At 52.4% G+C, this 56,112-nt stretch carries 57 protein-coding genes and 1 tRNA gene (2 of these 58 only partly in view); 28 read left to right on the top strand and 30 right to left on the bottom strand.

Translation table 11 applies throughout. The annotated features are described in order from the left end of the window. A protein-coding gene (gene crtB, locus DOP62_RS05165) for a 15-cis-phytoene synthase CrtB (protein WP_208672664.1) crosses the window boundary here: on the top strand, positions 1 to 358 show its 3' end. The gene continues 569 nt to the left of window position 1, outside the view; the window shows 358 of its 927 coding nt (coding positions 570-927); the start codon falls outside the window, past its left edge; it ends in the stop codon at positions 356 to 358. A 31-nt stretch (positions 359 to 389) separates the two neighbouring features. Here crtB and DOP62_RS05160 read toward each other — a convergent pair whose 3' ends face one another. Together DOP62_RS05160 and DOP62_RS05155 are read right to left on the bottom strand one after the other, a co-directional pair. Beyond that, on the bottom strand, positions 390 to 1,280 hold the full coding sequence (locus DOP62_RS05160; RefSeq protein WP_208672662.1) for a fructosamine kinase family protein: 891 nt from the start codon (positions 1,278 to 1,280) through the stop codon (positions 390 to 392). Continuing rightward, positions 1,273 to 2,547: a M16 family metallopeptidase gene (locus tag DOP62_RS05155; RefSeq protein ID WP_208672660.1), complete on the bottom strand. Its 1,275-nt coding sequence runs from the start codon at positions 2,545 to 2,547 to the stop codon at positions 1,273 to 1,275. The genes DOP62_RS05160 and DOP62_RS05155 overlap by 8 nt, the downstream gene beginning before the upstream one ends. Before the next feature lie 212 nt (positions 2,548 to 2,759). Here DOP62_RS05155 and DOP62_RS05150 point away from each other — a divergent pair, with 212 nt between their 5' ends. Further along, positions 2,760 to 3,074: a hypothetical protein gene (locus DOP62_RS05150; protein WP_208672659.1), complete on the top strand. Its 315-nt coding sequence runs from the start codon at positions 2,760 to 2,762 to the stop codon at positions 3,072 to 3,074. Positions 3,075 to 3,200: 126 nt separating this feature from the next. On the opposite strand, the gene DOP62_RS05145 is transcribed toward DOP62_RS05150, so the two are convergent. The 5 genes from DOP62_RS05145 to mtnA form a co-directional block, all read right to left on the bottom strand. Then, positions 3,201 to 4,340 (bottom strand): hypothetical protein, encoded by a 1,140-nt coding sequence (locus DOP62_RS05145; RefSeq protein WP_208672657.1) that lies wholly within the window; start codon positions 4,338 to 4,340, stop codon positions 3,201 to 3,203. Between the two features lie 49 nt (positions 4,341 to 4,389). Then, entirely contained in the window at positions 4,390 to 5,301 is a 912-nt protein-coding gene (locus tag DOP62_RS05140; RefSeq protein WP_208672655.1) for a cation diffusion facilitator family transporter, read from the bottom strand. Positions 5,302 to 5,346: 45 nt separating this feature from the next. Continuing rightward, positions 5,347 to 6,003 carry a TMEM165/GDT1 family protein gene (locus DOP62_RS05135; protein ID WP_208672653.1) on the bottom strand — a complete coding sequence of 219 codons (657 nt, stop codon included), beginning with the start codon at positions 6,001 to 6,003 and terminating at the stop codon, positions 5,347 to 5,349. Positions 6,004 to 6,251: 248 nt separating this feature from the next. Beyond that, positions 6,252 to 6,659, bottom strand: coding sequence for a large conductance mechanosensitive channel protein MscL (gene mscL, locus DOP62_RS05130; RefSeq protein ID WP_208672651.1), 408 nt, complete (start codon positions 6,657 to 6,659; stop codon positions 6,252 to 6,254). A gap of 36 nt (positions 6,660 to 6,695) precedes the next feature. Then, complete coding sequence (gene mtnA, locus DOP62_RS05125; RefSeq protein WP_208676953.1) at positions 6,696 to 7,769, bottom strand: S-methyl-5-thioribose-1-phosphate isomerase; 1,074 nt, start codon at positions 7,767 to 7,769, stop codon at positions 6,696 to 6,698. Between the two features lie 120 nt (positions 7,770 to 7,889). Between mtnA and mtnB the strand changes: the two genes are divergently transcribed. Next, the gene (gene mtnB, locus DOP62_RS05120; RefSeq protein ID WP_208672649.1) at positions 7,890 to 8,510 is read left to right on the top strand and encodes a methylthioribulose 1-phosphate dehydratase; all 621 of its coding nucleotides are present in this window, start codon (positions 7,890 to 7,892) and stop codon (positions 8,508 to 8,510) included. An 8-nt stretch (positions 8,511 to 8,518) separates the two neighbouring features. Further along, on the top strand, positions 8,519 to 9,235 hold the full coding sequence (mtnC, locus tag DOP62_RS05115; protein ID WP_208672647.1) for an acireductone synthase: 717 nt from the start codon (positions 8,519 to 8,521) through the stop codon (positions 9,233 to 9,235). A gap of 10 nt (positions 9,236 to 9,245) precedes the next feature. Here mtnC and hisIE read toward each other — a convergent pair whose 3' ends face one another. The 3 genes from hisIE to DOP62_RS05100 all read right to left on the bottom strand — a co-directional run bounded on the left by hisIE (position 9,246) and on the right by DOP62_RS05100 (position 10,684). Continuing rightward, a complete protein-coding gene (gene hisIE / locus DOP62_RS05110) occupies positions 9,246 to 9,881 on the bottom strand; it encodes a bifunctional phosphoribosyl-AMP cyclohydrolase/phosphoribosyl-ATP diphosphatase HisIE (protein ID WP_208672645.1) in 636 nt (211 codons plus the stop codon). Positions 9,882 to 9,936: 55 nt separating this feature from the next. Next, a complete protein-coding gene (locus tag DOP62_RS05105; RefSeq protein ID WP_208672643.1) occupies positions 9,937 to 10,281 on the bottom strand; it encodes a hypothetical protein in 345 nt (114 codons plus the stop codon). Between the two features lie 184 nt (positions 10,282 to 10,465). Then, on the bottom strand, positions 10,466 to 10,684 hold the full coding sequence (locus tag DOP62_RS05100) for a chlorophyll a/b-binding protein (RefSeq protein WP_208672641.1): 219 nt from the start codon (positions 10,682 to 10,684) through the stop codon (positions 10,466 to 10,468). Between the two features lie 216 nt (positions 10,685 to 10,900). Between DOP62_RS05100 and DOP62_RS05095 the strand changes: the two genes are divergently transcribed. Then, positions 10,901 to 11,479, top strand: a complete 579-nt coding sequence (locus tag DOP62_RS05095; protein WP_208672639.1) for a GAF domain-containing protein — start codon at positions 10,901 to 10,903, stop codon at positions 11,477 to 11,479. Positions 11,480 to 11,552: 73 nt separating this feature from the next. Here the strand turns inward: DOP62_RS05095 and DOP62_RS05090 are convergent, their stop codons facing one another. After that, complete coding sequence (locus tag DOP62_RS05090) at positions 11,553 to 11,714, bottom strand: hypothetical protein (protein ID WP_208672638.1); 162 nt, start codon at positions 11,712 to 11,714, stop codon at positions 11,553 to 11,555. A 126-nt stretch (positions 11,715 to 11,840) separates the two neighbouring features. Here DOP62_RS05090 and uvrA point away from each other — a divergent pair, with 126 nt between their 5' ends. The 6 genes from uvrA (at position 11,841) to gor (ending at position 20,416) form a co-directional block, all read left to right on the top strand. After that, a complete protein-coding gene (uvrA, locus tag DOP62_RS05085) occupies positions 11,841 to 14,852 on the top strand; it encodes an excinuclease ABC subunit UvrA (RefSeq protein ID WP_370538888.1) in 3,012 nt (1,003 codons plus the stop codon). Between the two features lie 165 nt (positions 14,853 to 15,017). Continuing rightward, entirely contained in the window at positions 15,018 to 16,133 is a 1,116-nt protein-coding gene (locus DOP62_RS05080) for a type IV pilus twitching motility protein PilT (protein ID WP_208672636.1), read from the top strand. Between the two features lie 40 nt (positions 16,134 to 16,173). After that, positions 16,174 to 16,992 carry a D-hexose-6-phosphate mutarotase gene (locus DOP62_RS05075; protein ID WP_208672634.1) on the top strand — a complete coding sequence of 273 codons (819 nt, stop codon included), beginning with the start codon at positions 16,174 to 16,176 and terminating at the stop codon, positions 16,990 to 16,992. A 678-nt stretch (positions 16,993 to 17,670) separates the two neighbouring features. After that, positions 17,671 to 18,381 (top strand): PHP domain-containing protein, encoded by a 711-nt coding sequence (locus DOP62_RS05070; RefSeq protein WP_208672632.1) that lies wholly within the window; start codon positions 17,671 to 17,673, stop codon positions 18,379 to 18,381. A 164-nt stretch (positions 18,382 to 18,545) separates the two neighbouring features. Beyond that, positions 18,546 to 18,977, top strand: a complete 432-nt coding sequence (locus DOP62_RS05065) for a hypothetical protein (protein ID WP_208672630.1) — start codon at positions 18,546 to 18,548, stop codon at positions 18,975 to 18,977. 98 nt (positions 18,978 to 19,075) lie between these two features. Beyond that, positions 19,076 to 20,416 carry a glutathione-disulfide reductase gene (gene gor / locus DOP62_RS05060; RefSeq protein ID WP_208672628.1) on the top strand — a complete coding sequence of 447 codons (1,341 nt, stop codon included), beginning with the start codon at positions 19,076 to 19,078 and terminating at the stop codon, positions 20,414 to 20,416. Positions 20,417 to 20,632: 216 nt separating this feature from the next. On the opposite strand, the gene ruvB is transcribed toward gor, so the two are convergent. The 3 genes from ruvB to DOP62_RS05045 form a co-directional block, all read right to left on the bottom strand. Continuing rightward, positions 20,633 to 21,766, bottom strand: coding sequence for a Holliday junction branch migration DNA helicase RuvB (gene ruvB / locus DOP62_RS05055; RefSeq protein WP_208672626.1), 1,134 nt, complete (start codon positions 21,764 to 21,766; stop codon positions 20,633 to 20,635). Positions 21,767 to 21,815: 49 nt separating this feature from the next. Beyond that, positions 21,816 to 22,379 (bottom strand): shikimate kinase, encoded by a 564-nt coding sequence (locus tag DOP62_RS05050; protein WP_208672625.1) that lies wholly within the window; start codon positions 22,377 to 22,379, stop codon positions 21,816 to 21,818. A 67-nt stretch (positions 22,380 to 22,446) separates the two neighbouring features. Further along, positions 22,447 to 23,619, bottom strand: a complete 1,173-nt coding sequence (locus tag DOP62_RS05045; RefSeq protein ID WP_208672623.1) for a hypothetical protein — start codon at positions 23,617 to 23,619, stop codon at positions 22,447 to 22,449. Positions 23,620 to 23,792: 173 nt separating this feature from the next. On the opposite strand from DOP62_RS05045, the gene minD reads away from it, so the two are divergent. The 4 genes from minD (at position 23,793) to DOP62_RS05025 (ending at position 25,363) form a co-directional block, all read left to right on the top strand. After that, positions 23,793 to 24,599: a septum site-determining protein MinD gene (gene minD / locus DOP62_RS05040; protein WP_208672621.1), complete on the top strand. Its 807-nt coding sequence runs from the start codon at positions 23,793 to 23,795 to the stop codon at positions 24,597 to 24,599. A gap of 14 nt (positions 24,600 to 24,613) precedes the next feature. Next, positions 24,614 to 24,889, top strand: a complete 276-nt coding sequence (gene minE, locus DOP62_RS05035) for a cell division topological specificity factor MinE (RefSeq protein WP_208672620.1) — start codon at positions 24,614 to 24,616, stop codon at positions 24,887 to 24,889. After that, on the top strand, positions 24,886 to 25,278 hold the full coding sequence (locus DOP62_RS05030) for a (2Fe-2S) ferredoxin domain-containing protein (protein WP_208672618.1): 393 nt from the start codon (positions 24,886 to 24,888) through the stop codon (positions 25,276 to 25,278). Before minE ends, DOP62_RS05030 begins: the two co-directional genes overlap by 4 nt. 13 nt (positions 25,279 to 25,291) lie before the next feature. Further along, a tRNA-Thr gene (locus tag DOP62_RS05025) sits at positions 25,292 to 25,363 on the top strand. A 76-nt stretch (positions 25,364 to 25,439) separates the two neighbouring features. Here DOP62_RS05025 and DOP62_RS05020 read toward each other — a convergent pair. Both DOP62_RS05020 and DOP62_RS05015 read right to left on the bottom strand, forming a co-directional pair. Then, entirely contained in the window at positions 25,440 to 26,252 is an 813-nt protein-coding gene (locus DOP62_RS05020) for a DUF6816 family protein (protein WP_208672616.1), read from the bottom strand. A gap of 189 nt (positions 26,253 to 26,441) precedes the next feature. Next, positions 26,442 to 26,645 carry a hypothetical protein gene (locus tag DOP62_RS05015; RefSeq protein WP_208672614.1) on the bottom strand — a complete coding sequence of 68 codons (204 nt, stop codon included), beginning with the start codon at positions 26,643 to 26,645 and terminating at the stop codon, positions 26,442 to 26,444. 178 nt (positions 26,646 to 26,823) lie between these two features. On the opposite strand from DOP62_RS05015, the gene DOP62_RS05010 reads away from it, so the two are divergent. Further along, the gene (locus DOP62_RS05010; RefSeq protein WP_261789755.1) at positions 26,824 to 27,678 is read left to right on the top strand and encodes an alpha/beta fold hydrolase; all 855 of its coding nucleotides are present in this window, start codon (positions 26,824 to 26,826) and stop codon (positions 27,676 to 27,678) included. 30 nt (positions 27,679 to 27,708) lie between these two features. On the opposite strand, the gene DOP62_RS05005 is transcribed toward DOP62_RS05010, so the two are convergent. The 4 genes from DOP62_RS05005 to corA all read right to left on the bottom strand — a co-directional run bounded on the left by DOP62_RS05005 (position 27,709) and on the right by corA (position 31,657). Next, positions 27,709 to 28,836: a hypothetical protein gene (locus DOP62_RS05005; protein WP_370538887.1), complete on the bottom strand. Its 1,128-nt coding sequence runs from the start codon at positions 28,834 to 28,836 to the stop codon at positions 27,709 to 27,711. A gap of 200 nt (positions 28,837 to 29,036) precedes the next feature. Then, entirely contained in the window at positions 29,037 to 29,450 is a 414-nt protein-coding gene (locus DOP62_RS05000) for an HHL1-like protein (protein WP_208672607.1), read from the bottom strand. A gap of 497 nt (positions 29,451 to 29,947) precedes the next feature. Beyond that, entirely contained in the window at positions 29,948 to 30,439 is a 492-nt protein-coding gene (locus tag DOP62_RS04995; protein WP_222610231.1) for a nucleoside deaminase, read from the bottom strand. A gap of 51 nt (positions 30,440 to 30,490) precedes the next feature. Beyond that, the gene (corA, locus tag DOP62_RS04990) at positions 30,491 to 31,657 is read right to left on the bottom strand and encodes a magnesium/cobalt transporter CorA (protein WP_208672605.1); all 1,167 of its coding nucleotides are present in this window, start codon (positions 31,655 to 31,657) and stop codon (positions 30,491 to 30,493) included. 589 nt (positions 31,658 to 32,246) lie between these two features. Here corA and DOP62_RS04985 point away from each other — a divergent pair. From DOP62_RS04985 to DOP62_RS04965, 5 genes are all read left to right on the top strand, one after another. After that, on the top strand, positions 32,247 to 32,525 hold the full coding sequence (locus tag DOP62_RS04985; RefSeq protein WP_208672604.1) for a hypothetical protein: 279 nt from the start codon (positions 32,247 to 32,249) through the stop codon (positions 32,523 to 32,525). An 85-nt stretch (positions 32,526 to 32,610) separates the two neighbouring features. After that, complete coding sequence (locus DOP62_RS04980) at positions 32,611 to 32,877, top strand: hypothetical protein (RefSeq protein ID WP_208672602.1); 267 nt, start codon at positions 32,611 to 32,613, stop codon at positions 32,875 to 32,877. Positions 32,878 to 32,949: 72 nt separating this feature from the next. Further along, complete coding sequence (locus tag DOP62_RS04975) at positions 32,950 to 33,225, top strand: hypothetical protein (protein WP_208672600.1); 276 nt, start codon at positions 32,950 to 32,952, stop codon at positions 33,223 to 33,225. Positions 33,226 to 33,703: 478 nt separating this feature from the next. Further along, complete coding sequence (locus DOP62_RS04970) at positions 33,704 to 35,848, top strand: peptidase domain-containing ABC transporter (protein ID WP_208672597.1); 2,145 nt, start codon at positions 33,704 to 33,706, stop codon at positions 35,846 to 35,848. Between the two features lie 44 nt (positions 35,849 to 35,892). Continuing rightward, positions 35,893 to 37,611, top strand: coding sequence for an HlyD family secretion protein (locus DOP62_RS04965; RefSeq protein WP_208672596.1), 1,719 nt, complete (start codon positions 35,893 to 35,895; stop codon positions 37,609 to 37,611). Positions 37,612 to 37,657: 46 nt separating this feature from the next. Here the strand turns inward: DOP62_RS04965 and DOP62_RS04960 are convergent, their stop codons facing one another. From DOP62_RS04960 to DOP62_RS04945, 4 genes are all read right to left on the bottom strand, one after another. Continuing rightward, complete coding sequence (locus DOP62_RS04960; RefSeq protein WP_208676949.1) at positions 37,658 to 37,882, bottom strand: ferredoxin-thioredoxin reductase variable chain; 225 nt, start codon at positions 37,880 to 37,882, stop codon at positions 37,658 to 37,660. Positions 37,883 to 38,031: 149 nt separating this feature from the next. Beyond that, positions 38,032 to 39,858 (bottom strand): PP2C family protein-serine/threonine phosphatase, encoded by a 1,827-nt coding sequence (locus tag DOP62_RS04955; RefSeq protein ID WP_370538886.1) that lies wholly within the window; start codon positions 39,856 to 39,858, stop codon positions 38,032 to 38,034. Between the two features lie 66 nt (positions 39,859 to 39,924). Then, positions 39,925 to 40,773 carry a hypothetical protein gene (locus DOP62_RS04950; RefSeq protein ID WP_370538885.1) on the bottom strand — a complete coding sequence of 283 codons (849 nt, stop codon included), beginning with the start codon at positions 40,771 to 40,773 and terminating at the stop codon, positions 39,925 to 39,927. Between the two features lie 98 nt (positions 40,774 to 40,871). After that, positions 40,872 to 41,966 (bottom strand): bluetail domain-containing putative surface protein, encoded by a 1,095-nt coding sequence (locus DOP62_RS04945; RefSeq protein WP_208672594.1) that lies wholly within the window; start codon positions 41,964 to 41,966, stop codon positions 40,872 to 40,874. A gap of 470 nt (positions 41,967 to 42,436) precedes the next feature. On the opposite strand from DOP62_RS04945, the gene DOP62_RS04940 reads away from it, so the two are divergent. Further along, positions 42,437 to 42,964, top strand: coding sequence for a tetratricopeptide repeat protein (locus DOP62_RS04940; protein ID WP_208672593.1), 528 nt, complete (start codon positions 42,437 to 42,439; stop codon positions 42,962 to 42,964). Positions 42,965 to 43,031: 67 nt separating this feature from the next. On the opposite strand, the gene DOP62_RS04935 is transcribed toward DOP62_RS04940, so the two are convergent. Beyond that, positions 43,032 to 43,520, bottom strand: coding sequence for a nitrate reductase associated protein (locus DOP62_RS04935; RefSeq protein ID WP_208672592.1), 489 nt, complete (start codon positions 43,518 to 43,520; stop codon positions 43,032 to 43,034). A 99-nt stretch (positions 43,521 to 43,619) separates the two neighbouring features. On the opposite strand from DOP62_RS04935, the gene DOP62_RS04930 reads away from it, so the two are divergent. Further along, complete coding sequence (locus DOP62_RS04930; RefSeq protein WP_208672591.1) at positions 43,620 to 44,681, top strand: anthranilate phosphoribosyltransferase family protein; 1,062 nt, start codon at positions 43,620 to 43,622, stop codon at positions 44,679 to 44,681. 11 nt (positions 44,682 to 44,692) lie between these two features. On the opposite strand, the gene DOP62_RS04925 is transcribed toward DOP62_RS04930, so the two are convergent. Genes DOP62_RS04925 through DOP62_RS04915 form a run of 3 tightly spaced genes read right to left on the bottom strand, consistent with a single transcriptional unit; the run spans position 44,693 to position 46,753 of the window. Beyond that, positions 44,693 to 45,466, bottom strand: coding sequence for a sulfite exporter TauE/SafE family protein (locus DOP62_RS04925; protein ID WP_370538884.1), 774 nt, complete (start codon positions 45,464 to 45,466; stop codon positions 44,693 to 44,695). Position 45,467: 1 nt separating this feature from the next. After that, the gene (locus DOP62_RS04920) at positions 45,468 to 46,013 is read right to left on the bottom strand and encodes a rhodanese-like domain-containing protein (protein WP_208672590.1); all 546 of its coding nucleotides are present in this window, start codon (positions 46,011 to 46,013) and stop codon (positions 45,468 to 45,470) included. A gap of 47 nt (positions 46,014 to 46,060) precedes the next feature. Then, complete coding sequence (locus DOP62_RS04915) at positions 46,061 to 46,753, bottom strand: MBL fold metallo-hydrolase (protein WP_208672589.1); 693 nt, start codon at positions 46,751 to 46,753, stop codon at positions 46,061 to 46,063. A gap of 93 nt (positions 46,754 to 46,846) precedes the next feature. Here DOP62_RS04915 and DOP62_RS04910 point away from each other — a divergent pair, with 93 nt between their 5' ends. Then, on the top strand, positions 46,847 to 47,167 hold the full coding sequence (locus DOP62_RS04910; protein WP_208672588.1) for an ArsR/SmtB family transcription factor: 321 nt from the start codon (positions 46,847 to 46,849) through the stop codon (positions 47,165 to 47,167). A 145-nt stretch (positions 47,168 to 47,312) separates the two neighbouring features. Further along, the gene (gene cysC / locus DOP62_RS04905) at positions 47,313 to 47,939 is read left to right on the top strand and encodes an adenylyl-sulfate kinase (RefSeq protein WP_338431399.1); all 627 of its coding nucleotides are present in this window, start codon (positions 47,313 to 47,315) and stop codon (positions 47,937 to 47,939) included. A gap of 22 nt (positions 47,940 to 47,961) precedes the next feature. On the opposite strand, the gene DOP62_RS04900 is transcribed toward cysC, so the two are convergent. Both DOP62_RS04900 and DOP62_RS04895 read right to left on the bottom strand, forming a co-directional pair. After that, the gene (locus DOP62_RS04900; protein ID WP_208672587.1) at positions 47,962 to 48,330 is read right to left on the bottom strand and encodes a helix-turn-helix domain-containing protein; all 369 of its coding nucleotides are present in this window, start codon (positions 48,328 to 48,330) and stop codon (positions 47,962 to 47,964) included. 303 nt (positions 48,331 to 48,633) lie between these two features. Further along, a complete protein-coding gene (locus DOP62_RS04895) occupies positions 48,634 to 52,701 on the bottom strand; it encodes a choice-of-anchor I family protein (RefSeq protein WP_370538883.1) in 4,068 nt (1,355 codons plus the stop codon). A gap of 514 nt (positions 52,702 to 53,215) precedes the next feature. Here DOP62_RS04895 and DOP62_RS04890 point away from each other — a divergent pair. From DOP62_RS04890 to DOP62_RS04880, 3 genes are all read left to right on the top strand, one after another. Further along, positions 53,216 to 54,130 (top strand): histone deacetylase family protein, encoded by a 915-nt coding sequence (locus DOP62_RS04890; RefSeq protein WP_208672586.1) that lies wholly within the window; start codon positions 53,216 to 53,218, stop codon positions 54,128 to 54,130. Positions 54,131 to 54,217: 87 nt separating this feature from the next. Further along, positions 54,218 to 55,981, top strand: coding sequence for a M61 family metallopeptidase (locus DOP62_RS04885; protein ID WP_208672585.1), 1,764 nt, complete (start codon positions 54,218 to 54,220; stop codon positions 55,979 to 55,981). After that, a protein-coding gene (locus tag DOP62_RS04880; protein WP_208672584.1) for a hypothetical protein crosses the window boundary here: on the top strand, positions 55,978 to 56,112 show its 5' end (the start). 285 nt of this gene lie beyond the right edge of the window; only the first 135 of its 420 coding nucleotides appear in the window; the start codon lies at positions 55,978 to 55,980; its stop codon lies beyond the right edge, outside the window. Before DOP62_RS04885 ends, DOP62_RS04880 begins: the two co-directional genes overlap by 4 nt.

Here is a 56,112-nt window from a genome sequence, read left to right as displayed (position 1 = left end):
GCGCGATGTCGGTGAAGATGCCCGTCGCGGCCGTATCTATCTGCCGCAGGAGGAGCTAGCTAGCTTCAATTACACGGAGCAAGATCTGTTCAATGGCGTGATTGACGATCGCTGGCGAGCCTTTATGCAGTTCCAACTCGATCGCGCTCGTGATTACTTTGAGCAAGCCGAACGGGGTATTCGTCAGCTCAGCCACGATGCTCGCTGGCCGGTGTGGGCGTCGCTGATGCTCTATCGCGAAATTCTCGATGTGATCGAGCAAAACAACTACGACGTTTTCCGGCAGCGAGCTTACGTGCCAACTTGGCGGAAACTTTGTAGCCTGCCAGTAGCAATGCTGCGCGCGACAGTGCTCTAGTAGCGATCGCAGACCCCTGTCAGAAAGTTGATCAGCGGATCAATAACAAGCGATCGATCAATCGTTGGGCTTGTTGGGCGTACCCCCCGCCAAACAGATTGACGTGGTTGAGCACGTGATAGAGGTTGTAGAGATCACGGCGACGGCGATAGCCTGCGTCGATCGGCCAGGCTTGGCGGTAGCCGTCATAGAAAGCAGAAGGAAAGCCACCGAATAGTTCCGTCATCGCGAGGTCAACTTCGCGATCGCCATAGTAGGTCGCTGGGTCAAAAATGACCGGTGTGCCATCTGCCAAGAAGCCAGCGTTGCCCGACCAGAGATCGCCATGCACCAGCACAGGTTGAGGCTGATGATCGGCCAGAATTTCAGGAATGCGATCGCAGAGCACCTTCGTGTTCGGCCAGCGATATCCCTTTTGAGCCGCTAGGTCCAGTTGAAATTGAATGCGCTGCGTTTGCCAGAACTCTCCCCAATTTCGCTGCCACTGATTAATCTGTGGGGTTTGGCCAATCACATTGTCGCGGTGCCAGCCAAAACCCTGAGCGGAGTACGTCTGATGATGGAGCCGAGCAAGGTCAGCCCCTAATTGCTGCCAGTCACTCAGCCCACGATCGAGATCTAACCATTCCAGAACGAGGTACGCCGTGCGATCGGCTTCTCCCCAAGCGATCGGGGTAGGCACTCGGATCGTTTGACGGGCTGCGATCGCCGTTAACGCTTCTGCTTCCGCCTCAAAAGCAGTCAGACAATCAAGCTGATTGAGTTTGACAAACCAAGCACTGCCATCTTCCAGCAACAGTCGATAGCTGCGGTTGATGCAGCCTCCCCCCACCGGTTGCACTTGCTGAATTGGGCTGGGGCGATCGCTCTGAGCTTCAATTGCTGCTGCGATCGCGATCCAAAGAGACTGAGCTTCAGCCATGCTCGCCCGGCAAAATCTCGATTGTGGCGCAGGCTTGAGGATCGAGATAGGTCTGCACGGCTAGCTGAAGATCTTCAGTACTGAGAGCATGGATTTCATCCACATAATCAAAGGCTGGCTCTAGACTGCCTAAAAGCGTGCCGTAATAGCCATACAAACTGGCGCGATCGCTGGGGCGCTCATTGCCAAAGATGAAACGATTGACGACCTGACGTCGAATTTTTTCTAACTCTGCCGTCGTGACTCCTTCGTTTTGGAGCTCTTGCAGTTCAGCGAAGATCTGGGTTCTGACGGTTTCTAAATGGGCCACTGGCAGGCGAGCGGAGATAGCGAATAAGCCTTGATCGCGGTAAGTCGAGTTACTGGCAACGATATTACTGACTAAGCCCTGCTGTTCACGTAGTTGAGCAACGAGACGCGACGTGCGACCACTCGCCAGAATGGAGGCGATCGCATCCAGCGCATAGGTCCGCGACAATTGGTTCAGTCCTGGTACGCGCCAAGTTAAATACAGTCTTGCTTGGTGCAGATCAGCATCGTGATAAGTGATCTGTTGCGGTTGGCTGAAAGCAGGTTCCGGCAACAGCGGCGATCGCTGGCTGATCACGGGTGCATGATCGGCCATGGCAGCCCGTACTGCATCGATCATCTCGGATTCTGGGAGGTCACCGACCACCACAGCAACTAGCTGATTGGCGCCATACCACTGACGATGAAACGCCTGTAAATCCGTGAGTTCTAGTTGGGCGATCGTCTCGTAGGGCCCTAGTACGGGGCGGCGGTAGGGCAGCCGTTCAAAGCTGGCCTCCATCATCCGGTAATAAGCGCGGCGGCGAGGATTATCCTCAGCGCGACGAATTTCTTCTAGAACAACCCGGCGCTCACGCTCAAATTCGGCCTCTGCTAGCAGCGGATGGAGAACCACATCCGTTTGTAGGGAGACAAGATCCGCAAAATCGTGGGGCGCACAAGTGAAGTAAAAGTGCGTATAGTCCTGACTCGTGGCGGCATTGGCGATCGCACCGCGCGCTTCAACTTGTTGTTCAAACTCACCAGCCTTGAGTCGCTGACTTCCTTTGAACACCATATGTTCCAGAAAGTGAGCAACCCCATTGATGGCATTCGGTTCAACCACAGAACCGATTTTGACCCAGAGATCAAAGGTGACGGCAGGAACAGGCAAGCGCTCTGCAATGATTGTTAATCCATTTTCAAGTTGCTGCCAGTGGGGAGCATTCAAGCGGGGAGCAGCGAGTGCAGCAACCATGAAGCGCACAACCTCGGAACAGTCAACTCTATTGCCCTATGGTGACATCCCATCCCGAGACTTTGGTCAGGAGTGTGCTGATCCTTGATAGTGAGCGAATTCGGCTCACAACATGACATCTTTCTTCATTTCACCTTGAATAATCATTGCGTTTTCTTATTCTCCAGCACGCCGAATCTAGGCTGAGAGCATCCTGCCTAAACTCCGCTGCTATGGATCGACTGAAACGCTATCGTGTCGCCTGCACGCTTACTTTTGGCGATATTTACGGTCAGATTATTATTTGGATTATTGTCATTTTGCTGAGCTTAGCCGCTGCCTTGGCACTGATGGGAGCGCAGCAACCTATCTATGCACTAACGACTGTTGGCTTAATTCTCGTTGTTTCACTACCTTTCCTGCTCTTTGCTTTTGTGACAACACTCCTCAACCACATTGAGCTTCGTCCTCTCGAAACGAGTGCAGAGTCCACAACGACAGCTGCTGCCGAGATGCCATTTGGCAACCCAGCGATCAACCCTAGCTAGAAACTAGCGTAGACACGTCTCTCGCGATCGCTCCTGGTCTTTTACCGTTATCCAGTCAATGAATCATCGTTGGCTGGATTTTTTCTGTCTCTACTTGCCTAAGATATTGTCGAGTGTTCCTATCTGTTATTGGAGACTACTGCCACCTGTCCAAGCCCAGAAGCGATCGAGAGCAGGTTGCAGCTGATATCTCACTGCTTGGTCAACTGCGATGATGGTGCGATCGCGGAGGCGATCGCGGATACGGCTGAACATGGCACTCAGGTCACAGCCTTGAAGATCTTGGCAAAATTCATTGCGACGAACACGAGCTTGAATACTTAACCGTTGATTGCGGACGAAGCCGACCGGAGCTCGTCGCGGTGTCATTCGGACAAGAAAGGGAACATGGGCATAGTTCAAAACACCATTGCTCATCCAGTCTGCATCTGCCGGTGTAAATGGCTTCTCACCCGGAATAATTAAGCGAGACTTCGAGGCATGATCAGGCATATAGGCTGCCAAATAACCGAGACGGCGGGATAGGGTGATTGCCTCATTCATCGTCATGCCATCCTTGCTCATAAAGAAGGAGAACTGACCATCGGGTCGAAGACCATAGACGACACGAATACGCGGTAAAAAATACCGAAATTCTTGCTGAATTCCACTGTTATAGCCACCACGATATTCAGGTGGCACTTGTTGAGTATCGTTGTAAATGGCATGCAGACCACCAATAAAGGTCTCATAACGCGCTTTTCGCTCAGGCGTTAGAGCACCATAGCCAAACTCCACACGACCATTCTGGGTCACGCCAACGAAGGCACGTTCTCGAGCAGCTGCACGATTCCGAGCCCAAGTAATCGATCGCCCAAACTTCATATCCCCGAGCGCAACGCCGATTTCTTGGTTGGTTTGCTCATCAACGACCCGCTCATACATGGGTCCAGAGACAAAGGCTAAAGCTCCGCGATCCTTAAAGGCCGCGTCTTCCTGATCCCATCCCTTGAGGAGATCAATTCGGACCCAGCGTGGATCAAAACTCAGAACGGTTGCCTCTGGCAAATCAGCGATCGTGGCACCTGATTGATAAGCCGAGAGGCGTGGCTTGGCACTTGCCGATCGCGATAAAGGCTGCAAGATATTCGCGGGTAAAATGGCTGTCGCAGCCGGATTGGTAGTTGTCGTCTCTGTCTCTGTGTTGGCGATCGCCCGAGGTAGAGGATTGTTTAGACAGCACAAAGCAACTGTCAGCGGGACAACCCAACGTTTGGCAAGTGACATAGCCTGCGGATGACTAAAGCAGAGGGACAAAAATTATACGGTAGGAGTCTCAGAGATTTTGGGTATCGGAGCCATAGGTGATCTGCGGAGATTGATAATTCGGCGGCTCAACGTGAATGGTAACGCGGATTGGCGCGTAGCGTTCTGCAAGGCGATTTTCTACGGCTTCAGTAATTTGATGAGCTGTTGCTACATCTGTCGCATCCACAACTAAATGCATATCAACAAAAATTTGGCGACCAAGGAGGCCACGTGAAGCAATGTCATGGCAATTGATCACGCCCGGCACACTAGTTACAACTTGGTGAATTGCTTCTGGCGCGATCGCAATTTCATCAACCAGCCATGGAAGATTACTCTTGAGGACAATCCAGCTACTCCGTAGCACCAAGACAGCGACTGGTAGCGCTAGCACTACGTCCAGCCACTGCAAATTGAAAAAACGGACCCCAATCAAGCCTGCCAAAACCACCAGCGTGATCCAGATATCACTCATGGTGTGATAGGCATCAGCAATGAGAATTTGGCTGCCAAGTCGCTTACCAACCGATCGTTCGTAAAAGGCAACATAGATATTGATGCCGAGAACAATCAGCAATAGCCATAAATCAATCGAGTTGATTTTGAGTGGATCGCCGGGCGTGATTAGCCGACTGATTGCCCCACGCATGATTTCAAAACAAGTAATCCCGAGAAAAGCTGCAATTCCTAGCGCTCCGATCGCCTCATATTTATGATGACCGTAGGGATGATCGCGATCGGGTCCTGGTGCTGCTAAACGATTGGTAAATAATCCCAGAATATTGTTGACACTATCGGTAACGCTGTGCAGGGCATCCGCTAAAAGGCTTAGAGAGCCTGTCATGAAGCCAACGCCAGCCTTAATGACAACGACCAACAGATTGAGCCCAAGAGTCAGCAGAAGAACAAACTGAACTTGGCGGTGATGTTCTGAAGCCATAGCTGGCAACCAGCGGATCAGTCTCTAGTGTAGATCCGAGAGTTGTTATCTCAATAACAGGCCACCTAAAACAACACCCGCAAAGATTAGAAATAAAACAGCGCTAATTTGGGTCAGCAAGCGCTCTGAGATATGGCGACTGACCCAGCGTCCAACGCTGACAGCAATGACTGCCACGATCGCGTGACCCAAAATGGCACCAAGTGCAACCCCCCAAGCACTGCCGGCTGCTGCCAACGCCATCGTTGTGAACTGGGTGCGATCGCCCCATTCCGCCACAAACACCAAGCTAAATGCTTCTAAAACGACCGCCAAAATGGTGATCCGCTTTCCGAGCTTGGCCTCAGCTCCTTCTACGATCGCTTCTGCTTCCGCCTCTTCTTCGCTGTCTCCCGCGACCGGCATCCGTGAAGCATCCAGCCAAAGTTTGATCCCGAAACCTGCAAAGAAGGCAATCTCTGCCCAGCGCACCCAAATTTCCGGCAGCAATCGATTGGCAACTTGACCGATCGCGACTGAAATCAACGTCATCAAAGCCAGTGCTAACACCGTCCCCAGAAAGATCCAACGAGGCCGATGGCGCATGGCTAACAAAGCCGCAATCAAGAAGGTCTTGTCGCCAAGTTCAGCAATGCTGATAAAGATCAGACCGCTGGTAAAGCCTTTGAGGAAAACAGGATCGATCGCAAGCAAGGAAGACACGTTTGAAGCGCCAGAGTGGGCATGACTCTAGTCACCCTATCACTGAAAGCCATGCACAAACTTTCATGATTGGTTCATATTTGATCGACGCAAAACGATCGCCTAAGCTGTCTATTAACAATCGACAGATAATTAATTTGCTGATAAATTTAAGATTTTTTATTCACGATATTTTAAGTTTTTCTGGAGATTTTTTAACAAAATAAAAGGCTCAAGTTATTGAGCCTTTCTTGAAATTAAGTTGAGATTTAGCGCCGCTCTAATCCATCGGCAATTCGTTCTAATGTCGCTAGCATTTGCTGCTGAACATCTGGCTCATGGGGTTCCGCTGCAGCGATCGCCTCTTCCTTACGTTTGAAACGCTCAATCGCACGAATTACCAGATAAAGCACGAAGGCAATAATCAGAAAATCAATGACAGAGCTGGCAAAGCTACCAATCTTGATACCGGGCCCAATGACCGCAGCTCGCCAGTCTCCTCCTGGAATCAGGGGATTGACGAGTGGCATCACCAAATCGCCCACAAAAGAGCTCACGATCTTATTGAAAGCACCGCCAATAATCACGGCAACTGCTAGTTCAACAACATTGCCTTTGAGAATAAAAGCCTGAAAGTCACGGATAAATCCTGTGACACGCGCTCGTCGGGAAGCCATATCAATTTCCTCAACTACTCAATTTCGCCTACTGTATCAAGCGCGATCGACTGTCTCTGCGCCGATGCTAGGACTTGTTAACACTTGCTCAAGTGCTGAGCCGTAGGGCGGATACAGAATCCCCCGCTCGGTGATGATCGCTGTCACCAGTTCAGCAGGCGTGATGTCAAAGGCTGGATTCCAAGTTTTGGTGCCCGCTGGAGCGATCGCCTGCCCGCGAATTTCGGTAATTTCGCGCCCGTCTCGCTCCTCGATCTCAATCTCAGCACCTGTTGCCAAACTGCGATCGATCGTGCTAACTGGGCAGGCCACATAGAACGGCACCCCATGAGCCTTGGCAGCAAGCGCTAAGTTGTAGGTGCCGATTTTATTGGCGACGTCACCGTTAGCCGTAACGCGATCGCAACCGACTAAACAGCAGTCGATCTGCCGCTGCCGCATTAAAAAGCCCGAGGCTCCATCCACGATCACCGTGTGGGGCACCCCGTAGGCTTGCAGTTCGTAGGCCGACAGGTTGGCTCCTTGCAGACGCGGCCGTGTTTCATCGAGATAGGCGTGGATCTGCTTGCCCTGCTCGTGGGCGATGCGGATGATGCCGAGCGCAGTGCCGTAATCTACTGTTGCCAGAGCACCCGTGTTGCAGTGGTGAATGACGTTGGCTTGCTGCGGAATCAACGCTTGCGCATTCAGGCCAATCTGGCGATTGACCGCCACATCTTCGTTGTAGAGTTGCTGCGCTGCTGACAGCAACGTTGCTTGAATCGCCGCCGCATCCAAACTGGGATCCGCGATCGCAGCCAACATCCGGTCAACGGCCCAAGCCAAATTGACAGCAGTGGGTCGTGCTGCTTTGAGTGTCTCCGCCGCGATCGCAATCTGGTGTCTCAGCGCGTCTGCATCCGCAGTCGATGACTGCTGGCTCGCCAAAACTAAACCAAAAGCGGCAGCCACCCCAATCGCTGGTGCACCACGCACCACCATGTCGCGAATGGCGATCGCTACGCCTTCCGCATCGTCATAGAAGCGGTAGATCGTTTCTTGGGGCAGCGATCGCTGATCGAGCAGACGGAGTTGCTGACCCGTCCACTGGATGCTCTGAAAAGGGCTCATGGCAGCTTGCAAGACATTGATCCATCCTCGCTGCCGAGGTTGACCCTTGCCAAGCACCGGCAATACCAGCAGCGATCGCCGTTCTTCGCTATGCTGATGCCCGGCTTTATTGCGATTGGAATGCTCCACAGTTCTGACCCACGCCAAGCCCTGAGTTGGGTGATTCAAGACCTGCACCAACGGGGCTGGGCAGCAGGCACCGGCGGCAACTTTAGTTTGGTCACGAACCGCGATCCGCTACGACTGCTGATGGCCCCCAGTGGGGTCGATAAAGGACTGGTGCAGCCGGATGACCTGATTGAAGTGAACGCCCAAGGTCAGGTTTTAGCGGGTCATGGCAAGGCTTCCGCTGAAACGCTGCTGCATTTAGCAATCATTCAGCAGACCGGTGCAGCTTCTGTACTGCACACCCATTCGCCGATCGCGACCTTACTGTCCCGCCGTGCTGAAGCCGCTACGGCGATCGCTTTTTCTGGTTACGAAATGCTGAAAGGGCTGGAAGGAATCACCACCCACGCCACGGAAGTCCGCCTGCCCGTTTTCCCCAACGATCAAGATATGGTTGCTCTCAGCCAAGCCGTTTTGCCGAACCTACAAGCGGCACCTCCTTGGGGCGTTTTGATTGCAGGACATGGTCTCTATGCTTGGGGCAACAGTCTCTTTGCTGCGCGCCGCCACGTCGAGATCCTAGAATTCCTGCTGGAACTGCACTATCGCGAGCTGGCGATCGCTAGCCACTAACTTCTTCCATGCCACTTCCTGCTGACGTCACCACGCTACTGCTCGACATTGAAGGCACGACGACGCCCGTCGATTTTGTCTTCAAGATGCTGTTCCCCTACGCCCGCGATCGCGTCGCTGACTTCTTAGCCACTCACGGCACAAATCCCGAGGTGCAAGCTGACCTTGAGTTGCTGCGGCAGGAATACGCGCAGGAGACGGCAGCTGGGGTTCCGGCTTGGACAGGCGAAGATGCGATCGCTGCGGTGCCCTACATCCACTGGCTGATCGACAGCGATCGCAAATCAACAGGACTGAAATCCCTGCAAGGCAAGATTTGGCAGCAGGGCTATGCCAGTGGCGAAATCAAAGGTCAATTATTTGCCGATGTAGTGCCAGCTTTTCAGCGCTGGCAAGCTGCAGGACTGGCGATCGCGATCTTTTCCTCGGGAAGCGTCCAAGCCCAGAAATTGCTCTTTGGCTACAGCGAAGCGGGCGACCTCAGAACTTACCTGAGCGGCTACTTCGATACGCGGACAGGTCCGAAGCGAGAAGCCACAAGTTACACCGCGATCGCGGCACAACTCGGACAAGCGCCCCAGCAGATTCTGTTTGTCTCCGATCTTCCGGCGGAACTCGAGGCAGCGGCAGCGGCTGGATTCCAGACCCGCCTTTCGGTGCGACCAGGAAATGCCAGTGTCGAAATCGGTGACTGGTTACCGATTCACAACTTCGACGCGCTCTAGCCCCACGCAATCAGCGGCGGCGTTCCTGCAACTTGCGGTAGACCGATCGCAAGTCAACGTTGTGCTGAGCGAGTGCCACTAGCGTGTGGAAGAACAAATCAGCCGCTTCGCCGGCTAGGCCATCAGCGTCATCGTCCTTGCAAGCCATCACCACTTCGGCGGTTTCCTCACCAATTTTCTTGAGGATTTTATTGTCACCGCCGGCAAACAGCTTGCTGGTGTAGGAGGTCTCGCTGGGGCGATCGCGGCGATCGCAGACGACCCGATAGACCTCCGTGAGGATATCTGCAGGCGGCGGCGTCACCACTTCTGCATCGCGATGGAAGCAACTGCGCTCCCCGGTATGGCAAGCGATGTCACCGATTTGTTCAATGGTCAGCAGCAGGGCATCGCTGTCGCAGTCATAGCGAATCGCCTGCAATTTCTGAAAGTGGCCGGACGTTGCACCCTTGTGCCACAGTTCTTGGCGCGATCGGCTCCAATACCAAACCTCGCCAGTTTCCAGCGTTTTCTCCAACGCCTCACGGTTCATCCAGGCCAGCATCAATACGGTGCCGTCCAGATAATCTTGGGCGATCGCAGGCAGCAGACCCCGCTCATCAAAGCGGAGTTGATCAAGCGGCAGCGACAGAGACAGAGGAGCCATGAGCCTCAGGCTGGGTGACTGTTCTACGCTATCACTGCCGCGATCGCGTCTGAACTCAGCGAACCTCTACCGCCTGTAGGCGATCGCGAAAACTCGTCTGAGGGGCTGGTGTAGGTGCTGTGTAGCGGGGTTCGACAGCAGCACTGGCCTTGGGGGCTGGGGTATTAGCGCTGTTCGCTGACCGTGAGTCTGTCTGACCTAGCGGCACATAGCGAAACCGGCGATGACTTCCGCCTTTGGCCGGTGGACGGAGCGAGGGTTCAACCGTATTTTGAGTACTGGCTTCCGTAGGATTCCGACGGGGTAATGGGTTTTCACGCAATTCGCGCTTGAGCTGGTTGAGCAATCGTGAATGTGATGTCGAGCTGTAGTGCTTGATGATGTGGATATCCCAATCCATGGTGCCTCGGGCAGCAGTGAATGATGAGCCGCCATTTCAGTCAATGAATCGTCTGGAGTTATCGCCACAGTTGCTTAAACTCCAAGCCCCTAATGGCAAAGGGCTGCTGAGCCGAAATCATAGAGGCCTGCTGAATGTTCAGCAAGCCCCTACGCATCATCTTAAGTTTTTAACGGTTGCTGAACTAGCTCAAACCACTAACGAGGAAGGGCAGTAGGCCTTGGCCCAAGACCACTTCCGTCAAGATGAGAGCCACAAAACCGAGCATTGCTAGCCGGCCATTCAATTTTTCGGCGCGATCGTGAAAGCCCCAGGAAGCATCAGCTTCAGCAACAACCACTTGGGGTTCGATGGCGAAATTGTTTTGACGACCGAATTCGTCAACAGTTCGTCCGCTACGCATAATGAATTCCTCTTGATTGGCTGTCCTGTTTGAAGTGTAACACAACGTAAAGTTCTGTGACGTTTTTCTTAATCTTTGGCAGTCAACCCTGTTCCCACCGGGGCAGCATGACTGTTGCTGCCCTTTGTAGATGGAGGCAATAGCGAGGACTAAACCATCGTCAAAGGCCAACGACCGGTAAACTCAGCGCAGCGATCGCCCTCTCATGTCTTTGTGATGACGGTTCCTCTCAACCCTGCTGATAATCCACTAGTCCAGTTTCGACAGGCTTTGGCAGCTCTCCACAGTACTGAGGCAGCTCTAGCACTCTTCTTAGAGACTGCGATTGACTTGACTCAGTCGGATGCTGGCAGCATCTTTCAACTGCGCTGGAGTCTCCGTGGACCGGAACTGATCTGCACCTTGTCCTGCAACTTCTCGCAACCCGAGATTCAGCTGCAAGGTAGCCCTCTCCCGATCCTGCGCAATAGCTTGGCAGGGTACGTAGCCACCACCGGTGAGGTGTTGAATATTCCCGATGTCTATCAGCTACCGTTGGGGTTGCCTTATCACTTTCAACCCCGCATCGACAGCGCGACCGGCTATCGCACCCAATCGATTTTGGTCTTACCGCTCAAGACACCGCGCCAAGATGTGATCGGAATTGTGGAGCTGATCAACCGCAAGTGCGATCGCAAAGCCAAACTGACGACAGGCGACTACGGTGCTGCAGTGATTCCCTTTTCTCCAGCCGATCAGCAAGTGGTCGTGCAGCTACTCAAGACGCTAGAGAGTGAGTTTCTCGGCAAGGTATGAGTCAGCCGTCGGCCACGATCGCACAGAACTTTACACCGATCTCAATCGCGGCGAACGGCTAGAAGGTGGCGAACTAGGCACTGGCCGGTGCTTGGGGGCGAGTACGAACACGGAGTCTACGAATGCCATGTGGCTCGGGGCGGCGTTCTTGCAGCTCTTGCTTCAGCTGCTTCAGCAGGGCGCGGTGGCGTTGCGAAGGGAAAAACGTGAACTTGAGGTCTGGCTTCCAATCCATGCAAAAAGTTGAGAAACAAAGCGCCTGATCTCAGGCTCCCCAACTCTAGCGCAGGGGCGATGACCCCAACCGAGCCGCTCAAAAGGTAAGCGATAGAATCATCTAGATTTTTGCTGCTGCTTTCCCATGCCCAAGCGCGCTTCTGTTGAGCCTTCATCTGATCTGGCTCATCGCAATGGCAGTCAACCAGCAGCCGAGACAGACCAAATTCGAGTTCGGGGCGCGCGGCAACATAATCTGCAGAACCTTGACCTCGATCTACCGCGCAACCAGCTAATTGTGTTTACGGGTGTGAGCGGTTCGGGCAAGTCATCCTTGGCCTTTGACACGATTTTTGCCGAGGGGCAACGTCGCTACGTCGAGTCACTGTCTGCTTATGCTCGGCAGTTCCTTGGCCAAGTCGATAAGCCTGATGTCGATGCGATTGAGGGCTTGAGTCCAGCCATTTCCATTGACCAAAAATCCACTTCGCACAACCCACGATCGACGGTCGGTACGGTCACGGAAATCTACGATTACCTGCGGTTGTTGTTTGGGCGAGCCGGCTCACCCCACTGCCCCCATTGCGATCGCTCGATCGCGCCTCAAACGATTGATCAAATGGTCGATCGCCTTGCAGAACTACCCGATCGCAGCCGCTTTCAAATCTTGGCGCCGGTGGTTCGCGGTAAAAAAGGAACCCATAAAAAACTGCTTTCTAGCCTTGCGGCAGAAGGCTTTGTGCGGGTGCGGATCAACGGTGAAGTGCGGGAACTCAGTGACAGTATTGAGCTGGATAAAAACCACGCCCACACCATCGAAATTGTGGTCGATCGCCTTGTTCAAAAAGAGGGAATTCAAGAGCGACTCGTTGATTCACTCACCACCTGTCTCCGTCGTGCCGAAGGCATTGCTGTGATCGATGTCTTGCCGAGCGATCGCGGCTCTGTCGTAACCTTGCCGACGGAGTTAGCAGCTAGCCACGCAGCCGAAACAAAAGCTGCCTATGGCAGCCCTGCTAGTGGCTATGAACTTGTCTTTTCCGAAAATTTTGCTTGCCCCGAGCATGGCGCTGTGATGGAAGAACTGTCGCCGCGCCTCTTTTCCTTTAACTCACCCTACGGTGCCTGCTCCCATTGCCACGGGCTGGGGAGCCTACGGACGTTTTCGCCCGATCTGGTCGTTCCCGATCCCAGCCTGCCAGTCTATGCCGCGATCGCGCCTTGGTCGGAAAAAGATCACAGCTACTACTTCAACCTGCTCTGCGGCGTGGCCGAGGCCAGTGGCTTCGAAATCAGCGATCGCTGGCAGGATTTGACCCCTGATCAACAGCAGGCGATTCTCTACGGCAGCCGTGAAGCGATCGCGGTTGAAACTGAATCCCGCTTCCGCGATCGTCAGGTTTACCATCGCCCCTTTGAGGGGGTGATTCCGATCCTGGAGCGTCAGTATCGAGAAACCAGTTCCGAAGTCTATAAACAGAAGCTCGAAAAATATCTCGTCGATCAAACTTGCGAGGTCTGCCACGGTTTACGGCTCAAACCGGAATCCTTGGCAGTGCGGATTGGCCCCTATCGGATCACTGATCTCACCAGTGTTTCAGTGCGGGACTGCCTGAGCAAAATTGAAGCTTTAATCGGTGCTAACGGGCGATCGCCCCTCTTGACAGCTCGCCAAATGCAGATCGGGGATTTGGTGCTGCGCGAAATTCAGGCTCGCCTGCGCTTCTTGCTCGACGTGGGACTCGACTACCTGACCCTCGATCGCCCAGCCATGACTCTCTCGGGTGGTGAGGCCCAGCGTATTCGCCTGGCTACACAAATTGGGGCGGGTCTGACCGGAGTGCTCTACGTCTTGGATGAGCCCAGTATTGGGCTGCATCAACGTGATAACGATCGCCTACTCAATACCCTGATTCGCCTGCGGGATCTCGGCAATACCCTGATTGTGGTTGAGCATGACGAAGATACGATTCGTGCAGCCGACCACCTGGTTGATATTGGGCCTGGAGCAGGGGTGCATGGGGGGCGTATCGTTGCCCAAGGTCATCTAAAGCAACTGCTGACGGCTGAAGACTCTTTGACGGGTGCTTATCTCTCAGGCCGTCGCCGTATTGCTACTCCAGCAAGCCGTCGTGAGGGCAATGGTCGCCGTCTGCAGCTCCAAGGTGCCAATCGTAACAATCTCCAAAACCTTGATGTTGAGATTCCCCTCGGCAAACTGGTCTGTGTCACGGGCGTGAGTGGCTCCGGCAAATCCACGCTTGTCAATGAACTCCTACATCCAGCCCTCGAGCACAGTCTGGGGCTGAAGGTTCCTTTTCCCAAAGGCCTGGCCGCGCTGAAAGGCACAAAAGCGATCGACAAGGTGATCGTGATTGATCAATCGCCGATTGGTCGTACCCCGCGATCGAATCCGGCGACCTATACTGGTGCCTTTGATCCGATCCGGCAGGTGTTTGCTGCAACGACGGAAGCGAAAGCACGAGGCTATCAGCCGGGGCAGTTTTCCTTCAATGTCAAAGGCGGTCGCTGTGAAGCCTGTGGTGGGCAAGGCGTCAATGTCATCGAGATGAATTTTCTGCCCGATGTCTATGTCCAGTGCGATGTCTGCAAAGGTGCTCGCTATAACCGTGAAACGCTGCAGGTGAAGTACAAAGGCAAGACGATCGCTGACGTGCTCAACATGACCGTCGAAGAGGCGGCGCAGTTTTTCGAAAACATTCCTCAAGCCAGTAGCCGCCTGCAGACCTTGGTGGATGTGGGTCTGGGTTATGTTCGTCTCGGTCAGCCTGCGCCAACGCTCTCAGGTGGTGAAGCCCAACGGGTCAAACTGGCGACGGAACTGGCGCGTCGGGCAACCGGCAAAACGCTCTATCTGATTGATGAACCGACCACGGGTCTCTCTTTCTACGATGTCCACAAGTTGCTGGATGTGATGCAGCGCCTCGTGGATAAGGGCAATTCGATCGTGGTGATTGAGCACAACTTGGATGTGATTCGCTGTGCAGACTGGATCATTGATCTGGGACCCGAAGGAGGCGATCGCGGCGGCGAGATTGTTGTTTGCGGGGAGCCAGAGACTGTAGCAATGCATGCTCACTCCCACACAGGGCGCTATCTTGCTCAAGTCTTAGCCCAGCATCCTCCGGGGCAGTAATGCTCAGTGAGTCTCACCAGCAGTGTCGCCAGAGCCAAGTATCAGATTCTGATACAGTGATCAACACTGCAGTAATCTTTTGTTTTTTTCTTAGATTTGTAGAGTCTTAAAGCGACATTCTAGAAGTAGCCATCGAGTCATCTTGTGACAGGAAGTAGCACGGTTATGACAGCGCCCACCATTGAGCAACTTGTGCGCAAGGCTTGCCAAGTACAAGCCTCGGATATTCATCTGCGGGTTGGGCATCCTCCCTACTTTCGGTTGCGCGAGCAAATGTATCCGCTCCCAAAAGCACCGGCTGTCACAGAGAGTGATATGGATAGCTGGCTCAATGAAATCTTGACGCCAGCCCAGCGTACTCGTCTTCAAGAAACGCAGGAAATTGATGAAGCGCTTTTTTATCCAAATCTGATTCGTTGTCGCGTCGTTTGCTTTCAAACACTGGATGGTACAGCGATTACGCTACGGTTAATCCCTCTACAGATTCCGAGTCTCTTTGAGCTGCAACTTCCATCTGTGCTTTCGGGGTTAGTTCAACGGAAACAAGGACTGATTTTAGTCACGGGACCAACAGGATCAGGTAAGTCAACTACCCTAGCAGCCATGGTTAATGAAATGAACCAAACCATGGCTCGCCATATTATTACTATCGAAGACCCTATTGAGTATGTTTTTGAACCTGTTCGCTGTTTGATTACCCAACGTGAAATTGGTCGTCATGCCCATGATTTTGCCTCGGCACTGCGGGCTGCGTTACGGGCTGATCCAGATGTCATTCTTGTGGGTGAGATTCGAGATCAAAAAACGCTCAAGACAGCTATCTATGCTGCCCAAACGGGTCACCTTGTTTTGGGGACACTCCATGCTCGCAATACAGTCAGCACGATCGATCGCTTGATTGGTCTTGATGGCATGGTGCAGAGCTCAGACACGCGCAAGCAGTTCCTAGAGCTGTTAGTCGCAGTGATTTCCCAACAACTGATCACTCCCCAAACTGGTAGCCGTAGGGCAATCTTAGAGGTTTTGATCAATACGCCGGCGATTCAGGACTATCTCAACCGTGGCGAATTAGAGGAAGCCTATCGCTTGATGGAACTCGACACGATTGAGGGCATGCAAACTCTCAATGAGGCACTCCTGATCGAGATTGAGCAAGGTCGACTCAGTGTTGAAGAGGCTCTGAAAGTCTCGATTGATCCTGGAGATCTCGATCGCCGTCTGCGGATTACTGGGATTGCTCAAGCCCAAGGATTTTCCAGTCATTTTCAATCTGATTTCTAAGCAGGGGTTTGGTTACTCCACTGATAGGGTGGGAGTCGGAATGATGGACGATGCCTTCGAACCGCTACAGCTTAAAGCCGAGGGAGCCAGCCTTCGCTTCTGCCGTTATGGCGGGCAAGTGTTGTCGTGGCAACCCGCAGGAGGTCAAGAACGTTTTTTTCTTAGCGATCGCAGTCTTTATCGTCTGGGCAAGGCTATTCGTGGTGGCATCCCGGTCATCTTTCCTCAGTTCTCGGATCGTGGCTCTTTACCTAAGCATGGTTTTGCCCGCGATCGTGCTTGGACCTTGCTTCAACTTGATGCAGCAGCGGGGTATGCAGAGCTAGAACTTCGAGACTCTGCCGAAACCTTACAGATTTGGCCTGTAGCCTTCCGGCTGCGCCTGAAGCTGCAATTGCGATCGCAACAGTTGCAGGTACAGCTCAGTGTTGAAAATTGCGATCGCCAACCATGGCAGTTTACGGCGGCGCTGCATGGCTATTTGGCAGTCCCTGACTTATCCACCGTGCGATTACAAGGGCTACAAGGGCGTTGGGGTACCGAGCAAACCACAGGCGATCGCTTTCAAGAATTAGATCGCGATCGTGGCTTTCTGACAGCGATCGATGCTTTGTATGACGCGCCAGCGCAGCTCCTGACTCTCGTGGCTCCGCCATGGCCAGACCTCCAAATCAGCCAAGAGGGCTTTTCAGAAACAGTGGTTTGGAACCCTGGCGTCGCGGGTGCTGCTCAGATTTCTGATCTCGCACCCGGTATGGAACGGCAGTTTCTTTGTGTGGAGGCTGCAACAGTTCAGCAACCGCCTCACCTAGAACCCGGTGAAATCTGGCAGGGGCAGCAATCCTTTCAGATCCACTGAAGCCGTAGATGACGGTAGTGCTTACTGTTAACCCTGCGAAGTATTCCTGCAATTCCTTGGCAGCAGCTCGATCGCACTCCTACGGTGAGGATAGTTCGGATGACGACCTCCAGGACGGCGTAAAGCTTGAGGACTGGACGGGTGAACATAGCTGGCGATGGCTTCTTCTGGGGTCGTCGCCTTTATTCGTGGGGGTACTGCTGAGGAAACGTGTGCGAGACGCACTCATCATGCTTCGACTTACTGGAAGCCGACTCCTGGCAAAGCTGGTCTCAGGAAGCTCCCAACCTTCTCGCAGAACCTCTCAGTGCGACAGAAAGAGTATTGCTGTGGATATGGTGAAGGGCGAATAAGTTAGGACGTTATGACAAGAGAAAGATAGATCTACCGTTCTTTAGCTTGTGGGTTTAATCGAGATTTATCGAGAATGACGGCCTGTCAAAGACGATGTCAGTTGTCCTTGCTCGGGTGATGATTGTTCTACCCTACCCATACGGTCTTCCGGTCTTCTCTCGGCTTGGGAAAGACTGAATAGCCTCTGAATAGTTGAAGTCTCACTTTATGTTTGAGATTGAGCAAGAACAATACATCCCACACTCAGCGGCTCGATTCCCAAATCCCTCATTCGTTAAACTAGGATGAAGGTCTATTCGTTAACCGATTTCCCTTGCTGCGTCCATGGGTCGAGCCCTGACTAATCGAACGGCTGACCGCATCAATCTGACGGCGGCCGCCGCTCAGGTTCAGTCTGTCTTGCAAGGAATCGAAGCCGAAAGCTGCCCCCGGACTTACAATTTTCATCTCCACACCACTTGTTCCGACGGGAAATTGCAGCCTCGAGAGGTGATGGAGCAAGCGATCGCGATTGGATTGCGCGGCCTAGCGATCACCGACCACCACGGGATCCGAGGCTATGAAGCCGCTTGCGCTTGGCTAGAAGACTATCAGTGGCGCAGTGGCGGGCGATCGCCCCTTCCCAAACTCTGGGTGGGCACTGAAATTAACGCCGACCTCCAAGGGACCGAGGTTCACATCCTCGCCTATGGATTTCAGGCTGACCACGTGGCGATGCGCCCCTACTTGATCGGGCGGCCCCCCCAAGGTGATGCCCATTTAGCACCAGCGGTCATTACGGCAATTCAGCGAGCGGGCGGTCTGGCAGTTTTGGCGCACCCGGCGCGCTATCGGCGATCGCCCCAAGAGTTGATTCTGGCCGCTCATCGCTACGGCATTGATGGCGTGGAAACCTACTATGCCTACGGCAACCCCACGCCTTGGCAAGCCACTCCGGAGCCAACTCAAGCGGTCGCGGCTTTGGCTGCCGAGTTGAATCTCCTCAGTAGCTGTGGCACCGATACCCACGGTCGTAGCCTGCTCAGTCGCCTTTAGCTCGGTTCTCATCTCAGCGACACTGCTGCTCAGCCAGGGGCGATCGTGGCTGTGAGCGATCGTTCCAGATATTGATTGTGAGTGCGGGTCTAACGCTCTAGCAGCTTCCCCGTAGAATGGGGTGACGGCATCTTCATATTTAGTAACTGTTGGGGTGTTCATCCATGACCGGATTTATTCGGGGTCTTTTTCAAGGCAAGCCCAAAGCGGAACAGGCACAGCAGCCAAAGCAGAAAGCGGAGAGCTTTTACCTTGATGCTGATGAAGCGAAGAGCTTAGGCAACTTGGATTACATCCGTTCGGCCTCCACGATTGAGCACACCTTCCCCAAAACAGCGAGCAATCCTGAAGAGCGGGTTCTCATTCAAAAAGTCTCGTCGCTGTCGGTTGAAGTGGTCGAAGCGTCAGAAGGCCTCCCCCAAGCTGAGCAACGCCAACAGGAAGCTCTGAACAAAGCTGCGGCGGAAGCAGAAGCCAATAAAGCGCCGACTAAAACATTTGCTGGTCAAACCGAGACTAGCGAAACTAGCAGCCGTCGTCGTTCGACTGGTGATTTGGATATGTTCCGTCAGATGGCGCGGGACTTGAAGAAGTAAACCGCGAATCGCGTAGCGGATTAGCAAAGGGTAGCTGCTCTTGAACCTCCAGCGCGGCTGCCCTCATTTTTTGTTCGGGCCAAACAGGGCTTTGCAGCATGAGTTTTGACTACGACCTCTTGGTTATTGGTGCCGGTTCTGGTGGGTTGGCGGCCTCAAAACGAGCTGCCAGCTATGGTGCCAAAGTTGCGATCGCAGAGACCGACCTCGTCGGTGGCACCTGCGTGATTCGCGGCTGCGTGCCTAAGAAGTTGATGGTCTATGCCTCGAGCTTTGCCAGCCAGTATCACTACGCCGAAGCCTACGGTTGGTCAGCCGTCCAGCCTCAGTTCTCCTGGCCCAAATTGATTGCAGCAGTCGATGCGGAAGTGAACCGCCTCAGTCGGCTACACATCAGCTTGCTGGAAAAAGCAGGTGTGGAGCTGTTGCTCGGTCATGCCCAGTTCTTGGATGAGCACCGCGTGCAAGTGGGCGATCACCAAGTGACGGCGGCAAAAATTCTGATTGCAGTCGGGGGACGCCCCATCAAACTGGCGATTCCGGGCGGTGAGCTGGCGATTACCTCACGAGAGATGTTCCATCTGCCCGAGCAGCCGCAACGCTTTGCGGTGATTGGTGGCGGCTACATTGGCTGTGAGTTTGCCGGGATTCTGCGCGGTCTTGGCTCAGAAGTCACCCAAATTATTCGCCGCGATCGCATTTTGCATGGCTTTGATCAGGAACTGCAGGAAGCTGTGCAAACCGGCATGAGTCAGCACGGTATTCAGTTCCGTACAGGCGTCACGGTTGAGCGGATCGACAAGACTGAAACTGGCTTGCAACTGAGCTACAGCGATGGCAGCCAGCAAACAGTGGATCAAGTGCTGATGGCTACTGGCCGTGAACCGTGGCTGGAAGGGTTAAATCTCGATGCGGCGGGTGTGGCGATCGAGGGTCGCCGGATTGCTGTCGATGGCTGGAGTCGCACTAACCAACCACATATCTTTGCCGTGGGTGACTGCACCGATCGCGTCAATCTCACCCCTGTGGCGATCGCCGAAGGTCGCGCTTTTGCAGATACGGAATTTGGCCAAAAGCCCCGCCAGATTTCCTACGAAAACATTGCCTCAGCAGTCTTCAGTCAACCAGAAGCATGCAGTGTCGGGCTGAGTGAAGAGGCCGCCAAAGCGGAGTACGGCGAGGATCGCATTCGCGTTTATCGCAGTCGCTTCCGACCGATGTTCTACACCCTGCCCCAAGCAGAGGAACGGGTGTTGATGAAGCTGGTGGTTGAGACGGAGAGCGATCGCGTCCTTGGGGCGCACATGGTTGGCAAGGACGCGGCTGAGATTATGCAGAGTGTCGCGATCGCGGTCACGATGGGCGCGACAAAGGCAGACTTTGACGCCACGATGGCCCTACATCCCACCTCAGCCGAAGAGTTTGTGACGATGCCCTAGGTGATCAGAACGGAGGGGCGATCGCCTCTCCGGCAGTCAGGATTAGCAACAAATAAAAAAACTCCCCCGCCTGGTTCGCGCTGCCATCCGACGGGGGACTCCCCTTTGTCCTTGGTGTAGGACCTGGTGGGAGATTTCTACCTTCAGTGTGACGCAGTCAAGGCAGACTGATCCCCAAGCGCAACTTAAATTCACGGGAGCGGTTGCAGCCGTCTGTCAGGCTTCTGGCTCAGTCATGACTTCCCGCAAAGTCAGTTGACCGCCTGCTTGCGGCGGCTCGTAGCCCAGATGTCGCCAAGCTGCCGGAGTGGCCACCCGTCCGCGGGGGGTGCGTTGGAGGTAGCCAATCTGGAGTAGATAAGGTTCGTAGACTTCCTCAACCGTCTGGGCATCCTCGCCGGTAGCCGCCGCAAGTGTTTCCAGCCCGACCGGACCGCCACCGAAGTTCTCGATCAAGTGGGACAAGAGGCGGCGATCAGTCCAATCCAGCCCGCAGGGATCGACGTTGTAGAGCTCCAAGGCCGTCGCTGCGATCGCCCCTGTGATCGGTCCCGGTGCCTTGACAGCCGCATAGTCGCGCACCCGTCGCAACAGGCGATTGGCAATCCGCGGCGTGCCCCGCGATCGTTTGGCAATTTCCTCAGCTCCGGCCTGATCAATCGGCGTATTCAGCAGGCGAGCCGTGCGCTGCACAATATCAGTCAAGGCCTCAACTTCGTAGAAACGCAGTCGTTGCACCAAACCAAAGCGATCGCGCAGTGGCGAAGTCAGCGCCCCGATCTGAGTCGTTGCACCCACAAGAGTGAAGGGCTGCAGCGTAATACTGCGGGTGCGGGCACTCTGACCCTTGCCGATGGTGATGTCGAGCCGAAAGTCCTCCATCGCCGGATAGAGAATTTCTTCCGTGACCTTGGGCAGGCGATGAATTTCATCAATGAATAGGACATCGCCCGGCTGCAGGTTGACCAGCAGACCGACAATATCGCGGGGGCGCTCCAGCGCCGGTGCTGTGGTGATCCGACATTGCACGCCCATTTCAGTGGCCAGCACCAAGGCCATGGTCGTTTTACCGAGCCCCGGCGGCCCGTAAAGTAGCAGGTGATCAAGGCTTTCTTGACGACTTTGGGCTGCTGCGATCGCAATTCCCAGCACATCCTTCAGCTCCGGCTGGCCAATGTAGTCCGCCAGTCGTTGCGGGCGAATGTGGTCTTCCGGGCGTTGACTGTCTTCTGAGTTAGCCTGCGCCTGCGGTCGAACTAAGGATGCCTGCGCCTCAGTAGGAGGCGTTGGTGTTTTGGCCGGCGATCGCCGCTCGGCTGGGTCGGGGGATTTCGAAGAAACGATCGCCATGGCGCCAGCTTGCGCGTCGTCGTTATCCTATCGCGCTGCCTCAGGCGATTCAGGGGTTGGCAGCTTCTGTTTCAGTGGACTTGAGCACGCTGGGGATGGCAGCCAGAATGCGCTCGACGGTCGCGGCGGGTTCTTCCCCAGCGACAAAGGGGATCTGGAGATCGGCTTGGGCGTAGCGATCGCGGCGTTGCTCCCAGATCGCTTGTAAGGTTGCGGCTGGATCGTCCGTTTGCAAGAGCGGCCGATTCTGATCGCCTTCCAAACGACGCAGCAATTCGGGGATGGGCACATCCAGCCAAATCACCAAGCCCTGTTGCAAATAGCTCCAATTTTCAGGCCGAATCACAATGCCACCGCCCGTCGCCACCACTAAGCGGCGATAGCTCGCAACTTCTTCTAGGACTCGCGTTTCCAGTTTCCGGAAGCCAGCTTCGCCAGCTTCGGCAAAAATCTCAGGAATCGATCGCCCGGCCACGCGCTCAATTAAGTGGTCAGTATCGACATAGGTGTAGCCCAAGGACTCCGCCAGCTGCTGTCCGATCGTGGTTTTCCCCGATCCCATCAAGCCGACCAAGAACAGATCCAAGCCGTTCAGAGCTGCCACCAATGACACGCGATCGCTTCCCCAATTCCTTGGACACCATACCGCTCAGCTGTAGTCTGCTCCAAGACACACCCGTTTAGAAGGTCGATCGCCAGAAAATCTGCCATTCACTGAGGAACCGTCGTCGCCAGCCCCGCTGGTTACGCTGAGTTTCCCAGTCCGCCAGCAATTGCTCGAGCACCTGTCCAAAACTGGAGTCCGGCCAAAGACCGAGTAAAGAAGGCAGCGATCGCCGCGTTTGAATTGCCAGACTCAAGGGTGCTACCAGCTCCGCTGCATTCTCTGCCACCCAACTCGCCCCAAGCAAGCGGCCATTGCGCAGCAAACAGAGCTGCAGAAAACCGGCTGTTTGATCGCGAATCAAGGCTTCGGGGTGCTGCTGCCAGCTTGCGTTCACTATCTCCACGCGATCGCCGTAGCGACGGCGGGCTTGTGCCTCTGTCAGCCCCACTTGAGCCGCGGCAGGCTCCATTTCCACAACCTGCTGAGGGACTGGAGTCGATCGCCCACGAGGCCAGCCAAACAGACTTTGTTGGGCGATCGCGCGGACTTCTGCAGAACTAAGATTTGCTGCGATCGCCCGACTACCGGGCAGCAGCGGCAGCGGATCCGGTTGGAAATACTTGAGACTCAGCTCAGAGGGAGCCATCTTTTGATCACACTGCTCCAGTAGCTGAATGCCTTCGGCCTGGCATTGAGCTTGTAGCCGTTGCACCACTGCAGTCTCCCAACTGACCCAGATCGCGGGCGTTGCCAAGCTGACGTCCCAACCGTGGCGGGCAAGGGCTTGCGCAACCCCCAGCGCGATCGCGCGATCGCCGCTAACTGTCATTGATCGCGGTTGTGGATCGGCGGTCAGCAAGTCCCAGAGTGGTGTTGCCTCCGCTCCCGTTGGCTGAGCCTGCCAGATTTGCCTTGCTTCAAGCTGGCGATCGCCGCAGTCCACCAGTCGCCGCGATCGCGTCGCTTTCCAGTGACTGGCAACCACATCAATTCCGGCCTGTTCTAAGGCGATCGGGCCTTGCAGCCATTCCAGCCGCTCCACCAAATCCTGTGCTGCGGCGATTGCTTCCGATACAGAAGCGGACTGCAACAAGCAACGCATCAACAGGCGATCGTGATCGATTGCACCCCAACTTCCGGGCGGATAGACCAAGGCAACGCGAGCCTGCCAGCGTCGTGCTTGCTGAGCCAAGGCGATCGCCGCCGGTGTTGCGCCGAGGATGAGGAGGTTGTAGTCCGCAGTCATCACATTTTTGCGTCAGAGATCTGCAGCATCGTTGGCAAAACCAAGGCAGGACAACCCTTGTTGGATTGCTTTGCGATCAACTGCTCACCCAGCCTAGGGGGATTCGACGCCACGGTTTAATATGAGTCAGCGATTGCCCACTAAGCGATCGCAGCTCCTGCTCTTCGGACCCTATGAGTCGCGTTATCGTTATCACCTCCGGCAAGGGAGGCGTGGGAAAAACCACGTCAAGTGCCAACCTTGGAATGGCCTTGGCGCAACTGGGTAAACGCCTCGTTTTAATCGATGCGGATTTTGGCCTTCGCAATCTCGACCTGTTATTGGGCCTTGAGAACCGGATTGTCTACACAGCCCAAGATGTTCTGGCAGGCAATTGCCGCTTGGAACAGGCACTGGTCAAGGATAAGCGTCAACCCAATCTCTGCCTGTTGCCTGCGGCCAACAACCGCATGAAAGAATCGGTGACGCCCCAGCAGATGGAGCAGTTGGTGGCGTTGCTCGATGGCCAGTTTGACTTTATCTTGATCGACTCGCCCGCTGGGATTGAAGCCGGATTCCAAAATGCGATCGCGGCAGCCCGCGAAGCAGTGATCGTCACTACCCCCGAAATTGCTGCCGTCCGCGATGCCGATCGCGTCATTGGCCTCCTCGAAGCCCATGGCATCACAGATATTCGTCTGATCCTGAACCGCCTGCGGCCAGCGATGGTCAAAGCCAACGACATGATGAGTGTCGAAGATGTTCAGGAGATTTTGGCGATCTCCCTCGTCGGCATCATTCCCGACGATGAACAGGTGATCATTTCCACCAACCGTGGCGAGCCGTTGGTGCTAGCCGAGACGCCCTCCATGGCAGCCAAAGCCTTCACCAATGTGGCGCGACGGCTGAGTGGTGAAAGCGTGGACTTCCTCAACCTAGAGGAACCCCAAAGCGGCGTTCTCAGTAAGATTCGCCGCATCCTCAATAAAAAAATTCTCTAGGGGTTGATTCAGCAATGCTGGCTGACTTATTTGAACGCTTGTTCCCTCGGCAGCAGGCCAGTCGAGACACCGTGAAGCAGCGTCTCAAGCTAGTGCTGGCCCACGATCGCGCCGACCTCAGCCCTGAGCTGTTGCAGAAGATGCGACAGGAGATTTTGGAAGTGGTCTCTCGCTACGTTGAGCTAGACCAAGAGGCCATGGAACTTTCGCTGGAGAATGACCAGCGAGTCACTGCACTGGTTGCCAACCTACCGATTCGTCGTGTCAAACCCGCAACTGCCGAAGGATGACCCTCGCTGAAACCCTGTCGGTGCGGGTGCGCAGTCTCGGTCTCGATCAGATCGATCGCCACCTCTTTCTCTGCGCTGATCAAACCAAGCCGCTCTGCTGCGATCGCGATCGCAGTCTCGAAAGCTGGGAGTATCTGAAGCGCCGCCTACGGGAGCTGGATCTCGATCGCCCCGATACCGGCAAGCCCTTGGTGTTTCGAACCAAGGCCAACTGCCTGCGTGTCTGCCAAGAAGGCCCGATTCTCTTGGTCTATCCCGAGGGCATTTGGTACGGTCGCGCCACCCCCGAAGCGATCGAGCGGATTTTGCAGGAGCATTTGCTGGGTGGCCAACCCGTGCAGGACTTGATCTTGCATCAACATGCGCTGCCAGCAGTCGATCCGCTATAGTAATTAATGCCTTGCCGGTGTAGCTCAGGGGTAGAGCAGCTGTTTTGTAAACAGCCGGTCGCAGGTTCGAATCCGGTCACCGGCTCTGAGCTAAAACCCAGTCTTCTTGTTGGAGGCTGGGTTTTTGTTTGCTTGGGCTGACTAGAAACGTTCCGACGAGATCACAGATTGCCTGCCGGTCCAGTTCTGTCAGCCGCATCAGTACGCGTCAGGGTCAGAGCATAGCGATAGAGCGCGACTGGGCGATCGCCGACTTGAAAGTAGTTAGGGTCCTGTGGCGTTAGATAAATCGCGGTGATTTGGTCTGCCGTAATCAGATCGGGCGATCGTAGTTTGTAGCGAGACGTGGTTTCCACGCTGTTGAACTGGGGGCGACCCTGCCCGCGAAAAATTTGGCGGCTGAATTCGCTCGCGACAAAAATGGGGTCCGTCGGTTGTTCCCAAGCACGGCCTGTTGTCCGCATCAACAGACTGTCGCCATTGGCCAACTGCACCAACTGTTGATTAGGGTCGGGGGCTTGGACGGCCACCACCGCTTCTCCAAGATAGGCGCGGGCGATCGCCAGACCATTAAAAGCGCGATCGGCGACGACGGGAGGTGTCTGAGGGCGCAAATCCGGTAATGGCTTAGGCCCAGCAGAATAAGTGGGCGGTCCAAAGCGGACCGGAAACTCCAGCGGCTGATCGAGCCAGCGGCGATTGCTTTCAAAGCCCGGTGTGACGATGTCCGGCGCTAAGGGCGCTTGCAAATCCACCAAGGTGCTAGTAACCCGCCACGTTCCCGCCATCCAGTCGGGGTATGGAAGATCCGGCGCCTTAGCTTTTAGTCCCGGCAGACTCGACCAGTTCGGATAGCTGGCGACGCGATCGCTCAAGGTTGCTGCCTGTGCTGGCGCGACAATCGTCAACCAACAGCCGATCGCGATCGCTCCGATTAACAGCGATCGCAGTAACCCAACAGGAACAACAGGCACGAGCAGCTAGCCAGAAATCAGCCTTTATCTTCCGCGATCGCTCAATTAGGGTGACGGACAACAAAAATCGCCCTGGAATTCCAGAGCGATATCCGTCGAGACGATAGAGGACTTGGAGAGATGAGACTCAAGGACGGTTAGGGTATGGTGATCCAGCCAAGGTTGTCAGCAGGCTAGGACTTCAGACAACTAGCTAAGGGATGCGCTACTGCGATCGTAGGCAGTCCGAAAGTCGGAATGCACTTTGCCTTGGATAGTGCCGTTGTAGCGCCGCATTTGGTTCAGCGGCATGCCAATCTCAACATTGGCGCGTCCCAGCATCGATTGCTGGCGGTTTTTGATTGCCTGCTGATGGCGCATCACCAGTTCACGCGATTGAGTGGTGGTGTTCATGGTCAATCCCTCCAGCAAGCAAAATTAAGCTCGATCTAAATCTAACAGAATTTTTCTGTATAAATTGCTACCGTTATACATCGTTACGTCAAAACAATTGTGAAGAGTCTTGCGAGCCAACACTCGCTTGCGCGGTATGCTCAAAGCCGTTTGGCTCAAGCTGGTCAGGGGAAATTCGGTGACGATACAGGAACAAACACTGACGGTTGGGCCGTTGCAGTGGTTCTATCGTGAGGCTGCCGCATCCACTGCTGATCCCGCCAAGCTGCCTGTGGTCTGCTTGCATGGCTTGGTCAGTCAGAGCTATGGCTGGCGACAGGTGTTACCTGCGATCGCTGACGCTGGGTTTCGGGCGATCGCACCAGACTGGATTGGTGCAGGCTTCTCCAGTCAGCCGGAACGGCGTGATTTTGCCTACACTCCCGAAGCCTTTGTAAATGCTTTTGAGGCTTGGCGAGCAGCCCTTGGCTTAGAACGACTGCACTTGGTCGTCCAAGGCTACTTGGGAGCGGCAGGATTGCTCTGGGCAGCGCAGTATCCCGATCGCGTCGAGCGCATTGCTCTCGTCAACACGCCGTTCTACACCGGGGCCACTGTTCCCTGGAAAATTCGGCAGTTGGGTCTGCCCCTAGCTGGAGAAATGCTTTGCCAGGATCCACTAACCGTCGATCGCGTGCTGGAGGGTGGTGGCGGTTATCGCGTCGAAGATGCGGATCTGGATGTCTATCGCCGGCCCTATCTCTCGAGTTCAGCAGCCGGACGGGCGCTTCTAGCCACCGTGCGGCAATTGGATCAAGCACGAGTCAGTAGTGAAATCGCAACTGCACTAGCCCAGCGAAGCAAACCTGTCTTGGTGGCCTGGGGCGATCGCGATCCGTGGCTGCCCTGGGAAGCTGCTGAGGCCGCTGCCGCAAAACTCCCGTCGGCTGAGTTCGTTCGTTTTGAAGAAACAGGTCACTATCCACAGGAGGATTGGCCCGAGAAACTCAATCAAGCCTTACTCCTCTTCCTGCGCCGAGCTGATCTCCGCTGAAGCGAAAAACTTGTGTTGGGTAATCAAAAGCTACTGGACCGCAAGAGCATATTCAGCTTCAGCATCCAACAGTCGAATGCGTTGTTCCAATCGCACAATATAAGCAATGAACTGGATGCTATCACCCGTTTCTAATTTGAAAGACTGAATCACGTTGCTGATCGTATCTTTTTGCTCATTGCTTAGGTCATCGATGATGAGAACCACTTGAATTGCCTGTCGGAAAGCAAGGGTCAACGCTCGATCGATTTCTCGACCTACGAGTTGATCAGGAAGGTCAGGATAGAGTTGCTTAAACCAGCCTGAAACGAGTTGTATGTAATCGGGGTTGGCGTAAATATACCCAATAATTTTATTGACCCATGTTTTGATAGTCTGATCGCGAATCTGCTTGTCCGTGACGATACTGAAGGCTGCAGCAAAGCGCATCAGCTGAGGAATGATCTGGCCATTGAGATAACTTGATTTGTCCTGCGATCGCGTCTTACTTTCGCCAAAGCACTCATATTCAATCAAAGCGATTGTGAACGGCTGTTGAGCAAGACCGCTGTAGATGATGAGGAGTGCATCAGGGATTGAGCGAATGCCCTTAATCGGCTTCTCGCCACGGGCTTCAACACCAGCGGCTAAAAAGAGACGGTTTTCTGGGATTAGTAGAGAATGTGTTGGCTGATAACGAGGGAAGAGTTGATAAAAATTCTCACTGACGAGAGCCTCTAAGCCGCGAAGAGCATCTGTTTCATTTTTGAAACGAACTGTTTGAAAAGTACCAGTTATCTTAACTTTGGCATCTGGCACTTCTTGCAGGACTTGCTGCAATTCTTGCTCAGAGATATCCGGTGACGAATCATCAGTCCCGAGAGCTTCCTCAGGCAGAGATTCATCGAAATCAATTGGCTGCACTGAGCGATGTTGATCAAAGGCTTGATTTAATGCTTGGATGGCAGCTTCATCCTGAATAGCCTTTGCTAACTGCAGAAATTTCAAGGACCAATATCGTCCGCCATAGTCTGCTAAAAAGCGCAAATCAAAGGGTGCTGCATACTCCACTTCAATGAGTTGATAAGTAGCAACGTAACGATCCGAATCGTCCCACGGTTTTTGATCGGTGGGCTGCCCAAGCTTGGCCCGCAAACCACATAGCGTTTGCTTTCGCAAGTTCACAGCCAGAAAAATGACATCGCCTGGCGCAGGCTCTCTTGTGGTGAAGCCTGCAACCTGATGCTCAACACAAAGGCGGTAGTTCTGCAGTGACTTGCCACAGTGGAGGATGCGATAAGTCATCAGACCCAGTGATGAGAATTAGTGCCACTGGTTACTAGCATGAGCAATCGCGCCCACACAGCACTCAGCCACCCTCAGTATTTTCTGGGGTTGAAGACTTGGGCAATCTTTTCACCGATCGCAGTGAACGGGTTAGGGACTTTCAACTTCGGCTCTTCGTAGGGCTTGATCGGTTCGTCCTTGAATTCTTTCAGCCGGTAACCAAACTCAAGTGTCTCTTGCTTGCGCAGTGGCGGGAAGAGACGACCTGCCGCCTCTTGCAGTTGCGATCGGTTATCTCGAATGGCGTAGTTGACCAAATCAACCCGCTTCACGGCAATTACGCCAACGGGAAACCAGCGCTCTTGGCCGGGAATCCGCACGTAGATTTCAAAGTCTGGAGTGCCCTCACGGGTCATGCGATCGTAAGTTTGCGCGGCTTCGGTTCGCTTGCGCGAAGCCTTAGACGGCTGCTTCTTCGGCTGTTCCGGCGCAAATCCTTTGGCCACGCATCGATCCTGTCGCAACTGGATCTGATCCTATCGCGTGGCTTCCCTAGCCTGGTAACAGACAGGACTCAACCTGACGGATGTGGCTGAGTGTGACTGGAAAGACAGGGTTACGTTTCGGTTGTAGGGGCCACTGACGGACCCAACAGATACCACCTTCTTCTTGAACACTAATGACCTGATAGAGATGTGCAGCTGAATCTTGCAGCCGAACACAATCACCTTGATGAACAGATTTATTTTGCATAGGGGACCGTAAGTGACCCTGCCATTGTTGTAGACCAAGAACACAGGCTTGGTTGGCACACAGGATACGAAATCCTAGATTTCAGCCACTGTTGACGGATGCCATCCGCCCAAGTTCCGCACTCACCGTACCGTGGCTGTCGAGTCTGGCTGGAGTCGAGACAGGAGCAGTCGTTGTCTGGGGTGGAGTGAAGACTCGGGTACACTAAGGTCCAAGGTGCCTGACTCACTGTGTACCGGCTGGGTACCAATCAAGACCCGCGATCGCAGTGACAGGGAGAGTCACCGATATCTTCCGCCCACAGATCAGGTCGTTCTTGCTGAAGTCGTTCCATCCATGCAATGCAGCGAGGATCGTCAACGATCTGCAGATCAACGCCCTGCGATCGCAGCCAGTCTTCTGCCCCAAGATAGGTTCGATTCTCGCCGATCACCACTCGGGGAATGCGATAGAGCAGCACAGCCCCTGAACACATCGGGCAAGGTGACAGGGTCGAGACTAGGGTACAGAGTGACCAGTCTCGGCGACGCCCCGCATTTTCCAGACAATCCATCTCGGCATGCAGCACCACACTCCCTCGCTGCACGCGACGGTTATGCCCGACTGCAAGAATCGTCCCGCGCTGGTTGACCAAAGTACTGCCAATGGGGATACCGCCTTCTCGCCAGCTTTTCTCTGCCTGCTCAAGCGCTGCATCCAAGGCTGTTGCCAGTGCCGCAGATTGAATCGGGGGCTGAGACATGAGCAATTGTGTCGCGCTACACGCAGGGTGCCCTATCCGAGCAGTGCACCATCAGGGTTCATGTTCTACGCGCCGGCTTGGTTTGCTCCAGTCTTCCAACCAGCCCCGCTGCCAAAACAGCCAGAGTAGGACAACAGCGATCGCCACCATTGCCATCAGCACGAGGGGATAGCCGTAGGGCCAGTTCAACTCCGGCATATTCCAGCGAGAGGCCTGGGTGTTGAAGTTCATGCCGTAGATGCCTGCAATCAAGGTGAGGGGCATGAACACGGTCGACAGGATCGCCAACAGTTTCATAACTTGATTGAGGCGATTACTAATTGATGACAGATAGACCTCCATCAGGTTATTAGCCAAATCGCGGTAGGTCTCCAAGGTGTCCATTAGGAAGTAGGCGTGGTCTGCACAATCACGAAGATCCATGCGCACCTCATCGCGAATCAGCGTGGTGCGATCGCGGATCAGAGCGTTGATCACATCCCGCAATGGCCAAACTACCCGTCGCAGTACCATCAGCTCGCGCCTGAGCTCGTAAATTGCTGAGAGCAGCGCTTGAGTCGGACGAGCAACGACAGCATCTTCCAATTGCTCGAGTTCCTCTCCAAAGGTCTCCAGTACGGGGAAGTAGCTATCAACAATCCAGTCAATCACCCAGTAAGCAAGGGTATCGGCCTCAATCGGGGGATCAACTATACGACTTCCTTCTAGACGTCGTTCTAATGGCTGAAATCCTGCACTCGTATCATCTGCCTCCGCCGTCAGCAGCCAGCGATCGCCCAAGATCAGTCCTACTTGTTCAAGACGAAGGCGATCGCCTCGCTGGAGATCTGGCCGGTAGAGAATCACCTCAAGGTAGTGCGGATAGCGTTCCTGCTTAGGGCGCTGAGGATGTCCGATTAAATCCTCCAAGGTCAGCGGATCTAACTCAAACACCTCCCCAAGGCTGCGCAGTTGTCCCAGATCCGAAAAACCCTGCAGCTGCAACCAAGTAATCCCGGTCTCCTCCATCCGAGCTGAAACGAGGTCAAGAGGGTCAGAAATCACGCGGCTAACGACCCTTGTAGCACTGTATTCAATCTGTCGTAGCTGTGTGGGACTAGCATCTGGAGGCCGCTGCAGTGTACCTGGCGCTTGGTGGACTGTACTGGTGAGTCGATGACGAAAACTGCGGCGTCTACTTTTGCGATGGTGTCGGTTGTTGGTGCGGCGGGAACCCATAACCCTTGGCTGGAAGACCGCTCCATTGTGACGGTAGCGATTACGGAGTGAACTGCTTTTGGCAAAAGAAGCGCTATGGATATTGACTGAGTCAGCTGCACGTGATCAATTCGGAAGTCCACAAAATCACAGCTCACAAGCACTCTAGAAGGTTCTCTCCTTCTCATTGGGACTATTTCTTCAAAGCTCTCTGAGCCCAAAGGCACAACCAACAGAACGATAATTTTTTGTTAAGCACGAGTTAACCAATGGAAACCTAAACTCTCGGGTGAAAATTGAGAACACTTGTACATTTTTGATTAATTCTCCCAACTCGTTGGGAAGTAGCTGCAGAAGAAAGTTCCAAGAAGCTACCCAATCATTGCTTATAGCCATTTCCTAATGAGGATTTTAGGTGAAAGCTTAAAAAATACCCTGAAATACAATTCGATAAAAATCAACATTGTTGATGTTATCAAAATGAATTGAATGACTACAAGATTTCCTTAATAAGTCAAGTGATCCATTTTGATTTCAGAGGGATAGCTTATGAATCAAGAGCGCATCAAAAGTTGCTCTTGAGAGTTAAAAAACTTAATTGGAGTCTGTCATGTCTCAGTTCATTAACTTGCTCAACGATCAAAATGCTCAGGAACTAGTTGGTGGTACATATACCCCTCCATCGCATCCGTATCCGATGCATCCGAAGAAGCATCCATCGTCTGTTTCGCAGACTGTCATTGCACCAATTAAATCGGTTTCTATCAGCAGTGCTGATGCAACCGCTCTAAATATCGGCTTCAAAAACGTCTTTAGTCCTCAAACAGCGACGGCTGGTGCAGGTTCTAGCGCTACATCAACAGTTTGGGGCGGTAGGGTTTCTGCCTAAAGCCCTCACTTTGAAGCAGCTAGGATCACTTATCTTGACTGCATCATACCTACATCTTTTTCTAACTAGAAAATAGGAGTTTGTCATGTCTCAATTTCTTGTTACTGTCAATGACAATCAAGCCGAATCTCTCCTAGGTGGTTCAGGTTATACTCAATATCCAAGCTATAAAAAGCCAACATCTACGATTAAGCAGTCCGTTTTTGCACCTATTAAATCAGTATCTGTCAGCAGTGCTAGCGCAACCGCTCTTAACATTGGATCCTTCAATATTAAAAGCCCTCAGTTCGCTACAGCAATTGCGACCTCGGAAGCCAACTCGACAGTTCTAGGTGGGATTGTCTCAGCCTAGATAAATTTAGTCAGGAAATGCTCATTAATTAATGAGCATTTCAATTTCTTTTTTACTAATGAGGAATCTATTGTGAGTCAGCTCATTGAAGTCATTAGTGATGATAGTGCACAGCAACTTGTTGGCGGTAAAGCCTGGGGAAAGAACTGGGGCATTGACAAACCTAAAAATCGTAAACTAGGTAATATTCAAAATATTGTTTCACCTATTCGATCGAGTGCAATAAGCACTTCAAATGCGATCGCAATTAATATTTCTATCTTCAGTGTAAATAGTCCTCAAGTTGCAACAGCAACTGCTGTTTCTAATGCAGCTTCTCTGGTAGAGGGCAACTCGATATTAGCATGATCAAATGCTAAGTTCTTGTATCTCTATGCTCTTAGAAGACTACCCGATTAAATTTTTCATGAATTCTTATTCTGCTATCTAATAAAAACTTCTATCTGATGTTTGTTCATTCTCACTTGATGAGGTAAGAAAGATGCAACTTGAATTTGACTTGGTAGCGGATCTCTCTGATCACCAGGCTGAACTAGTAACTGGGTCACTCTTTCAGTCTGCTAATTCAGGCGCTTCTGCGATCGCTCTATCGACTGCGATCGCTAGCCCCTCTGGATTTGCAATTAGTGCTGGAACTGTTGCGAATGCATTATCGCTTGCTCAGAATATAGGGATTAGTACAATCACTTCTCCTTCTGTACAGGTGCCAATTAATATTGCTGTCAATCTTTAATAGACTTGTTGACTGGTTGAGAGCTTTTTCTGTGAGAGTGAGTTCACCTCACTCTCAGTCCTTTTTATCCCTGTTGTTCAGCTCTGAACTGTTGTGAAATTCAAGTGTATTCGACAACAAAGTGAAGAAGACTGCGGAGCAGCTTGCATTGCAACAGTTGCAAAGTACTATGGCCGTAGTTTTTCTCTCAATCGCGTCCGAGAGATAGTGGGTACTGGGTCTCGGGGAACATCGCTACTGGGACTACGGAGAGGTGCTGAAGCCCTTGGATTTAATGCACGCCAAGTCAGAGCTTCTCTAGAACTGATTGATCATTTAAAAGAGGCTCCACTACCGGCAATCATCCATTGGAAAGGCTATCACTGGGTTACTTTATATGGGCAAAAAGGAAAGCGTTATATCATTGCTGATCCTGGCGTAGGTATTCGGTATATTGATCGGCAGGAACTAGTAACAAGTTGGAGTAATGGAGTGATGCTCCTTCTCCAGCCTGATAATGAAAAATTTTATAGCCAAGCTAATGATAGAAATGACAGCTGGAGCCGAATTATTCGGAGAGTCTGGGGTTTTAAAGCATTACTTTTACAAGTTATTCTAATTAATATCGTGATTGGCATCTTAGCTTTAGCGATGCCTCTTATGATGCAGTTTTTGACTGATGATGTCTTAATCAGAAAAGATACACATTTGCTCTTTACAGTGGCGATCGCAGTTATCGCCATGAACTTTTTCCGTAATATTATTAGTCTTGTTCAATCACATTTGGTTGGCTATTTTGGCCAAAAACTGCAGTTAGATCTCATTTTGGAGTATGGTCATCGACTGCTTCATTTGCCGATGTCGTATTTCGATAATCATCGAAGTGGGGAAGTCGTAAGTCGTATCGGTGACATCCGACGAATTAATGATTTAGTCTCGCAAGTTGTTTTGGGACTCCCCAGTCAGTTCTTTATTGCTCTAATTTCTTTGGCTGTAATGCTTCGCTATAGCTCTGTTCTAACAGCAGCTGCAATTATTGCTTTCTTTATAGTCACAATCGCTAATTTAGTCTTTTTACCTTTTCTACGACAGAAAAATAAACAACTAATTTCTGAATCCTCTGAGAATCAAGGTTTTCTAGTAGAGACATTTAGAGGTGCAGTTTTACTCAAAACGACTCAGGCTATTCACCAAGCATGGGAAGAGTATCAACAAAACTTTGGTCGGTTATCGTATCTGTCTTGGGGTGCATTAAAGCTCGATCTTTATGCTGGAACAGCAACAGATTTTCTCTCAACAATTACTAATGTTGGAATTCTTTGGCTAGGTAGCCGTTTAGTCATTGATGGAACAATGAGTATTGGCCAACTGCTAGCATTTAATGGATTTAGCGGGAATTTGCTTGGCTTTCTTGGTGGGACTGTCGCTCTTGCAGATGAATTTTTAATTTCACAAGTAGTTATTCAGCGTTTATCAGAAGTTTTAGGAACGACTCCTGAAAATACAATATCCGCTCAAAAGCCATGGATTGCTATTTCGGGCAACACTAATATCTTTTGCAAGAAAATAACTTTTCATCATCCCGGTCGTGTTGATTTGCTAAAGGATTTTGACTTGACGATTCCTGGTGGATTAGTAACTGCCTTAATTGGTCAGTCTGGGTGCGGAAAAAGCACTCTAGCAAAACTGATTTCTGGTCTCTATCAATTAGACTCAGGTAATATTCAGTTTGATATCTATAATCAGCAAGATATCGCCTTAGATTGTCTGCGTCAGCAAGTTGTGTTAGTACCTCAAGATGCTCATTTCTGGAGCCGCTCAATAATAGAAAATTTTAAATTCTCTCACCCTAATGTTTCTTTTGAAAATGTTGTAAAAGCTTGCAGAATGACTATGGCAGATGAATTTATTGATGATCTACCTGATAAATATCAAACAGTTTTGGGTGAGTTTGGCGCAAATTTGTCCGGAGGTCAAAGGCAACGACTTGCTTTGGCTAGAGCAATTGTTAACAATCCTCCAGTTTTAATTTTAGATGAATCTACCAGTGCTCTTGATCCTGTCATGGAAAGTCAAATCCTTGATAGGTTGCTCACTTTTAGGAAGGGGAAAACGACAATTATTATTAGCCATAGACCAAGAGTGATTCAGCGTTCAGACTGGGTTGCTTTTCTCGAGAAAGGAGAGCTGAAAGCTCAGGGACGGCCCAATGATTTACAGGCTTTAATGGGTGACCATCTTAAGTTTATTGCTCCTTAAGTCTTTGAGTTGAGATTGTCCTTGTGATCTCTGGAGTATCTGTTATGTATACATCTGATCAGTCAGAGAATTGTTATTTTGAAATAGAAAAAAACTACTTGAATGGATATCTAGAAGTCGCTGAGGAATTAGCTGATCAATTAGTGAAAAGTCTTCCACAAGATCCTAGGCTGAGACTTCTAAGAGGACATATTTACTATAGTCTTGGTGAGCTTAAAAAAGCCCGTTATGAATATGAGCTAACAAGAGGACTGACAATAGATGAAGAAATTATCGATCAGTCTCTCAACGGCTTGGAACGATGCGATAGTATCCAGCAGAATAAAACTGAGTTACAGAGTGATGCAACAATTATTTTTCCTAGCCATGCTGTATTAGCAGCTTCTCAATTAGAGCAATCCCTTTTGACCCATAAAAATGAACAGCTAAGTCCTGACGCTCAAATGCTCACTCAACACTCTGATAATGCAGAACCTTGTATCCCACCTAGCATTTCTCAGGATGTTTTGCATTCTATTCAAGTTGTTAGTGATGATGAAATTCCTGAACACCTCCACGTTTTACAGGCAGATGAGTTTTTACCTCCTGTGAACCATTGGTTTCAAATAGCTGGAATTATTTTAGTTTTAGGTTTTGTTGGGACAGCAATTTTAAGCTCCATCCTAAAATATCAAGTTGTTGTCAAAGCACCAGCTGTCATTCGCCCTATCGGTGAAACTCGACTGGTCCAGGCTGCAGTAGAGGGCAAGGTGCGCCAAATTATTGCTCGATCTAATCAAGAGGTCAAACAAGGGGATCCAATTGTTCTGTTAGATGACTCTCGTCAATTAACTAGAAAAGCTCAACTAGTTGAAAGTATCGCTAAAAATCGGCAAAAGCTTCAGCAGATTCAGTCCCAAAAACTGGCTGTTGAAGAGGAAATGCTTGCTGAGTCTAACAAAGCAGCAAGGGGAGTTGACATCAATCAGGCCGAGCTCCAGACAGCGGAGGCTAGCCTAGCACTGGCTGCAGAAGAATATTCACGATTTCAGGCATTGGCTTCTGCAGGAGCGATCGCGGATCTCATCGTCCAAGAAAAACTGGCTAGCTATCGGATTGCACAGGCTAATTTGAACCGTGCTCAAGAAATGACTGCACAAACGCAAGAACAAGGTTTAGCGACTCAGGCAAGACTGAGACAAATGCAGGATCAATTGGCTCAACAAGAGTTTGATGTCTTACAACAGATTAAAGTAGAACAAAAAGAACTCCAGCAGATGAATATTGACCTAGCGAATACGATTATTCGTGCTCCGATCGCAGGCATAATTCAGTCGATGAACTTACGGAATCCAGATCAGATGGTTGGTGTGGGTCAAGAAATCGCTCGTATCTCTCCCACCCAGAGTGGCTTGGTGATCAAAGCCCTAGTGCCATCCCAAGATATTTTGCCAGTGGCAGTGGGTCAGCGCGTTCAATTGCGTATTGCAGCCTGTCCCTATCCTGATTTTGGAACCTTAGAGGCCAGAGTCCAAGCGATCGCTCCAGATGCAGGCAGCCTTGGTAATTCGATACCTCAGGTTGGAGCAGCAACTGCTCCCTCAGAATCTACTAGTAGTCAAGCTTTTGAAGTTACGATTAAACCTCAAGAGAAGCCGCTAACAGATGGCCAGCGAATTTGTAAGATTCGTCCGGGGATGGAAGCTCAGGCAGACATTATTACAAATGAAGAAACAGTGCTCAAATTCATGCTGAGAAAGGCTCGACTTCTCTGGCAGTCGTGAACTCTAGCCACATGAGTTAAGAGCTAGAGTCACTGGAAAATATCATTTAGGCAAGAACCTCTAGTTCGAAATCACGCAGATGGGCGCGAAACTTATTCGGAAAGTTGACAAGGTAGGGAAAGTTTGCGCTGATTGGCTTGCCATTCCACTCAGTTAGAATTGCTGCAATTTCGCCTTCCGCGTTTTTTAAGTCAAAGGCTTGATTTCGATGCTCAGGATGGTGATACACCACAACTGATTCTTTGACTCGTACGCGATCGCCAACGTTCATAACAGATTGGTCAGGCAGAAACGACACCGCAGCTCAGGACCTCAAGGATCGGGGCACTGCGAAAAGCACTCTTTATCTTCCCATAGACTCTGGGCCTGCTGGCGGCGGATGGATGCCCGTCGTTGAAATGCTCTACGGTTCAGACCGCTTCAGCGATCACTTGGCTGTGCTGGAACACCAAGATTAGGACCGCTCTGAGAAGGTGCTGGCACAATGAGGCCGATACCAGCTCCCAAAAGCGTAGCCAAGGCAATGGCACCTATCCAAATTTGCCAAGAGAAACTGAAACTGGCAGCTGGCTCAGGTGCCGAATCTGCGATCGTTTCAGGGAGTTGCGTAGGCTGCGTTGAAACCGCTACTGGCTCGGGCTCCCTAGCCGGCAGAGCGGCAGACTCGCGAACGATTGGCGGCGGCTCAATGGGGCTGGTATCTCGCGCAGTGAGCTGACAGTAGAACGCTGCTACTGAAATATTGTCGTGTCCCGTCAACTGCCGCGCTCGCTCGATCCAGCGTTGGCTCCAAGCGCTAAGGGACAACTCACCGCTGAGGACCGCTCCCACATCCACGTGACCAAAGGTCTCAACGAGGCCATAGTCACTCAAGCCATCTGAACACAGCAGTAAGATCCCAGGTTCTAAAACTCGAAACTCCTGAATGGGAATGTGGAGTCCAGACGACGCCATCACTCCCATTGCCTGCGAGAGTGCGGCACCTTGGGGCAATCGGAGGGCTGCTCGGTAGGCTAAATGCCCCTGGCAGACAGTCTGTGTCGCCACATCGTGATCGAGTGTGAGGCGTTCTGTACTGCGAGGCGTCAACCAGTAGGCTCGACTATCACCAATGTGAGTCAGGGTCAGCTCTGGCTGAGGGCCTGGGGTTTTCAAGGCCAGCACCAAAGTCGTTCCCATTCGTGCCAATACTTCTGCGCCTCGCTCGTTTCTGTTGGCAATCAGATCATTGACAACACATAGGCTCGCTCGCAGTTGGTCATCCAAACTTGCCGCTGGACTATCGTTGCTTTGACGATGATTGAGCAGTTGCTGGAGCTGCAGTTTCAATCCCGCGATCGCAGTCTGGCTGGCAATTTCACCCCCTGCATGACCACCCAAACCATCACAGACAGCAATCCAGTCTGGCTGAGCTGCTTGCGCAAGGTCTGCCGCCAAGGGATAGCAACTATCTTCGTTCTCCCCACCGCGCCAACCGGGATCTGTCAGGGCAATCCCTTGTACAGTCAGGGCTTGACGTTGACTGTAGTACTGCCAAGCTTGATGAAGAATCGCTTGGCTCTGGACTAAGTCGGCTTCTTCTGCTTGTAAGGCTTGCAAAGCGGGTGCGATCGCAGCTGCGACTTCCCGATGTAGGAGCGGCTCCAAGCTGTGCAGAACCTGTCCCAAGCGGTGCAAACTGACAGGCATGGTCTCCACTGAAACATGAACGTCTAGTGGATCCTCATTGTCATCCAGCAGTTCAATCAGCCGTAACTCGCCTGCGCAAACGCGGATGTTCATCAATCTCAAAAGGCTGGCAGCGACTCCCTGCGCAGTCAAAGGTTCCCAAAGTAGCAAGATCTGCTCAAGCCAGTGGATTTGCAGGGCTGCCGAGGCAGCCTTGAGGGCACTGACCAAGCTTGGCCAGAGATGACCTTCGCGATCGAGGGGGACTCGCTCCAGGAGAATAGCCGTCTCGCCTTTCTCTAAGGGCTCTAGGCCATAGAGCGTAGGGAGATGTCGATGGTGCTCAAAGAGCCAGAGGTAAGGCTGAAGAGATTCGGGAATGACCTCGGGCAGCTGGGGCGGGCGATCGGGATCGAGGTCAAACCAAATTTGTGGAGCAACTACCTGATAGCGATCGTTGACCCGCGTTCCAGCAGGAATTTGAGCTGCTGCCGTACCGCTGACCCAAAGAAAACGGTTGATGAGTGGCTCAACTTGGCGTGGCAGCGTGTAGTGTTCTGCAAGAAAATTTTGGGTCATGAACAGCAGCGAGCCAAGAAGCTGGATTCACTGTAGCAGGCTCATTCAAGGTCGTTTACGAGCGATTTACGATGGCTCATTGCGACTACAAAAAGCTTCTGGACCGCGATCGATCACCTGTCCGCCCAGATCCTGACAGGCTCGTTGCCACGCTTCATAGTCTGAGAGCCCTTGGGCGAGATACTGCCGATAGCGAGGCTCGAGGTCAGCCTCCGCTACTGAATCAATCACGGTGCCATCTTCTGCGACGGTAGTTGCATTGGGTCGTTGCTGAGCCAGTTGTTGAATGGATTGTTGTGCTTGCTGACGTAGCGCTTGGGCTTGGGGTTGCCAGTAGGGATGGTCACTCAGCTTGGCTAAAGCCCGATCAACATCCCACCAACGGGCTTGTTCAAGGGCGGCTCGCGCTTGGGTGATCGCTTGGCTATCTTGTTGCCATTGTTGCTGCCATCGAGATAACAGAACCGATGGTGCTGGATCTAAAGGTGTCTGAGCGGGGAGAGCATTCAGCAACTTTTGGGCAGCGGGCCAGTTACCGGCTAGGAACTGCTGCTCTGCTTGAGCGCGTACCTGCTCACCCCACCGTCGTGCTGCTGCTTGGGCCGCCGCTGCTTGGCGATCGCTAGCCGGAATCAAGAGGGCTAATTGCAGTGCCTCAGGAAAATTACCCTGGGCGGCAAGCTGTTGCGATCGCTGCCAGCGACAGTCATTGAGTAAAGCTGGAGGTTGTTGAGTGGTACTGAGCTTTGCCAACTGATCGAGACAAGTGACAACATCACCGGTAGCCAAAGCCTGTTGCGCTTGGGAGAGAATGCGCCGCTGTTGCCAGTTTTGCCAGCCCCACCAGCTTGCCGGAACCGCGATCGCCACAATTAGCAGGCTGATGGACCAGCGATACCGAGAAAGGACCATCATTTTGCACCCAGACTGCCAACAGGCAGCTTAGCGATTTCTGGCACTGATTCGCGTCCTCTTCTAGTCAACTGCGATCGCTATTCTTGAGCAGTCCTGCGCTAGACAATGGAGAGATTAGCGAGATCGCCCTGAAAGCCGGTGATTTCGATCAGAGCATCGCGATTGGCTTGAAAGCCAGCAACATCATCATTCAGAACGATAAAAGTCCGTTGCTCAAACTGGAAGGTTGCGGCTCCATTCGACAGAAAATTGCTCGCGGTTAGCACAGCTGCTAGTGCTGAGGGATCTAGGCTGCTGACAGTCCCGAGGTTGTTGATCGCCATGGCACTGGTAGGATTGGGCCCTTCGAAGCTATCAAGGCCGATTTGAAAGTCAGTAATTCGATCAAAGCCCGAGAGCAGTGAATCAGTGAGTGCCGTGTAAACAAAGCGATCGCGGCCTGCACCTCCCGTCAAAACATCTGCACCCAGTCCTCCAGTAAGCCTGTCGTCGCTACTGCCTGCCAGCAGGGTGTCATGACCGCCAGCACCGATCAGGGTTGCCTGTCCTCCACTCCCATTCAACTGATCATTGCCATCGCCGCCTTGAACGACGATACGTGCTTCAGCGATCGCAGTTGCAGTAGCTGGCGTGCCAGAAGTCACCACAATTTGTTCCACGATGGCTGTAACTTGATTGGAGTTCGGCACACTGCCAGCATCAGCAGTGACCTTGGCAATGAAATCTTGCACGGTTGGCAAGGCGATCGCATTTGTTGAAAAGTCATAGGCCTGAATTTCCTCTAGGGTGTCCAGTGCATTCGTCAACCAATCGGCAGCAAGGACTTTATTGAGAAAGGTTTGAGCATCAAGACTGTCAGTTTGAATACCCTCCACGATCGCAATCGCGAGGTTGGCCAGACTGATTTGTCCTGACTCCAATGCCTTGACATAAAAGTCTCTCCCTACTGGATCAGCCTCACGGTTGAGAATGGAGCGATAGAGCGTGTTGACCGCCTCCGCAAGGGATAAATTGCCAAATCGAATTTGAGCTTCTGCTGATTCACCAAAGGCTTCAGCGATCGCAGCGTAGTCTATGGCACCTGGTATTGCCTGCACCGCAGAGTCCCAAAAGCTCCGTCCTTCAACATCTGCAGGGCGACCGTAGAAAGCAACGTAAAGCTGCTGGGCAGAAGTGATTCGTAGAAAAGCCATTGTTCCTATCTTGAAATTTATGAGGTGACAGACAGTTGCAAAGAAATCCGAAAGAAGAACCTAGGATCAAGCAATTCCAATAGTTATTTTTCGCCAAAGACTCTTGTCGGTGCATCTTGTTTGATTGCTATTGTCCTTCCTAGATTGATGCTTGAGAACGTGTAATTAGATGTCTATTTTTTATGATTTCATTTGATGCTTTTAGATCTCAATGGTTTGGGTTGGGATTGCTGTTTGATCTGTCTAGATATCAGTTAAATACTTGGAAAATTGGATTTGATGATAGACGCTGAGGAAATGACGATTGCCAAGTGTTGTGAATAACCGATTAGATACGGGCTATTGGAGCTGTCCTCCGTCGTTATCGGAGTAGGATGAAGAGCTCCTAAAGCTAACGCTCATGCCAGAATGAGAGCCCTGACAGCTTCTGAGGTACCGTAGGGAACGGACCTACACTGCTGCGATCGCTCATGGACGGGACCCCGACTCTCTACCTATTTGCGCTGATTGGCCTGTTGGGGACAGCTGCTTGGTTTGTATTTCGTCAGGTGCTCAAGACTCGACGCACTGAGGTGGACTTCAGCCGACTGCAGCAGCAATTGAGTCAAAGCCGAGGTTCCGCAGAAGATCGCTACCGGCTCGGCAGCATTTTCCTGGAGAAAAAGCTTTACGCTCCTGCGATCGCTCAGTTTCAACTGGCTCTGAAAGATAAGGAGCTGACTGATCCTGCTGGGCTAGCCCTCATCCATAACGCTTTGGGGTATGCCTACGCGGCTCAGGAGCAGTACGACTTGGCGATTCGCCAATACAAGGAAGCGCTGGAGCAGCAACCCGACTATGTGACGGCGCTGAATAACCTTGGGTTTGCCTACGAGAAAAAACAACTCCTGAGCCAGGCGATCGCCACCTATGAATCAGTCTTGAGTCTTGAGCCGGGGAATCGCACCGCCCAACGGCGATCGCAGAGCTTGCAGCAGCGCGTCTCTCCCTCGACTTAGCAGTGGTTTTTACAGGACGTCGGATAAGGGTTGGAAATAGCTGTAGGTTAATCTTCTGAGCCTGATGTCAGATGTCTGGTGATGACTCAGGCGATCGGTCTGCCAGCCCAAATTCCTGCAGGGCGGGATAGAGGTTGCGGTGTTCGTGTCCGGGGCGCGCCAGCTTGATCAGCGCAAAGCGTTGGAGAGGGTCTAGGGCCTGCCAGTCAGCCGGGCTGAGGTGGACCTGCAGGACATGACAGGCCGTCTGAACTGCCTCGGGGATCTCAGACCGCAGCCAAGCTGGTTGCGGGTCGATGGGTAAATCCTTCGCCGGTTCTCCCCAGTCACGCTGTGTCCAAGTGCGGAGCTGCTCTCGGTAGGCTTGGCGATCGCGATCGCTTTCACAGGGCTGATCGACGAGCCACTGGCGCTCTGACTCTGCAAGACGGTGCCAGTGCTCGAGTTTGAGCTTGACCCCACAGTCATCCAGCTTGCGGCGCACGCTCATGGGAATACAGCGCAGGCCAAGGACAAAGTCAGCCTCGAATTGAAAAAACGGACCCGGAGCGGTCATGGCAAGCAGGCCGAGCGAAACAGCATGAGCCCCCGAGAAGTTCCCAGTGAACGGTTTGCAGAAACGGGGATGAGATCATAAAAGTTTACTGTTCTGGCAATGAGCGAGCGCTTCCGAGAACTAATTCGCAAGGTTGGCAGTGGACGCCATACGAGCCAAGTGTTGACTCGGGCTGAGGCAGCCGAGGCTTTGCAGTTGATGCTGTCGGCCACAGCGACCCCAGCGCAAATCGGGGCTTTTTTGATTGCCCATCGGATTCGCCGCCCCACGGGAACTGAACTGGCTGGTTTTTTAGACACCTATGCCAACTGGCTACCGTCAGTGCTGGCGCCCAGTACAACTCGGCCACCCGTGGTTTTGGGCTATCCCTACGATGGCCGCGATCGCACCGCTCCGCTGGGGCCGTTGCTTGCGCTGTTGCTTGCGGCGGCAGGGCAGCCAGTGGTTCTGCATGGCAGCGATCGCGTCGCAACGAAATACGGCGTTCCCCTGATTGAACTGTGGGAGGCGATCGGGGTGAATTGGCGATCGCGTTCCATTCCCGAGCTGAACCGCTGCTTGGAGCAGGCAGGCTTAGCCCAATTGCATCAACCCAGCCTGTGTCCGGCAGCAGAGGTCCTCAATGGCTATCGTTCGGAACTGGGCAAACGCCCCCCCTTGGCGACTGCTGAGCTGATGATCGTCCCTGTCCAAGGTGCAGCCCTGCCGATCTGTGGCTTTGTCCATCCGCCGACGGAGTTGATGATTCAAGAGGCGTTAGAGCTGCGGGGGATCACTCGCTTCTTCACAATCAAGGGGTTGGAGGGGAGTCCTGAACTCCCCCGCGATCGCGCCGCCATTGTCGGTCGCTGGCAGGCGGGCAACTGCGATCGCCAGATCCTGCATGCTCGCGATTGGGATTTGGGTGACTCGGAACTGCCCTGGATGGGGGAAGCCGCTTGGACAGAAGCTGCGCAGGCGATGCTGATGCGCCAGCCCTCTGTTCTTGAACCGTTGCTGCGCTGGAATGGAGCGGTCTATCTCTGGCTGCTGGGGCTGGTGGAATCGGTGCCTGCTGGCCTCGCTCAGGTGGATCAATTTCTGAAAACCGGGGCGTTGCAGCAACAGCGCGATCGCCTCCAGCAGCTCCTTGAACCTGTGCCTGACCTCACATTGTCTTGAAAGCAGGCGAGCTAAAGGACACTGCGTGCCAACACAAATCCCCCGATCGCCAGCAGGAAAATCGCAAAGCTTTTTTGCAGCTTGTGGGTACTCATCCGCTGCGATACCACGCTCCCTAGCAGCGTACCGAGACAAGCAAAGGCCGTGAAGCTGAGGGTTAAATCCCAGGGCAAACTGAGGCGACCCCAATAGCCAGCGAGACCGGCGATCGCATTCAGGCCAATAATCACCAAGGAGGTGCCGATCGCCTTGCGCATTGGCACTTTGCCCAGCAGCACCAAAGCGGGAACAATCGCAAAACCGCCACCTACACCGACCAACCCCGTCAGGACCCCGACACCAATGCCTTCGCTGACCAGCCAAGTCCAGCAACTCAGACAAAAGGGCCGCGGATAGTTCAACACGGGATCTTCGGCTTTGGGCGGCTGACGCCGCAGCATAAAGCTAGCGGCTGCCAAAATCGCCACAGCAAACAGCCCCATCTGTAGCTGCGCTGTTACCCAAGGCAAAAGGGCGAGCCGAGCGCCCAAAAAGGCACCAAGCATGGTGGAGCTGCCAAACACCACTGTTCGTAGCCAATCGATATTGCCACGCCGCGCATGGGGAATCGCACCGAGCAAACTAGCACTGCCCACGACGACTAAGGTCATCGCGATCGCTGTTTTAGGGTCAATGCCCAGCACGTAGACAAAAACGGGAAGGGCAAGCACAGCGCCACCGCCCCCCAGCAATCCCAGACTGAGGCCAATTAGCAGCGCCAAGACAAGCGCAAAAAACCGCATCATTCTAACCCCGATTCCAGGGCAATTCCGCCAGCAGATTCGCCATCAGACAAGTGCCACTGACACCGGCAAACAACAATCCAGCACCGACAAAACCACTGAGCCCGATCCAAGCGGGTGCCACCGTCAAGCTGAGAATGACGCCTAGGAGTACGAGGGAGCCAGCAACAATTTGCACCTGCCGCATGAGGCTGATTGGTGCTTTGGCTGTTTGACCCACCGTCGGCAAGCCTTGCTGCTTCCAGGCATTGAGGCCTCCTTGCAGCTCGGTAATGGTCAGCCCGTGCTGGCGCAGTTTAGCGGCGGCTTTCTGCGATCGCATGCCAGATTGACAGGTCAGCACGATTGGGCGATCGCTGGCTGGCAACGGCAACTGCGCAATTTGGCTAAGCGGATAGAGATGTGCCCCAGCAACATGCTCGGCTTGGTACTCCGCGACTTCGCGAACGTCGAGTAGCAGCACTTCCTCGCGTTCGAGCAGGGTTTGTAACTGGTTGGGGCTAAGAAACGATTTTTTCTGGCTATCCGTGGGCGTTGAAAGTGATGTCATGACTGGTTCCTTGGCAAGTTCGATTGAAAAATCAGAGGTGAGGCAAACTAGACAGTTGCAGCGCGGCCGCAGCGCTCATTGGCGGGAACCGCCTCCATAATCCGCTTGGGATCGGGCAGATCCAGGCTGTTCATAAACTCGATAAAGCCCTGGCGATCGCGACCCGCAAAGCGAGGATTGAGGCGTTTCTCTTCGCCGATCGTGGAGACGGTGTGGCCTTTGTAGTCATGGCCGGGCCAAACACGGGTGCTGTCCGGCATCTGGAACAGTCGCTGAATGGAGTCAAACAGTTGCCCCGCATCGCCACTTTGGAAGTCCGTGCGTCCACAGCCGCGAATAAACAGGGAGTCGCCGGTCAGTAACTCAGTCTGATTGACGAGATAGGCGACATGGCTATCGGTGTGGCCGTGCGTTTCGATCGCCTGAATCTCAATCGCGCCGAGCTGGAGGCGATCGCCCTCAGCTACAAAGCGATTGGCGCAGGCTGCATTGGCCCCAGCCGGCACAACGGTTTGGCAGCCGGTCAATTCCCGTAGCTGTCCAGCCGCCGTGATGTGGTCGGCATGGAGATGGGTTTCTAGGCAAAACTTCAGCGTGAGTCCCAGTTCTTTCAGCAGCGCTAAATCGCGATCGCGCCGCTCCAGAACAGGATCAACCAGTGCAGTTTCACCACTGGCTTCATCAGCAATCAGATAGGTGTAGGTCCAGGTGTCGTAATCGAAGAGCTGACGAAAAAGCATGGTCGGTCTCCTTGACTGACATTCTGAGTTTATCGCTATATTGCCAAATAGTAATATAATAAGATTAAGAAAAGTTCGTTTTTCGTTGTGACCATGAACCCTGCTGCTCTGGCGCAAGTTGCTGACTACTTCAAGTTGCTGTCTGAGCCCAGTCGGCTACAAGTGCTCTGCACGCTCAAGGAAGGTGCACGCTCAGTCTCCGAGATTGTGGCTGCATCGGGGTTAGGACAAGCCAATGTTTCGAAGCACCTCAAGCTCCTCCACCAAGCGGGTGTGTTGCGTCGAACCCCTCGGCAGGGCTGCGTCTACTACGAAATTTGTGACTCCACTATCTTTGAACTCTGCGAGGTGGTCAGTCAGCGACTCGCGCAGCATCTTGCCGAACAACAGGCGGTTTTGAGTCATTGGCGTTGATGGAGTGAGCGATCGCCAGTCAAGTCTCGGAGTGAAGAGAGAACCCCCACAGGTTTAGCAGTCTTGGGCACTGTGGAGGATCTCAGAAGCCGCAGTCGCTTGCTGGTAGGCTAGAACCGCTGCATGATCCATTGAGGCACTGGGAATGATCGCTGATCCCGCAAGTCGGAACGTCGTCTGGCATGAAGCGACGATTACCCGCAGCGATCGCGAGCGGCTCAATGGGCACCGAGGCGTGATTCTGTGGTTCACAGGGTTGTCGGGGTCGGGTAAATCGACCTTGGCTCATGCGGTTGAAGCTCAGCTATTTGAGCGAGGCTGCCGAACCTTTGTTCTCGATGGCGATAACGTCCGGCATGGACTTTGTGCCGATCTGGGTTTTTCCGATCGCGATCGCCAAGAAAATATCCGTCGCATCGGCGAGGTGGCCAAGCTGTTTACGGAAGCGGGCGTGATCACGCTGGCTGCGTTCGTCTCACCGTTCCGTGCTGATCGCGATCGCGTCCGCGCTTTAGTTGCAGACGGTGAATACATTGAGGTCTATTGCCAAGCCTCGCTGGATGTCTGTGAGCAACGCGATGTCAAAGGCCTCTATGCCAAGGCACGTGCCGGTCAAATTCCGGAATTTACGGGAATCTCGTCACCCTACGAAGCGCCGGAAGCGGCAGAGCTAAAAATTGACACGGGTAGCCGATCGCTCGATGACTGTGTTGCTCAGGTGCTCAATTATCTGGTGCAGCAAGGGATCATTTCAGCCAGCGATCGCGGTTAAGTCAATGCTGGATTATCGCTCCTTAGTCTGAGATAGAACGGCGACCTCGCTTTTTAGAGAGATTAGGCTGCTGCGATCGCAGGAGTGCTGATGGGTTTTGTTGACATGCCAAGACTGCATTCAGCTCATCTAGGGACAGTCCCAAGACCACTGAGATGCGATTCATGACGCCCCAACGAATATCGAAGGGGTCAATCTCAGCATTTTCATATTTGACAATGAGCGTTGGGGAAACCCCTAACAAGAGTGCCAGTTGTCGCTTCGAGAGTGGTGGCGCTGCAACACCGACAGAGTCAAACAGCGGTTGGTGAAATTGGTCGCGAAATTCCTGCAAGAGTGCAGCGAATTGGGTAGCCCTTTGTTCTGCAGTTGTAGAAAACAGATCAGACATGAGTAACCCTCGTCACTGATTCCAGAATAGACAACACAGTCAAAAACATGGATGCCGCAGTGATGAGACTCAGACTGACTTGAAATCTACAATGGTTTAAAAACCAATAAATTTGATCTTTGTTCTATATGAAATTTCGTTGTTGTCTTTGTTGATTAAGGTAAATTAATTTGACCAGGATATTTGTACTAAAACTATGGAGTCTATCTAATAGATGGGAAACAAAAGCAGAGAGATAAGTGCTAAAAGATTACCTCTCTGCTTGGTGTTAAGAAGATTAAAAGGCAGATGATCTAGAATTTCCTAGAATAGTGACAAACCATCAACTAGTGTGTTGAGAGCACTATCCACTTGGGCTTGACTACTTTGGGTAAAATCAAACTGACTAAGCCATTGACGACCAAAACTATCAGCTTGAGTCCCTTGGTAGGCAGTTAGCTCAATACCTGTGTCAATTGAATCTGAGAAGAGGGTAGCACTTCTGATTTTATTATTGAGAATAACGGCATCATTCCCAACTGCATTCAGACCTATTTCGAAAGCAAGCTCAGCTAGGTTCAACTGCTGACTACTCAACTGGTTGACCCAGAAGGCTTTGCCAGCATCCTCAGCACTACGATTAAAGGCAAAGTTGTAGATTAAGTCAACCTGCTCAGCCGCCGTTTTCTGACCATAGATTTGAGAAACCTCAGGAGAGCTTCCAAAGCTATTGATAAATGCATCAAAAGCTTGAATTTCACCACCTAAAAGAAAGTCACCAGCTAGAGGATCATAGCTGATCTCGGTGTCTCTCAAAACTTGGTTCCAGAAGGCTAAACCTTCGCGATCGCCAGGCCGACCCAAGAGAGTGATATAGGCAATCTGGGCGCTATTGTCTAACTTGATCAAATCAGGGTTGGAATCCACATTAATCTCGTAGATAGTCGTGGTTCCACTGATTTCATTGCCAACAACGAGTAGAGGTTTGCCGTTGGGGCTATCTTCAGCAGAGATGAAAGCGAGACCTTCTGGGCCCAAATCACCTGCTTCAGCTGTCTCAACGTCAGCATTAAAATTGCGGTTGTTGAGATACTGAACAAAAGTGGGACTCGTTGGACTCGTCACGTCATAAACAATGACGCCACCTGTTCTTTCGAGCCCCACAAAGGCATAGACACGATCATTGATTTGACCAGTCACGACGCCTTCTGGCTCAGGCCCTTTGTTGTCGCTTCGATTGTCTAGATCGTTGTTATCATTGCTCGCGTTAAAGTTTTGAGGGAAGAAACTAGCTGTAATACGCTCTAGCTGATCGCCACTGTCAAAGACAAGCTCACCTTCTGAATTGAGGATTGAGAAGGAGCGAGCTCCAAAAGTAACAATTTGATCGAAATCGCCATCACCATCCAAATCACCCGATTTGTTGGTTACGGTCAAGCGACCAAGATTTGAATTCTGCTTGAGTTCAGCAGCATTGGGGAAGATCGTTGGGTCAAGGACGTAGCTATTACTACCTACTCGAACTTCTTCGTTGAAGATATCGCCTTCGCCCACGTCAGGAAGGATATCATCCCCTGTAGGACGGATGCGGCTATCACCTTCATTCGCTGTGATGTAGTAGGTCTTTCCATCAGCTCCTACGAAAGAAGCGATCGCATCAGGTTGATAAAGTCCGAAAACAGGGACATTACGGAGGTTAATACCTCCATCACGATCGCTGGGATCCAGTGCATTGCCTGGGAGACTGAAGTCTTTCAGACCGAGTGGCTTGATATCGGTAACCGTTGCAGTTGCCAGATCAATGAAGGCAACTGCATTGGCTTCTTGGAGAGTCACCACTGCAGTTTTGCCATCTGGAGAGACAGCAATGTACTCTGGTTCTACATCCTCGGCAACTGTTGCATCATCTTTCAAAATCCGAACGCCAGCAGCCTGTAGTTCTGCCTTACGTTCGTTGAAAGCGGTGAAAGTTGCAGTTCTGACTTGAGCATTTTGTAGCCCAAGACTGAGATCAATGATGCTAACAGAACCTTCAGGATCAACTGTGTAATCCTCATTGGGCTCACCTTCATTAGCAACTAATACTTTAGAGCCATCAGGTGTGAAGGTGAGCATATCGGGTAATGCACCAACTTCAATCGCTCGCAGCGGTGCATTGAATGAACTGGCAGTGGACTGGTAGAAGAATACCTGACCATTTTCCTGCGGATTTACATTTTGAACAGCGATCGCAACCAACCCATTTTGAATCGCGATACTATTCGGAGAGCCAAAGCTTGAAGTGTCAATAAATCCAACTAAAGTTGGTTGACTAGGATTGCTGATATCAAGAACATCAACGCGGCTGTTTTTGGCATTAACGATGAAGACACGTTGGCTGATGGGGTCGTAGGCAGGAATTTCTGCAGCACCCTCATCAAAGCTTCCTGTTTCAAAAGTCCCTAGCACACTTAGCTGAATTTGAGAGTTGATGACCGTATTATCACGGAAGCTAACGTTCTGAATCCGAGTATCGAAGTCACGACTAGAGTCGAGTTTGTCAAAAGGACTTTCCGAAAAGCGATTGGCAAGATACTCCGCTAATGCATCTTGTTCTGAACCGTCTGGTGCAAACTGCGCCAAACCGGTACGTTCAGCTTCTGTGGGTTGAGCAAGATCAATTCGGTTGGTTGCCTCACCAGTGGGGAAGGGATATCCATCGCCCCCATCTGCTAGAAAGCTGAGGGTTACCATTCGGAAAGTTCGTGCGGGGTTGCCGACAATCTCACCATTTCGGACCACGACGTCAATATCGCGTCCTTCTTCATCTTTGATGGCTAATGAAATGACGCGATCGCCTGGATCACGCGTCAAATCAATTGCAACAGAGAAACCACCAATCTGAGGGAAGCGGCCTTGAGTATTACTGTCGTTGAGACTGCTGGCCGCAAAGCCATACTCAACAATCTCTAGCAATTCTTCAGCTGTTAGAGTGATAAGTGTCAGGCCATTGTTGAAACTCAGAGAATTCGTGATGTCGAGCTGCGAGACATCACCCTCGTCTTTGTTGGCTAGTGGGTTGGCTGCTGGTGGCAGTCTAAGAGCGTCATTAGGATCGGTTGATCCCTCTGGGAAAGTAATGAAACCAATATTATTGCGAATACCACCACCGTTCTTAAGAGAGAGAGTTACAGTTGAATCAACTGACTTTGCATAGGCGAGATTAGCATCTGCTGATAGGTTACCGAGATTGGTCTCTTGAATGCGAACATCACCTCGCAGACCATTCAAGAAGACGTCAGTACTTCCAAAAATTGAGCCATCTAAGCTGGCAATTACACCACTCAGGTTATCGACGATTTCTTGTATTTCAGGATCGACTAAGTCTTGGGCATTGAGTGCAGCAACTCCAGCATCATCAGTTGCATACACACCGCTTATCTCTGGGTCATAACTATCTGCAATAATATTGCCGTTTTCATCAAAGTTAATCACTAGGCGACCGACATACTTATAGTTACCATCGGTATTAACGACAGCGATCGGCTTTCCATCAGCGTCATTTGTAAAGAATGGATACTCGCCCTGCTTAGTATCACCTGCTCTCAAAACGTCATTGCTGTCAAGCAAACGAGTATTGGAACCGCCAGCAACGATAATGTCAACGTTTCTTAAACGCTTTGCAATTTCTTGTTCGATTGAGATCTGCTGCATGTGTGACAGCAGCACTACCTTGTTGAGATCAGAGTTATTAGCAAGGAGTGCATCGACATCTGCTTGAATAATTGCAGCCAGGGCATCTAGTTCTTGGGCAGTTGGAACCCCACCAAAGGGTACAGGTTCAATCTGCACTGCACCTGGGCTAGAGATTGTGCGAAGAATCGGGGTTGTGGCTCCAACGACGCCTATTTTTTCACCATTGACAGTAATGATGGTGCTCGCCGCAATTTTGCCAGCGATTGTACTTGCTTCTTGCCCATCGATAGTAACGAGGGGGGCTAAATTAGGATCAGCAGAAAAGTTAAGATTACCACTGAGATAAGGGAAGGCAGCACCTAAATAGCTTCCATCTTCAGAAGGCTTTAATAAATTTGCAATCAGGCCAGTTCCCAAGTCAAACTCGTGGTTGCCAAAAGAGATGGCTTGTACACCCAACTCATTCTGGATAAGAATATCTGCTCGTCCTTGCCCACCGTATGCTTGGACACTAGCATCCAGAAAGGTGCCTGGAATGTAGGCATCACCCGAAGATAGGATTAATGTGTTCTGATAGTCAGGATTAGTATCTGCGTCATCTCCATCTTGATCTTTTAGAGCCTTAAGAACTGCTGATAAATTTGGAGCATCTTCTAAGGCGGGAATACCGGCTTCTTGGTCTGAGAAATGCAGAAGCTGAAGAGTAAATTGAGACATTGTCTTGGTGGCTTTGGGACACTGTTCGGCACTTCTGCCAAGATGATGTCTACTTGGTCGCAAGCCAAGTTACGTCTTGATCATCATTGCCAAGGGTCAGCGGCAAATCCTGATACAGTCACTGATTTAAAAGATCAGCATGACTCTTCAATGCTTGCTGCTGATACACCTAAACCAAAGTAGGCGGCTTGGGTTTACAGAAGATTCAGAGCAAGTTATGGAATGGTTAAACTTATTTGAGATCTTGTTAAAGTTAAAAATATTCAATGACTGGCTTTGTTTTCTCAATTCTTCATCAAGATCTAGGTCTTCGATAGCGGAATTACTCGTGGGTTTTTGGGGATTCTGTTGACTCTCAGGAAGTCAATAGAAATTTTTTCTTTTTGCAAATTCTTGTTTTCTTCATTTTTATGGTCATTCTGAGCCGTGGAGGGTGACTGTTCTCTCTCTTTGACCAGCGATCGCAATTCTCAACCTTGCTAGCTTCAGAGAGCACTGCTTTTAACCCATCACTGTGGACCTTCCCCTGGTCTATCACCCCAGTTATTCCGCTCCCTTGCCTTCAACCCATCGCTTCCCGATGGCCAAATTTCGGCTTCTGTACGATCGCCTCTTGCACGATCGCGTGGTCAGTCCACAGCAGTTCCAACAGCCCGATCGCCCGCCGTTGGAGTGGCTAGCTCTCGTTCACAGCTTGGACTACATCCAGTCCTACAGCGAGGGGCAGCTCGATGAGCGATCGCTGCGACGGATTGGTCTGCCTTGGAGTCCGGCTCTGGTCGAGCGGACTTGGATTGCCGTTGGGGGCACCATCCTGACAGCGCGGTTAGCGCTCCAGCACGGATTAGCCTGCAATCTCGCTGGCGGGACTCATCATGCTTTCCCAGACTATGGCTCTGGCTTTTGCATTTTTAATGACTGCGCGATCGCGGCCAAACTCCTGCTACAGGAAGAACTGGTTGAGCGAATTTTGATTGTTGACCTCGATGTCCATCAGGGCGATGGCACCGCTTGGATTTTTCGAGATGAGCCCCGAGTCTTTACCTTTTCGATGCACTGCGAAGCCAACTTCCCGGCACGGAAGCAGCAGAGCGATTGTGATGTTGCCCTAGCGGAAGGTATGGAAGACGATGCCTACCTCCAGAAGCTGGCCCACTACCTACCCGATCTGCTGAGTCAGTTTCGGCCAGATTTGGTGATCTATAATGCTGGAGTCGATCCGCACGCAGGCGATCGCCTCGGCAAACTGGCGCTGACAGATACCGGCCTCTTTCGTCGGGAAATGCAAGTGCTAGAAACCTGTGTGCGGCAGGGTTATCCCGTTGCCTCAGTGCTGGGCGGCGGCTATTGCGAAGACTTTGACGCGCTGGTCTATCGCCATTCCCTGTGCCAGCGGGCGGCGAGTGATGTTTATCGGACAGCGGCCTAACCTCGAAGCCGTTCCTGCCAGCAAATCGATACCTACGCAACGGGTGACAAGCCGCACAATGGAGAGCAGTTTCCTCCCCCGTGGCTGATGACGCTCGCGCAAGCTACTGCTGATTTCCTGGCGATCGCTGCCCAAGGCCTCACCTATCGTGTGGCCATGCCCAATCCCTGCAACCACTTATTTGAAGTGACTCTGCAGATCAGCGATTGGCAGGCCGACAGGGTGACTGTGCAGCTACCAGCTTGGACACCTGGTTCTTACCTGCTGCGGGAATACGTTCGCCATCTCCAAGGCTTTCAGGCGCAGACGACAACAGGCCAACCACTACCCTGGCGTAAACTCCGCAAGAACGCTTGGCAGATTGAGACGCAGGGATATTGCGATCTGCAAGTGAGCTATCAAGTGCTGGCCACGGAATTAACCGTCCGCACCAATCACCTCGATCGCAGTCACGGCTTCTTCACCCCTGCCGCTCTTTGTCTGTATATCGAAGACTGGCGCGATCGCCCCTGTCAGGTTGAAATTATTGCCCCTGAAGACTGGACGATTGCCACGGCACTGCCTGCGATCGCCTCTAATCGGTTCCAAGCAGCTGACTACGACACCCTCGTCGATAGTCCCTTTGAACTGGGGCCAGAGCAGACCCAAGCGTTCACAGTTCTGGGCAAAAAGCACTACTGGCGCATTTGGGGCGGCAGCCTCAATAGCGATCGCCTCGTGGCCGATACCACCCGACTGATTGAAACCGAGGCTCAGATCTTTGGTGGTCTTCCCTACGACCACTACTGGTTTATCCTCCATCTCAGTAGCGGTGGCTATGGCGGGCTCGAGCATCGCGACAGTACCGTGCTGGCCTTCGATCGCCACACCATCACTGAACCCGAAGGCTACCGACGCTTCCTGCAACTGGTTGCCCACGAGTTTTTCCATCTCTGGAATGTCAAGCGCATCCGACCCAAAGCACTCGAGCAGTTTGATTACGAGGCTGAAAACTACACCCCTTCGCTCTGGTTTAGTGAAGGGGCCACAAGTTACTACGATTTGCTGCTTCCACTGCGGGCGGGACTCTACGGCGTCAATACCTTTTTGGAAGCCCTGAGCAAAGATCTCAGCCGCTATCTGACAACGCCTGGTCGTGCCGTACAGCCCCTCTCCGAGTCCAGCTTTGATGCTTGGGTCAAGCTCTATCGTCGCGATGCTTACAGCGATAACCAGCAGATGTCCTACTACTTGAAAGGGCAGCTGGTCTGCTGGTTATTGGATTTGGAGATTCGTCATCATCAGCCCGATCGCAGCTTCGATGATGTGTTGCGGCTCCTCTGGCAGCGCTATGGCCAGCCGCAGGAAGTGGGGTTTGAAGAGGCGGAGCTACGGCAGATTTTCAGTGAAGTTGCGGGTGTGGATCTCACCAGTTTCTTCGATCGCTATGTCGATGGGCTTGAAGAACTGCCGATTGCTAAAGCAATAGAGTCTGTAGGGCTGAAACTACAACCACAGAGTTCCGAGCATCCCAGCCATGGCTTGCGGTTGGCGGACGAGCAGGGACGTTGCCAAGTCAAATTTGTAGCGAGCAACAGTCCCGGTGAGCAGGCAGGGTTAATGATTGGCGATGAACTGGTTGCCCTCAATGGACTGCGGGTCACGGCTGAGAGTTTCACTCGCCGCCTCGGCAGTTGCCAAGCGGGGCAAACCCTAGAGCTGACCATTTTTCACGATGATCAACTCCAGTCGCGCTGGCTCACGCTGGCAGAACCACAACCCCAGAGCTATACACTCCGACTCTCCTCCGAAGCGACACCTGAACAACGCGATCGCTTTCAGCGCTGGCTGGGTTTGGAGAGCCAATCATGACCAAGGCGATCGCGGTCGGACTGCTGGCGATTGCCCTCATCGCCTGCGATCGCCACACCTCGACATCACCTGATTTGGAACTGGGTGTCTACGCCGATCGCCGCGTGGCTTTGCTGGCTGAGCCAACTCTC

The sequence above is a fragment of the Synechococcus elongatus PCC 11801 genome, from assembly GCF_003846445.2.
Classification (GTDB): domain Bacteria; phylum Cyanobacteriota; class Cyanobacteriia; order Synechococcales; family Synechococcaceae; genus Synechococcus; species Synechococcus elongatus_A.
Note: the sequence above shows the minus strand (reverse complement) of the source record. Positions and strands in the feature narration are given on the sequence as shown.

Coding starts and splice junctions, on each gene's coding strand:
- mscL (WP_208672651.1), bottom strand. CDS start 6,659: ATGGCTTCCCGACGAGCGCGTGTCACAGGATTTATCCGTGACTTTCAG.
- DOP62_RS04935 (WP_208672592.1), bottom strand. CDS start 43,520: ATGACCGCTCCGGGTCCGTTTTTTCAATTCGAGGCTGACTTTGTCCTT.
- minE (WP_208672620.1), top strand. CDS start 24,614: ATGCTGGCTGACTTATTTGAACGCTTGTTCCCTCGGCAGCAGGCCAGT.
- DOP62_RS05145 (WP_208672657.1), bottom strand. CDS start 4,340: ATGTCACTTGCCAAACGTTGGGTTGTCCCGCTGACAGTTGCTTTGTGC.
- DOP62_RS05105 (WP_208672643.1), bottom strand. CDS start 10,281: ATGGATTGGGATATCCACATCATCAAGCACTACAGCTCGACATCACAT.
- ruvB (WP_208672626.1), bottom strand. CDS start 21,766: ATGGCGATCGTTTCTTCGAAATCCCCCGACCCAGCCGAGCGGCGATCG.
- DOP62_RS04915 (WP_208672589.1), bottom strand. CDS start 46,753: ATGCTTTTTCGTCAGCTCTTCGATTACGACACCTGGACCTACACCTAT.
- DOP62_RS05095 (WP_208672639.1), top strand. CDS start 10,901: ATGACGGTTCCTCTCAACCCTGCTGATAATCCACTAGTCCAGTTTCGA.
- DOP62_RS04955 (WP_370538886.1), bottom strand. CDS start 39,858: ATGACCCAAAATTTTCTTGCAGAACACTACACGCTGCCACGCCAAGTT.
- DOP62_RS04885 (WP_208672585.1), top strand. CDS start 54,218: ATGACGCTCGCGCAAGCTACTGCTGATTTCCTGGCGATCGCTGCCCAA.
- DOP62_RS04925 (WP_370538884.1), bottom strand. CDS start 45,466: ATGATGCGGTTTTTTGCGCTTGTCTTGGCGCTGCTAATTGGCCTCAGT.
- DOP62_RS05160 (WP_208672662.1), bottom strand. CDS start 1,280: ATGGCTGAAGCTCAGTCTCTTTGGATCGCGATCGCAGCAGCAATTGAA.
- DOP62_RS04910 (WP_208672588.1), top strand. CDS start 46,847: ATGAACCCTGCTGCTCTGGCGCAAGTTGCTGACTACTTCAAGTTGCTG.
- DOP62_RS04940 (WP_208672593.1), top strand. CDS start 42,437: ATGGACGGGACCCCGACTCTCTACCTATTTGCGCTGATTGGCCTGTTG.
- DOP62_RS05065 (WP_208672630.1), top strand. CDS start 18,546: ATGACCGGATTTATTCGGGGTCTTTTTCAAGGCAAGCCCAAAGCGGAA.
- DOP62_RS05140 (WP_208672655.1), bottom strand. CDS start 5,301: ATGGCTTCAGAACATCACCGCCAAGTTCAGTTTGTTCTTCTGCTGACT.
- DOP62_RS04950 (WP_370538885.1), bottom strand. CDS start 40,773: ATGATGGTCCTTTCTCGGTATCGCTGGTCCATCAGCCTGCTAATTGTG.
- DOP62_RS04920 (WP_208672590.1), bottom strand. CDS start 46,013: ATGACATCACTTTCAACGCCCACGGATAGCCAGAAAAAATCGTTTCTT.
- DOP62_RS04965 (WP_208672596.1), top strand. CDS start 35,893: ATGTATACATCTGATCAGTCAGAGAATTGTTATTTTGAAATAGAAAAA.
- DOP62_RS04985 (WP_208672604.1), top strand. CDS start 32,247: ATGTCTCAGTTCATTAACTTGCTCAACGATCAAAATGCTCAGGAACTA.
- DOP62_RS05080 (WP_208672636.1), top strand. CDS start 15,018: ATGACAGCGCCCACCATTGAGCAACTTGTGCGCAAGGCTTGCCAAGTA.
- DOP62_RS05090 (WP_208672638.1), bottom strand. CDS start 11,714: ATGGATTGGAAGCCAGACCTCAAGTTCACGTTTTTCCCTTCGCAACGC.
- DOP62_RS05150 (WP_208672659.1), top strand. CDS start 2,760: ATGGATCGACTGAAACGCTATCGTGTCGCCTGCACGCTTACTTTTGGC.
- hisIE (WP_208672645.1), bottom strand. CDS start 9,881: ATGGCTCCTCTGTCTCTGTCGCTGCCGCTTGATCAACTCCGCTTTGAT.
- DOP62_RS05155 (WP_208672660.1), bottom strand. CDS start 2,547: ATGGTTGCTGCACTCGCTGCTCCCCGCTTGAATGCTCCCCACTGGCAG.
- mtnC (WP_208672647.1), top strand. CDS start 8,519: ATGCCACTTCCTGCTGACGTCACCACGCTACTGCTCGACATTGAAGGC.
- DOP62_RS05030 (WP_208672618.1), top strand. CDS start 24,886: ATGACCCTCGCTGAAACCCTGTCGGTGCGGGTGCGCAGTCTCGGTCTC.
- mtnB (WP_208672649.1), top strand. CDS start 7,890: ATGCTCCACAGTTCTGACCCACGCCAAGCCCTGAGTTGGGTGATTCAA.
- gor (WP_208672628.1), top strand. CDS start 19,076: ATGAGTTTTGACTACGACCTCTTGGTTATTGGTGCCGGTTCTGGTGGG.
- minD (WP_208672621.1), top strand. CDS start 23,793: ATGAGTCGCGTTATCGTTATCACCTCCGGCAAGGGAGGCGTGGGAAAA.
- DOP62_RS05070 (WP_208672632.1), top strand. CDS start 17,671: ATGGGTCGAGCCCTGACTAATCGAACGGCTGACCGCATCAATCTGACG.
- DOP62_RS04900 (WP_208672587.1), bottom strand. CDS start 48,330: ATGTCTGATCTGTTTTCTACAACTGCAGAACAAAGGGCTACCCAATTC.
- uvrA (WP_370538888.1), top strand. CDS start 11,841: ATGCCCAAGCGCGCTTCTGTTGAGCCTTCATCTGATCTGGCTCATCGC.
- DOP62_RS05045 (WP_208672623.1), bottom strand. CDS start 23,619: ATGACTGCGGACTACAACCTCCTCATCCTCGGCGCAACACCGGCGGCG.
- DOP62_RS05075 (WP_208672634.1), top strand. CDS start 16,174: ATGATGGACGATGCCTTCGAACCGCTACAGCTTAAAGCCGAGGGAGCC.
- DOP62_RS04930 (WP_208672591.1), top strand. CDS start 43,620: ATGAGCGAGCGCTTCCGAGAACTAATTCGCAAGGTTGGCAGTGGACGC.
- DOP62_RS04995 (WP_222610231.1), bottom strand. CDS start 30,439: ATGTCTCAGCCCCCGATTCAATCTGCGGCACTGGCAACAGCCTTGGAT.
- DOP62_RS05015 (WP_208672614.1), bottom strand. CDS start 26,645: ATGAACACCACCACTCAATCGCGTGAACTGGTGATGCGCCATCAGCAG.
- DOP62_RS05100 (WP_208672641.1), bottom strand. CDS start 10,684: ATGCGTAGCGGACGAACTGTTGACGAATTCGGTCGTCAAAACAATTTC.
- DOP62_RS04945 (WP_208672594.1), bottom strand. CDS start 41,966: ATGGCTTTTCTACGAATCACTTCTGCCCAGCAGCTTTACGTTGCTTTC.
- mtnA (WP_208676953.1), bottom strand. CDS start 7,769: ATGAGCCCTTTTCAGAGCATCCAGTGGACGGGTCAGCAACTCCGTCTG.
- corA (WP_208672605.1), bottom strand. CDS start 31,657: ATGGGTTCCCGCCGCACCAACAACCGACACCATCGCAAAAGTAGACGC.
- DOP62_RS04895 (WP_370538883.1), bottom strand. CDS start 52,701: ATGTCTCAATTTACTCTTCAGCTTCTGCATTTCTCAGACCAAGAAGCC.
- DOP62_RS04980 (WP_208672602.1), top strand. CDS start 32,611: ATGTCTCAATTTCTTGTTACTGTCAATGACAATCAAGCCGAATCTCTC.
- cysC (WP_338431399.1), top strand. CDS start 47,313: ATGATCGCTGATCCCGCAAGTCGGAACGTCGTCTGGCATGAAGCGACG.
- DOP62_RS04960 (WP_208676949.1), bottom strand. CDS start 37,882: ATGAACGTTGGCGATCGCGTACGAGTCAAAGAATCAGTTGTGGTGTAT.